The following is a 57,671-nucleotide window of genomic DNA, read 5'->3' on the forward strand; positions in this document are numbered from 1 at the left end:
GAATTTTCGAGAATCGTATGTGTTTCACTGTTTAGTTATCAAGGTTGTCTGTCTTGCGACAGCTTGTTTATTTTATCATGTTGTTTTTGATTTGTCAAGAACTTTTTAAGTTTTTTCAAATCTTTTTTTCAACCGATTTACTGTTTGTTGACAGCTTGTTTACTTTATCATAGTTTCAAGTGTTTGTCAACATCTTTTTTATTTATTTTTTGTTTTCCAAAAAATAAAAACGGAGAAGGAGGGATTTGAACCCTCGCGCCGCGTTAGCGACCTATACCCTTAGCAGGGGCACCTCTTCGGCCTCTTGAGTACTTCTCCAGGCTCCGAACTAATAGTTCAATATTAAATTCGAATGCACTTTGAAATCTCCCGAAGTGCATTTGTAATTATATGTAAAAAAACCTGTTTTGTCAACAGGTTTTTTTACTTTTTTTCATATTTTTTATTTTTACCCTAAAATCCGGTTTCAGGACTTGCAAATTTCATACTTCCATCAAGAAGTATACTGTGTTATTGTCGCTTCGATACGTTTTTTTACCTCTGCTGCAATCTCTGTTGTTTTCATATCTTTATACTCATCATAGTATATGGGTTCCAGAAAATGTACCTGCACTGTAAGTTTTTTGACAGATCCCGTATCAAACGCTTTATAAGAATCAATCAGTGCTACGGGTACGATCGGACATTTTGATTTCGTTGCAGCTTTAAAACTTCCACCTTTAAATTCCTGCGGATGATTACCGTCTTTGCTTCTGGTTCCCTCGGCAAAAATCAGATAGTTTCTTCCTGCCTTTACTTCTTTGATAACATTAATGATTACCTGCATAGATTGTTTGACATCATCACGGTCAATCATAAACGCTTTCATGCATGCAAATACCTGCTTCAGAAATGGTACGTTTGTCAGCTCTTTTTTTGCCACTACCGAGAAAGGTACCGGACACACCTGTATGATTGCAAGTACATCAAATAATCCCTGATGATTGGGAAAGAAAATAAACCCATTTTCTTTTGGAATATTTTCCATACCATGACCGTCAATTACCAGATTACCGCCTTTCACTGCTCTGTTATCTACATATTTAAGAAGCTGATATCTCTGTTCTTCACTGTAACGTTCTGCATGCGATGCATACCAGCATAACTTAAACCATCCATATGGAACAAAAAAGAGATTTCTAAATACCATCAGTAATATTCTTTTCATTTTTTTGCCCTCGATATATTACACTCCTGCTTTTTCCGAAATTTTGTCTTCATATCCCGGATTTTTCTTGATAAATGTTTCATATGCTTTGGTATACGTCTTGTAAGCATCTGTCTTCATAAATTGGACATATGCTGTAGCCGCCTGAGTTTTCATATCATCTGTGATCTGTGATGGTGCCATGATATAATAAGTTTTATCCTGTTTACCAACCATATAAGTTTCAACACATGGATATTCCTGATCATCCTCCAGGATCAGATTGTAGGTTATGTATACATAACTGTACTTGTCATTTTCAGAAAGGATCTCACAATCCTGAACAGATACTTTCTTAGGATTATGTGCCGCAAAATATTTGAGTGTTGCTGTAATCTCTGTCTGAAGATCTGCTTCTGTATTATCTGCCTGGTTATAGCACTCCTTCACTTTCTTTTCTTTCCCGTCAGTATAGGACTGAATCAATTCCTCTGTTACTTTTTCCGGTGATTTATGACTCACTCCCCCGCATCCTGCCACACAGAGTGTCAGTAATACCAACACTCCGGCAGCAAGATATCTGTACCATTTCTTCATGGTTATTCCTCTTCCCCTCTGTTCTCATCCTGTGTCTCCTGATCTGTCGGCTGATCAGATTCTTCTGTTTCTGCACTGTCCGTAATTTCCACTGCTGCCTGCTGTGCATTTGTATCTTTTTCTTCTTTATCTCTCACTTTAGCTACACTGGCTACAGTGACACCCTCTGTAAGATTGATCAGTTTTACACCCGATGTAATTCTTCCAAGAATGGAAATATCAGCGCAGGCGATTCTGATGATAATACCTTCCGTAGTGATCAGCATTACTTCATTATCTTCATTTACAGCTCTTGCTCCGATTACATCACCGGTTTTCTCGGTAATCTTATAACATTTTACACCTTTACCGCCACGATTCTGACAGGTAAATTCGCCCATAGAAGTACGTTTACCCATACCATTTGCAGAAACTATCAGCAGACAATCTCCCTGAGAATTCAGCTGCATTGCTACCACTTCGTCTCCATCATCGATATTCATACCGCGTACGCCCATAGAAGTTCTGCCTGTACTTCTTACATCTGTTTCTTTAAAACGGATACACATACCATCTTTTGTAACAAGTATTATATCCTTCTTATCATCTGTAAGCTTAACCTCGATCAGTTCATCATCATCACGCAATGTGATAGCTGCCAGTCCGTTTTTACGCACATTCGCATATTCTTTAATCGGTGTTTTCTTTACCAGGCCATTCTTCGTAGCCATCATCAGATAATGACCATCTTCAAATTTGCGGAGCGGGATTACTGCAGTGATGCATTCCCCCGGCATAAGCTGTAACAGATTAATAATCGCAGTTCCTCTTGCAGTACGTCCTGCCTCCGGAATCTCATATGCCTTCAGACGATATACCCTTCCTGTATTTGTAAAGAACATCAGATAATGATGGGTAGTTGTCATCAGAAGTTCTTCAATGTAGTCATCCTCAAGAGTCTGCATTCCCTTGATTCCTCTTCCACCTCTGTTCTGGCTTCTGAAATTATCTACTGTCATTCTCTTAATATATCCAAGTTTGGTCATTGTGATCACTGTATTCTCTCTCGGAATCAGATCCTCTGTAGAAATATCGTATACATCATATCCGATAGAAGTCTTTCTGTCGTCTCCGTATTTCTCTGCAATTGCAAGAATTTCTTCCCGAATCACGCGAAGAAGAAGACTTCTGTCCGCAAGGATAGCCTCGTATTTACGGATTTTTTCCATTAAATCGGCATACTCTGCTTCCAGCTTCTCTCTTTCCAGACCTGTCAGAGCACGCAGACGCATATCTACGATTGCCTGTGCCTGAACATCTGTCAGTCCAAAGCGATCCATTAACTCCTGTTTTGCGATCTGCACATTCTGCGAAGCTCTGATAATACGGATCACCTCATCAATATTGTCCAGTGCTTTCAGCAGACCTTCTAAAATGTGAGCTCGCTCTCTTGCTTTATTCAGGTCATATTTCGTTCTTCTGGTCACTACATCTTCCTGATGAGCCAGATAATATTCCAGCATCTGTTTCAGGTTTAATACCTTCGGTTCCAGACTTCCGTTATTCGGAATAAGTGAAAGCATATTTACGCCAAAAGTATCCTGTAACTGCGTATGCTTATACAGTAAATTCAAAACTACATTTGCATTTGCATCCTTGCGCAGATCAATACAGATTCTCATTCCCTCACGACTGGAATGGTCATTCAGGTCTGTGATTCCGTCAATCTTTTTATCTCTTACAAGTTCTGCAATCTTTGAGATCAGACGCGCTTTATTTACCAGATACGGAAGCTCTGTGACAATAATTCTGGACTTTCCGTTTGGAAGAGTCTCAATATTTGTCACTGCACGTACACGAATCTTACCACGACCTGTTCTGTATGCTTCTTCAATCCCTCTTCTTCCAAGAATCGTCGCACCTGTAGGAAAATCAGGACCTTTTACAATATCCAGAATCTCTTCCATAGTCGTTTCGCGTTGTTCTTCAATGATATTGTCTATAATCTTGACAACAGCATCCACAACCTCTCTCAGATTATGAGGAGGGATATTGGTAGCCATACCTACTGCAATACCTGAAGTTCCGTTCACCAGAAGATTCGGATAACGGGACGGCAGTACAACCGGCTCTCTCTCTGTTTCATCAAAGTTTGGCTGGAAGTCAACAGTATCTTTGTTAATATCTGCCAGCATTTCCATGGAAATCTTACTCAGACGTGCCTCAGTGTATCGCATGGCCGCTGCCCCGTCACCATCTACGGAACCAAAGTTTCCATGTCCGTCTACCAGCGGATATCTGGTAGACCATTCCTGTGCCATATTTACAAGTGCTCCATAAATAGAACTGTCACCATGTGGATGATATTTACCCATTGTATCACCGACAATACGCGCACATTTACGATGCGGTTTGTCAGGACCATTATTCAGTTCTATCATGGAATACAATACACGTCGCTGAACCGGTTTCAGACCATCTCTTACATCAGGCAGTGCTCTGGAAGCGATAACGCTCATGGCATAGTCAATATAAGAGTCCTTCATGGTCTTTTCCAGATCCACCTCGTGGACTTTGTCAAAAATATTATCTTCCATTTATCTATTCTCCCTATTATCAGATATCCAGATTCTTTACAAATCTTGCATTCTCTTCAATAAATTCACGTCTCGGCTCTACCTTGTCACCCATCAGTGTAGTAAATGTAAGGTCAATCTCAGAAGTCGCAGCCTCATCCATGGTAACCTTAAGCAGGATTCGTTTCTCAGGATCCATTGTCGTCTCCCAAAGCTGGTCTGCATCCATCTCTCCAAGACCTTTATAACGCTGGATCTTGTTATTTCCGTCACGTCCGATTTCTGTCAGAATCTGATTCAGTTCATCATCGTCGTATGCATACCATACTTTCTTGTTCTTCTCCACCTTGTATAATGGCGGCTGTGCAAGATACACATATCCCTGTTTGATAAGCTCAGGCATAAAACGATACAGGAAAGTCAGCAGAAGGGTTGCGATGTGCGCACCATCGACATCGGCATCAGTCATAATAATAATCTTATGATAACGAAGTTTACTGATATCAAAATCTTCATGAATTCCTGTTCCGAAAGCTGTGATCATAGCTTTGATCTCTGCATTTGCATAAATCTTATCCAGACGTGCTTTCTCTACATTCAGGATCTTACCTCTCAGTGGAAGGATAGCCTGTGTTACACGATTTCTGGCTGTTTTTGCAGAGCCACCGGCGGAATCTCCCTCTACAATGTAGATTTCACAGTTCTCAGGATTCTTATCTGAACAGTCTGCAAGCTTTCCAGGAAGTGACATATTATCAAGTGCTGATTTTCTTCTGGTCAGATCACGAGCCTTACGTGCAGCCTCACGTGCTCTCTGTGCAAGAACTGATTTCTCTACTGTAGTTTTCGCTACTGTTGGATTCTGCTCAAGGAAAATCTCAAGCTGCTTGCTCACCACGCTGTCAACAGCCCCTCTTGCTTCACTGTTTCCAAGCTTCTGTTTTGTCTGACCTTCAAACTGGGGATTCTCAATCTTAACACTGACGATTGCAGTCAGACCTTCGCGGATATCATCGCCACTCAAATTGGGTTCACTGTCTTTAAGCAGCTTGTTCTTTCTAGCATAATCATTGAACGTCTTTGTCAGGGCATTTCTGAAACCTACAATATGAGTACCACCCTCAGGTGTATTAATATTATTTACAAATCCATAGCAGTTCTCTGTATAAGAGTCATTGTGCTGCATGGCAACCTCTACAGACACACCGTTCTGCTGTCCTTCGCAGTAAATGATTTCCGGGTAAAGCGCTTCCTTGCTTCTGTTCAGATAGCTTACAAATTCACGGATACCACCTTCATAATGGAAAACTTTCTCTCTTTCCATTCCTTCTCTGGTATCTTTAAGAGAAATCTTCAATCCCTTTGTCAGGAATGCCATCTCTCTCAAACGCTGTTTCAGAATGTCATAATCATATACTGTTTCCTCAAATATTTCTTTATCCGGAAGGAAGACAACTGTTGTTCCGGTCTTATCCGGCTGGCAGTCTCCCACAACCTTCAGAGGATACATAGTTTTACCGCGTTCATATCTCTGCTGATAAATCTTACCTTCATGATAGATCCTTACTTCAAGCCATGTGGAAAGTGCATTTACTACAGACGCACCTACTCCGTGAAGACCACCGGATACCTTGTACCCTCCGCCTCCAAATTTACCGCCGGCATGAAGAATGGTAAATACTACTTCTACAGCAGGAATCCCTGCTTTATGATTGATTCCTACCGGAATACCACGTCCGTTATCTACAACTGTGATAGAGTTGTCCGGATTAATAACTACCTGAATCTCTGTACAAAATCCTGCCAGTGCTTCATCAACCGCGTTATCTACAATCTCATAAACCAGATGATGAAGACCTCTGCCGGATGTACTTCCGATATACATACCTGGTCTCTTTCGTACGGCTTCCAAACCTTCCAGAATCTGGATTTGATCCGCTCCGTATTCTGTATTTTCTCCGCCCATTTCTTTCCTCCTGTTATATATACTTATCACCAGAATATATCTGAAAACCCCTGCGTGAAAATTATAGACAGGTTTTCAAATATATTCTGGTATCTGGACATAATAATACAAATTTATTATAGCACAAAAGCCCGTTCCTTGCCACAGCCTGAATAAAAAAGAATCCCCGAAAACGGGAATTCTTCTGTATGTTAATCTTATTCTTCGGTTTTATTGATGAGGTACTGATAGACATCTCTCTTCGTCATTCCTCTGTCATTTGCTACCATTTTCATAGCTTCTTTTCTTGAATGTCCCTGATTTTCATAGATTTCCATGTGTTCTTCTATGGTAATTTTTTCCCAGGATGCCTTCTGTTCCTCTTCCATCTCCTGTCTGCTTCTGCCTTCAATCACCAGCACGCACTCTCCAAGCGGCTTCTCTGTCTGATAATAGAGGATCAGCTCCTCGATAGTCGTATGGAATGCAGTCTCATGTCTTTTCGTCAGTTCCCTGCAAAGAGTCATTCTGCGATTTCCGAGAGTTTCCTTCAATTCCTCCAGAGTTCTTACCAGTCTGTGAGGAGCCTCATAGAGAATGATAGTTCTCGTTTCTTTCTTCAGTTCTTCCAGAATCAGTTTTCTTTCTTTTTTATCTGCCGGAAGAAATGCTTCAAAAGCGAATCTTCTGGTTGGAAGTCCGGACAGAGTCAGGGCAGTGATACAGGCAGCAGGTCCCGGAAGAGAAGTTACTTCAATCCCCGCTTCATAACACATTGCCGCAAGCTCCTCTCCCGGATCTGAGATCCCCGGAGTTCCCGCATCTGTGATCAGTGCAATATTCTGCCCTTCCTGCATTTTACTGATCAGAACATATGCCTTATCAATTTTGTTGTACTCATGATAACTGGTCATAGGTGTTTTTATATCAAAATGGTTCAGCAGTTTAATACTGTTTCTGGTATCCTCTGCTGCAATAAGATCCACTTCTTTCAATGTTCGAAGTACCCGAAGTGTAATATCCTCCAGATTTCCTATGGGTGTTGCACATAAATACAATTTACCACTCATAATTTGTTTCCTCTCATATTACTTTGCAAATAAAATTCGGTTAAATCATATCATAAATCTTCAGTATATTTTCTGTATAGACTCCCGGCTCTTTATATACGATCAGAGGAGGTTCCACTGTAACTCTGGAATTTCCTCCCTTTAATGCCTCGATCAGAACCATGTTTGGTTCTCTGTCTATGTATGGATATACAAGCTGCATCCTTTTCGGTTCCAGACGATACTTTGTGAGAACATTCATAATCTCAGCCAGTCTGAACGGTCTGTGAACCATATAAAATCTTCCACGTTCTTTCAGAACCTTTGATGCCTGGCTCACCACATCCTCCAGATTACAGAGTACTTCATGTCTGGCAATTGCTTTTGGCATATCCGGATTGCGAAGTCCATGCTGTCCGATCATATAAGGCGGATTACTTGTCACTACATCAAAAGAAGCTGCCCCAAAAATATCAGCAGCCTCCTTAATATCACCCTGTACGATCTCAACATCGTCCTCCAGATGATTATATCTGACACTGCGTCCGGCCATATCTACACACTCTTTCTGAATCTCAAGACCTGTAAAGTGTTTCCCATTTGTTTTGGTTTTAAGCAGGATCGGGATAATTCCCGTTCCTGTTCCCAGATCCAGAGCAGTCTCACCCTTTTTTACTTTTGCAAAGCCGGAAAGAAGAACTGCATCCATCCCAAAACAGAATTTATCCGGATCCTGTATCACATAATATCCGTTCTGAAGATCATCTATACGTTCATTATCTTTTACCAGCTGATCAGTCATTTAATTTGGAATCTCCTTTTTTATCTTCCAGATTTCCAAGTTCTTTTAATTCTTTTTCAGAGACTTTGACTTTCTTCTTTCTCGGTCTGAATTTCAGGTCATCTACCGGAAATTCCTGAATTTCTTTCTCGTCATTGATCTCTACAATTACCTTTACACGTTGACGAAGCACGTTTACACTGTGTACAGTTCCGGTAAGCCCATCCGGAGTTGTAACTGTATCTCCCAGTCCCGGAAGCTTTTTATTCAGCTCTTCATATGTTTCCTGCTCGTTCTTCAGGCAGCACATCAGTCTTCCGCACACACCGGAAATCTTTGTCTGGTTAAGGGACAGATTCTGCTCTTTTGCCATCTTTATGGATACCGGTGCAAACTCAGACAGATATGTGTGGCAGCACAGACATCTTCCGCAGATACCGATTCCTCCCAGAATCTTTGTCTCATCGCGAACACCAATCTGACGAAGTTCGATACGCGTTTTAAAAATTGCTGCCAGATCTTTTACCAATTGGCGAAAATCAATTCTGCCGTCAGCAGTGAAATAAAACAGCACTTTATTATTATCAAATGTATACTCTGCATCTATCAGTTTCATTTCCAGACCATGTTCACGAATCTTCTTCTGACAGATTTTAAATGCCTCTCTCTCTCTGACTCTGTTCTGTGCCTCTCTCTCGTCGTCCTCCTTTGTTGCCACACGAAGAACTTCTTTGAGAGGGTGAACAACATCTTCCTCACCTACTTCTCTTGGTGCAAGTACGACTTTCCCGTATTCAATTCCCCGGGCTGTCTCCACGATCACGTGATCGCCTGTTTTAATTTCATAATCTTTAGGACTGAAATAATAAATCTTGCCTACATTACGAAATCTCACGCCTACTACTTTTGTCATTCTATTTCTCCCTGATCGTCAGGAACAGCAATTCAAATGCCAGATCAAAATTAACATTTGCTTTCAGACGTACCTTTGTCTTCTGAATAGAATCCAGAATGTTCTCCAGATTCTCGTAGGAACGCTGCTTTGCCTGTTCTCTGATAAAATTAATTTCCTGTTTAAATACCAGATTGTCAATCTCCTGTGTTGCCTTAAACATCAGGACATCTCTGAACCAGAACTGGAAAATATCCAGATAATCGTTGATATTCTGTTTGTCCTCAGAAAGACTCTTAATCGCATCTGACAGTTCATAAACTTCCATGGTGTTTGCATATTTAAGAATCCTCAGTGCATTCTGAGTCATCTCTGCAAACTCCTGAGAAGTAGCTGCTTCTTTTGCCCTTCCAATACTGCCCTGTGCAAAGGATGCGTCAATCTCCGCCTGGTAATCCGGAACATGAAGATGCTCCATCAGATATTTCTTTACAAGACCGTCATCCACTACCTTCAGATCAAGACGAACACATCTTGACTGAATAGTCGGCAGCAGTCCCCCGATATTATTAGTCAGCAAAAGAATCACTGCATATTCCGGCGGCTCTTCAATTGTTTTAAGAAGAGCATTCTGTGCCTGTGGTGTCATAAGATCTGCATCTGCAATAATATAAATCTTGTAAGGACTGTAATATGGTCTGATATCTATATCATTGATCACCTGATCTCTGATCTCGTCAATTGTGATCGTTCCGGGTTTCTCATGACTGACCATAATAATGTCCGGATGATTCTTACCCATCGCCTTTTTGCAGGAGTCGCATTTCTGGCAGGGTTCTGTACCTCCGGCCTCACACTGAAGTGTTGACGCAAAAGTCCCTGCAAGGAGCTTCTTACCAGAACCTGGTTCACCGGTAAAAATATAAGAATGCGATATTTTTCCTGATTCTATTGCATTTTTTAAATGTCCGATAATCTCTTCGTGTCCGATAATATTGTTAAATCCCATCATAAGAATCACCTCACCAGTCCGTTTTGTAAGATATTATACCATAAAAGAAGAACTATTGCACAGACTTTATATAATTTGCGATTTCTTTCACACAGTCATCAAGATTTATATTCTGAAAACGTTTCTCTATCCCTGCGTTCAGAATATTTTCCTCTGAAAAATCCGACTGATCTGCAATAAATCTCCTGCACATTTCCTCATATCTTGGATTTTCCTGTTCTCTCTCTCTATTAAGAGCACGACTCAGTCTTTCTCCATCTTCTACCTGGACATAAACAGGACAGACTGCATCTTCCCCATAGTATTTACGCATCTTTTTAAATGACTCCAGAGTACCGATTCCCAGATAATCGGAATCTGCAAGGTTCATCTGACCATCATCTGCAGTGAAATAAGTCCATATCCCATAAACCGTATGATATGCTCTCTCCTCGATAAGATTTCCGTTTTTTCTGAATTCTTCCAGTTTTCCGTCATCTACAAAATAATAATTTTTTCCATCCTGCTCTCCTGCCCTGATCGGGCGGGTTGTATACAGAATAAGTGTTTTCAGATTCAATTCTTTATGTGCGGCCAGAAGTGAATAGATTCTGTCTTTTCCGGATGCACTCTTTCCCATGATGTAAAAAATCTTTCCCATATCTGTTATGTTATTCCTTTGCCGGGCTGTATTCTTCCTGTCCAATTTCATTTCGGGCAGCTACGCAGATTGTTTCAGCAGATGTATCACTGAGTCCCTGTACTTCTAGCCCCTGTTCCATGTATCTTCTCACATTTCTTACAAATTGTCCAGTTATCTGCTCTCCCGGCACAATAATCGGAATTCCGGGCGGATACAGATAAGCAAACTCTGCACTGACTTTGCCAACACTTTCTTTCAGAGAATATCGCCTTTGCTGTGCATCCACTGCCTGAGAAATTGTCATAAGCTGTGTCATTCTCGCATGAGAAGTATGATACTGCGATTCCTCCGACTCATCTGTTTGCTGTATCTCTGCATCAATCTCTTCAATTGCAGTACACAGTCTCTCAAATCCCTCTTCTGTATCTCCCACTGCTGCAATTCCAAGAACATATTTCTCAGCCGCCATTTCCATTTCAATGTGATATCTGTCACGAAGTATCTGATGGAGAAGGTGTCCGTTAACAGAAGTTCCGACTGCGGAGAACAACAGCTTGGATCTGTCAAAATCATAGATTCCACTGCCTTCGATCATAGAACCTTCGATCAGTTTTATTTTTTCACACTTTGAAAGACGCTGTCTGGCTTTTTCCAGATTGAAGGTAAATTCGCGAAACATCTGCTGCCCGTCTTTTCTCAGTTTATCCATACATGCATCCATACTCGCCATCAGAATATACGACGGACTGCTGGTCTGGTAAATCCCCATAAATCTCTTTATCTTTTCCACATCTGCCATATCACTGCATATATGAAGCACCGCCGTCTGAGTCATAGATGGCAGCGTTTTATGGAAACTCTGTATTACGATGTCAGCTCCCAGATCAGCAGCAGACACCGGAAAATACTTAGAAAAATGAAAATGTGCACCATGTGCTTCATCCACAATAAGAGGAATCTTATGTCTGTGTGCAACTTCTGCAATTGTCTTTATATCAGACACAACTCCGTCATACGTAGGCGAAGTAAGCAGAAAAGCCTGCACATCCGTATTTTCTTCCAGATATCTTTCCACACGTTCAGGTGAAATCCCTCCGTTTATCCCCAGTCTCTGATCTTCATGTGGATAAATATAGACCGGCTGAAGCTCACGTAAATACAATGCATGGTAAACAGCCTTGTGACAGTTTCTTGCGACAAGTATCTTCCCGCCTTTATTTACACTTGCACTGACTGCTGCCAGAAGAGCCGCCGTACTTCCATTTACACTGAAGAAACATTTCTTTGTCCCATAAATCTGAGCTGCATATTCCTGTGCTTCTTTCAGAATCCCTTCCGCATGATGAAGATTGTCAAATCCTGAAATCTCTGTAATATCTCTCTCAAAAAGAAAGTCATCTGCTGAAGATGCCCTGTTTCTCTTATGCCCCGGCATGTGAAACGGATAATAGTCAGACTGCCCATAGCTTTCTAATTTTTTATATAATCTTTCCATTTTTTTCCTTTTTATACTATTGTGCCAACAAGTTGATTTCTCGAACAATCTTGCGTCTAAATTTCTTATTTCCGCGTTGTCGTCGGTCGCCGTAGCCACCGCTACGCCTCCTTCCTCCGCCTTGAAATAAGAAAATTTATCCTGCAAGATTGCTTCAAGAATCAACTTGTCGGCACACTATAGCAATCCTCGTAAATAATGCATATTGCTATAATTTCCAACACTCGTTCCAAATTTCCCACTGATTATTGCCTTTTCGTGCCTGAAATATGGAACTTCCCTGATTCAGTTAAACTTTAAATCTGTATCCTACGCCCCAGATTGTTTCAATATACTGAGGTTTTGCAGTATTAAATTCAATTTTCTCCCGGATCTTCTTGATATGGACAGTGACTGTTGCAATATCTCCCACAGATTCCATATCCCAGATTTCCCGGAACAACTCTTCCTTGGTAAACACTCTGTTCGGATTCTCTGCAAGGAAGGTAAGCAGATCATATTCCTTGGAAGTAAATGTTTTCTCCTCTCCGTTTACCCATACGCGGCGTGCAGTCTTATCAATCTTGATCCCGCGGATCTCCACAATATCATTTTTGCGTACATTGGAACCGATCAGACGATTATATCTGTCCATATGTGCCTTGACTCTGGCTACCAGTTCACTTGGACTGAATGGTTTTGTCATGTAATCATCTGCCCCCAGTCCCAGACCTCTGATTTTATCTATGTCATCTTTCTTTGCAGATACCATGATGATAGGAGTATTCTTCTCCTGTCTTACCTGCCTGCAGATATCAAATCCATCCACTTCCGGAAGCATCAGATCCAGAATAATCAGGTCAAATTCTTCATTCAGCGCACGTGCCAGTCCGGTGTCTCCTCTGTTGCAGATTTCAACTTCAAATCCGGAAAGCTCCAGATAATCCTTCTCCAGATCTGCAATTGCCTCTTCATCTTCTATGATTAAAATCCTGCTCATTTCATTGGTACCTCCTGATACTTTCTAAGTACAAAATACATAATTGTGCCGATTCCAAGCCTGCTTGTTGCCCAGACCTTTCCTCCATGATCCTCCAGGATCTTCTTTACAATGGAAAGCCCGATTCCGCTTCCACCCTTGGATGAATTTCTGGACACATCTGTTCTGTAAAAACGATCAAAAATAGACGGCAGATCCTTTGCTGCAATTCCTTTTCCATTATCTTCAATTTCAACCTGGATAAAATCTCCCACATCCTTTACGCGAATCTGGATGATACCTTTCGGTTTATCCATATATTTGATAGCATTGCTGATAATGTTATGAATAACACGCCGAATCTGTTCTCCATCTGCGATCACCTGCACATTATCCTCAACATAATTGGCATATACCAGTTCAATTCCTCTCGTTTCCAGTTCCAGTCCTACTTCTTCTGCGCAATCACTGAAATAATCTTCTACATTCAGTTTACTGAAAGTATATGGAATTCTGTTGGTATCAATCTTTGAATAAAAAGTCAGCTCATTGATCAGATGATCCATCTCATTCGTCTTATTATAAATAGTCTTCACATAACGGTCTATTTTCTCCGGCGTATCCGCTACGCCGTCCATAATCCCCTCTACATATCCCTTTACCGCTGTGATCGGCGTCTTAAGATCATGAGAAATATTGCTGATAAGTTCTTTATTTTCTTTATCCATAAGAACTTTCTCTTCTGCTGATTCCTTCAGCCGCTTTCTCATCTCCTCAAAATCCCGGCAAAGTTCCGAAAACTCATCATCACCATCTACTTCCAGAACAAAATCAAGATTTCCCTCTTTGATATTCTGAGTGGCTTTCTTTAATTTAACCAGCGGTGTGGCAATACTTCTGTAAATCCATAATCCAATAGATAAAGCTGTGAATACTAATATTACCGTCGCAGTAAACAGCAGATCTTTTGCAATAATCCTTACCTGTGTCTGGCTGTGGGTGGATTCCCCTACTGAAATATCATACACCACTTCCGAGGAATCCTTTGTCTGCTGTGCAAACTTTGTATGACCTAATCCGTACAAAGTTGCCGAAAATAAAAGCAGAGGAACCAGAATACTCATACCGAATCCAACTATAATCCTTGTTTTTAACTTCATCCCGATCATCCTTTATCTGTTGATTTATAAGGTTTCTATAATTTTGCCCTCTGCAAGCATTATATCATAAAGTCTGTTTTACATATCTAAATTTTCTATAAAAAGAACAGGAATCATCTGTCCTGTTCTTTCAGATAATTCCTGTTTTATCCCATTGCACTGCAATTTTTGTGATATTCTGTAATTATTCAGCATTCCACTGTCTATGCAAGTACTGAACAGTTACGATTTTCTTATTTAAGCAAGGTATTTTTTAAGGTCATCAACTTTATCCAGATGCTCCCATGGAAGGTCTACATCCGTACGTCCGAAATGTCCATAAGCAGCTGTCTGTCTGTAAATCGGTCTTCTCAGATCAAGCATCTTGATAATTCCCGCCGGGCGAAGGTCAAAGTTCTCACGAATGATCTCAACCAGCTTTGTATCAGAAAGTTTACCGGTTCCGAATGTTTCTACGTGGATAGATGTCGGATGAGCAACACCGATCGCGTAGGAAAGCTGAATCTCACATTTATCTGCAAGACCTGCTGCAACAATATTTTTTGCAACATAACGTGCAGCATACGCTGCGGAACGGTCTACCTTTGTACAGTCTTTACCGGAGAAAGCACCGCCGCCATGACGTCCGGTTCCACCGTAAGTATCAACGATGATCTTACGTCCGGTAAGTCCGCTGTCACCATGAGGTCCGCCGATCACGAAACGTCCTGTTGGGTTGATGAAATATTTTGTATTCTCATCTACCATATCTGCCGGAATGATCTCATCGAAAACATATTTCTTAATGTCCTCATGGATCTGCTCCTGAGTTACATCCGGATCATGCTGTGTAGAGCATACTACTGCATCGATACGGCTTGGTTTTCCGGCTTCATCATATTCTACAGTAACCTGTGTTTTTCCATCCGGTCTTAAATATTTTAATGTACCGTCTTTACGGATCTTCGTTAACTGACGTGCAAGTTTGTGTGCCATGTTGATGGCATATGGCATATACTCTTCTGTCTCATTGGAAGCATAACCAAACTGGATACCCTGGTCACCTGCTCCGATGGCATCAATTTCATCTTCACCCATTTTTGCTTCAAGAGCTTTATCTACGCCAAGAGCGATATCAGCAGACTGTTCATCGATTGCTGTGATAACTGCACATGTATCAGCATCAAATCCATATTTTCCACGTGTATATCCGATTTCACGGATAGTATCTCTTACGATTTTCTGGATATCAACATATGCATTTGTTGTAATCTCACCCATAACAAGTACAAGACCTGTAGTTGTAGCAGTTTCACATGCAACACGACTCATAGGATCTTTTTCCATAAGAGCGTCAAGAATAGCATCGGAAATAGCATCACACATTTTATCCGGATGGCCTTCAGTTACAGATTCAGAAGTAAATAAAATTTTCTCCATTGTGTTCTCCTTTTTTATTCATTTACAATTGTTTCCCGACCGCAGAATAACCCGCAGCCATTTATGTACTGTATCAACAGATTATTTCTCTCCGCTGATACTTTTCCGTTAACAAAAAGAAACAGCCCGAAGTAATCGGACTGTCTGATTATCTCAACAATCCTCTTATTGTTCGATCACTCGCTCAGGTTGGCACCTTCCTACACAAACAGGGGTTGCCGTGGCTTCGCAGATCCTTTGTATCTCCACCACTCTGAATAAAAGGCTATTACTAATTATTAACTTGCATTAATTAAGATTGCTGCATACCATACAATATACTTAACCTTTACAAATGTCAAGTAATTTTTTGGTATTTTTTATCATCCCACCCTGAGACGGAATTTCTGGATTTCTTTCTCATTGGATACTCTCTCAATCTCAGCACCGAGAGATCTCAGCTTATCTTCAAAATTCTCGTATCCTCTCTGGATATATACGATATCATCAACAACTGTGATTCCATCTGCTGCAAGACCTGCGATCACCAGGGCTGCACCTGCACGCAGATCCGGTGCACTTACTCTCGCACCTGTAAGCTTCTTCACACCATCAATAATTGCTGAATTTCCCTCAACTTTGATGTTTGCTCCCATACGTGAAAGTTCGTCCGCATACTTGAATCTGTTCTCAAAAATACTCTCTGTTACAATACTGGTTCCCTCTGCAAGTGCCAGAGTTACAGCAATCTGTGGCTGCATATCTGTAGGATATCCGGGATATGGAAGAGTCTTTACATGAGTACGGTGAAGTCTCTTTGGTGCACGTACACGAACTGCATCATCAAATTCCTCAACCTCACATCCAATTTCTTCAAGTTTAGCCGTAGTTGCTTCCAGATGCTTCGGAATTACATTCTTAACTGTTACATCTCCGCCTGTTGCTGCCGCAGCAAACATAAATGTACCTGCCTCGATCTGATCCGGAATAATAGAATACTCTGTACGGTGGAGCTTCTCCACACCTTTAATACGGATCACATCTGTACCTGCACCTTTAATATTTGCCCCCATACTGTTCAGGAAGTTGGCAACGTCAACTACATGCGGTTCTCTTGCGGCATTTTCCAAAATAGTACGTCCCGGAGCCAATGAGGCTGCCATCATAATATTGATCGTTGCACCTACAGAGACAACGTCAAGGAAAATATGGCTTCCATGAAGTTCATCTGCTTTCGCAACAATTGCTCCATGCATGATATCTACATCTGCACCAAGCGCTCTGAATCCCTTCAGATGCTGGTCGATCGGACGGCTTCCGATGTTGCATCCACCTGGAAGCGGTACCTCTGCATGTTTATACTTACCAAGAAGTGCTCCCAGCAGATAGTAGGAAGCTCTGATCTTCTTGATATATTCATAATCAACACTTACATCTCCAATTGTAGATCCGTTAATCTTCACAGTAGATTTATCAATACGGTCTACCTGTGCTCCAATACCAGCGATCGCTTCAAGCAATACATTGATATCCCTTACATCCGGCAAATTCTCTATCAGAATCGTCTCATCAGTCATTATGGCTGCTGCAAGAATAGCAAGTGCCGCATTCTTGGCACCGGCAATCTCAACTTCACCGACTAAAGGGTTGCCTCCTTTTATAACATACTGTTCCATATCACACCTCTTATTTATTTTCACTCCATGAGCAGAATTAATGGTCACTGTTCACTCTGTTTTTCGTTTTCTGCGAACATGTAACTTCTGTTTCAAATGCATATATGTTTATACTAAACGATCATCTTATTTTAAAGTCAGTTGTATATTATATCATATATTTATCATTTGTAAACAAAAATTATTTACCACTGTCCTTTTCCCGAGCTGTAATAATCACTTTCCCTGCTCTTTGATATGTATTATCTCCAGAATTGCCCGAAGACTTTCATCCAAATCTTTCCCCTCTTCATCAATGGTAATATCTGCATATTTCTCGTACAGAGGTACACGTTCCTCATACAGATCTTTCAGGCTCTGACCGGCCTTTAACAGAACTCCGCGGCCTTTCAGATTTCCCAGTCTTTTGGATAAAGATTCCAGTGATAATTTAAGATATATAACCTTACCTATGGACTTCAGATGTTCCATTGCCTCATCACAGTAAATAACACTTCCGCCGGGTGCAATGACCGTATCTGTCACATGAATGTCTGCATTAACCTGATTTTCAATTTCCTTAAATTTTTCCGGTCCGTCCTGCTCTATGATCTCTGAAAGCTTTCTTTTCTCCTGTTTCTGTATCAGAAGATCAGAATCCAGAAATTCATATCTCAATGCTTTTGCAAGAATAACTCCTATTGTACTTTTCCCTGAACCGGGCATTCCTATTAATGTCACATTATTCATGTTTATGTCCTTTCATTTTATCATACATTGTCTGCGTCTGCAAATTGCGGGTTACTGTTTCTTTTTTCCGGATTTTTTCTTCTTTTTTTTAACGCTGTATCCAAATGTTCCCAGTTTTTTACCAATTCCCAGATATTCACCATGAGAATACACCAGAGGTTTCGCATCATTCAGATGAAATTTCTTCTTCTCGTCCATATACTGCGGATCAGCATGAACTGCAAGCACATCCGCCAGAAACATATGGTGGGAACCCAATTCCAGAACCTGCCTTACTTTGCATTCAATACTCACCGGAGATTCTGCGATCATGGGAACTTTCACAAAATCCGCCTTCTCTTTGGTAAGCTTCATTTCTTTAAATTTATCAACATCCCTGCCGGAACGGACTCCACAGTAATCCGTTGCATATGCCAGTTTTTCTGTTGTCAGATTTATTACAAATTCTCCCGTCTTTCTGAGCATATCATAGGAAAAACGGGATGGTCGCACAGAAATAGACACCATCGGCGGATTCGTGCAGACAGTTCCTGCCCATGCAACTGTAATAATATTGTCATTCCCCTCTCCGTCAGAAACACTTACCATAACTGCCGGAAGTGGATAAAGCATATTTCCTGCTTTCCAGGTTTCTTTTTCCATTTCTTATTATCCTCAGCTATTCTGTCTGCTGCCATCAGTTGTAATCGTTCTGTCCGGCCTGTGCAGCTTCCATAAGTGCCGGAATCAGCTGTTTCTTACGTGAAACAACGCCTTTCAGATCAAATACACCATCCTTTGGCTCCATATGGAAAGCAATACGTGCCATTTCCTCACTTCCCTCACCATAATAGAGAAGCTCTGTAGATTCCTCAATAATATTGGTAAGCATAAAGAATACGCGGGTAACACCATGACGGCCACACTCGCTGACCATAAACGGAACCAGACGCTCTTTGATTTCTGCCAGCTCATCGCTGTCCATAGAACTGATCTGTCCAACACCAAAGTTGATCTCATCCTCAGCAATAAATTTCTTATAATCCTGATAGAAAATTTCTTCCGGTGATTTGTCTTTCAGGTTACTTCCTGCTTTAAACATCTCTTTTGCAAACTGCTCAATATTGATTCCTGCAATAAGTGCCAGCGCACCTGCCGCCATCTTGTCAGATAATGTGCAGGTAGGTGAACGAAACATCAGTGTATCTGAAATAATCGCAGCACAGAGAAGCCCCGCAATACTCGGTGAAATCTCAAGTTTCTGCTCCCCATACATTTCATACAGAATCGTTGCTGTACATCCGACCGGCTGATTTCTGAAAGAAATCGGTACCATAGTTTCCAGAGAACCCAGTTTATGATGGTCAATAATCTCCACGATTTCAGCTTTATCAATATTGTCAACTGCCTGATCTTTCTCATTATGGTCCACAAGTGCTACTTTTTTCCTGTGCATATCCAGGAAATTTCTTCGGGAAATTGTTCCGATACATTTTCCCTTTTTGTTAATTACAGGGAACGCACGATGACGGTGTTTGATCATCTCATTCTGAATATCATCCGTAAAATCCTCTGTATTAAAAGTAACCAGATTATCTGTTTTCATAATATACCGTACAGGAATACTCTGGTTGATCAGTCTTGCGATCGTAAATGTATCATACGGAGACATAATAATTACAATTTCTCTCTCATGAGCAAGCTTTATCACCTTTTCGCTGACTTCAATTCCCATACCAACGATAATACAGCTAACATTCTGCGCAATCGCCTGAAGATGATCCTCTTCTCTGTCTCCCATGATTATCAGGTCATCCGATTCAATATAGGCTTTGAGCATTTCCGGATTTGCAGTTCCCACCAGAACTTTTCCTTTTGTAAAATATCCATGCTCATTTCCCTCTACTACGGTACCTGCAATTGTCTCGGCAATTCTTCTGTACTGTGTCTTCGCTCTTGACAGCAGATAACTGTCCGTTGTATCCATATAAGTCTTAGCAATATCACCAATTGTGATCAGACCTTCCAGCTGTCCTTCTCTGTCTCTGATCGGAAGAGATACGATACTTTTCTCCATCATCAGATCCCATGCATTTTTCAGGGACATACTCTTATCAGCTTCCGGACTCATACGGATATCCATATCTTTTATCTGTGTTCCAATGTTAGACAGATATCCCGGCGGCTGCATGCCGAAACGATTTAACACATATTCTGTCTCTTCATTGATCTGTCCTGCACGCTTTGGAATGTATTTCACCTTCTGAGAAGTCCTGTTTTTGATGTCCGCATAGGCAATTGCTGAACAGATGGAATCCGTATCCGGATTCTTGTGACCTATTACAAATATTTTTTCCTGATTTCTCATACAGATTCTAACCTCAATTATCTAATTTAATGTTTGCAAAAAGTGCGCCAAGAGATGTGGAAGCCTCTTCCTTTGAATCCGGAAGCTCGATCACTTCCTCCTCAATTTCCTTAGCCATCATATCTGTTGCCTCTTTGATGCTCAGACTTAATTTTCCATCTTTGACAGCAGTTACTTTTACCTTTACTTTATCTCCAACTGTCAGAACTTCTGATGGTTTCTTAATTCTCTTCTCACAGATCTGTGAAATATGAACCAGACCTGACAGACCATTTCCCAGATCTACGAATGCACCATATGGCTGTAAGCTCTCAACAACACCTTCTGTTACAAGTCCGACCTGCACATTGGAGATTTTTGTTTTTCTCTCCTCTTCTGCTTTTTCTCTTAATATTTCCTTTGCAGAGAGAATTAATCTTCCTTTTTCTTTATCAATATCGAAAACCTGAACCTGGATTGGTTTGTTCAGATATTCGTTTGTATCCTCCACATAATTCAGGGCAAGCTTTGAGGCGGGAATAAATCCACGTACACCTTCTACATAGGCGATCACGCCGCCATTTACAATGCCTTTTACCACCACATCAATTACTTCTTTTGAATCCTTTAATTCTTTCAGCTTATCCCATGCAAGCACATCTGCTGCTTCTGTTCTGGACAACAGAATATTTCCATTTCCATCGTCTTTACTCACAACAGTCGCAGAAACTTCATCTCCCACATTCACCTGTTCCTTTAAAGAAAATCCCGGTTCTCTGCTGTAATCCTCTGCCGGAATAATGCCTTCCGCATAATACTTCAAATCTACCACAACTTCTTTTTCATCTACACTGATGACAGTTCCTGTAAGAATATCCCCTTCTTCAATTTTCTTAAAAGAGGCTTCCAGTTCTGTTTCGTAATCTTTCATTGATTCAGCCATTATCTGTTTTCTCCTTTACCTGGAATAAATGTAACTCTTCTCCATCTGTTACAGGATACTGAACAGTTACAAATAGAGTATATTATGTCAGCTATTTTCAAACATTATAACACAATCACTTTAATAATGGAAATCTGAATTTTCATACAGATAGTTCACACAAACAGATATTTATATGTTACAATAATATCATCAACCAACTATAGCAAATCTATAAACAAGTCCCCTGTGAGATTACAAAAATCAACGGGGAACTGCCTGTATCAGGAAAGGATATTATTATACATGAATTATGATTCTGTCCCCTTGAGGGATTTTAAAGAACTGAATGACTGGGAGACAGTTATTTTTGTCTATCAGTCTGCCCTTAAACAGGTAGAAACAAAGATTGATATTCTAAACGGTGAATTTCAGCACAGACATAAATACAATCCGATCGAACATGTAAAATCCAGAATCAAAACTCCGGAAAGCATTGTAAAAAAACTGAAACGACATGGATATGAATCCAGTATCGAGAACATGGTACGCTATGTAAATGACATCGCAGGAATCCGTATCAGCTGTTCCTTTACATCTGATATCTATCTGATCGCAGATATGATTTCCAAACAAAATGACCTGACGATCCTTGCAAGACGTGATTATATGAAAAATCCTAAAAAGAGCGGTTACCGCAGTTATCATATGCTGGTTACCACACCGGTCTTTCTCTCCGACAGTATCATTGATACCAAAGTAGAGATTCAGATCCGCACAGTTGCACAGGATTTCTGGGCGACTCTGGAGCATAAGATGCATTACAAATTTGAGGGAGACGGACCTGACTATATCACAAAAGAATTAAGAGAATGTGCGCGATATGTAGCAGAACTGGATACCCGCATGGAAGAACTCAATAATGAAATCCAGAAATATGGAAAATTATCAGATAAAAAATAAAAAATCCCCGTAAAACGAGGAGTGCCCCGGCAGTGGTTTACCGGGGCTATTATTATGAAAAAAATTTATGTGTAATGATAACACATTACAACGTCTTTCGTAGGTTCTTTCGAACTATCTATATAGTAGCAATCATTTGTGAATAAATTATGAACTTGCAGTTAACTTTTCGTTTATTTGCACAATTATTTTATATTTTTTAATATTTTTTTATAGAATTACCACATATTTATAGTTCTTGTTTTATTTTATGCTTGTCTATCTTGTATATCCCCCATAATCTTCCATAACTATTTCGTCTTTTCACAGTTACGATTTGAGAATGAGCAGATTTTACTCAAAAAGACTCTTTGCAAAATCAGCCAGTTTATGCAGGATTCCTTTTACCTCTTCTTTACCAATCCCCATTTCTTCCAGTTTATCATATGCCTTCGTCACAGCACTCCTGAGCTGTTCCTCATCAATATCAGAATCCTTGATCTGTTTAACGATCTTTATGATTCTGTTCTCTTCTTCCTCCGAAAGGCTAACTCCTGCAGTACTCTCCGCAGTCTGGATCAGCGATCTGATCTGATCATCTGAAATATCCTGTTTTGCTGCCTCATTTTTCACATACATAATGATATCAACTACTTTGTCCGGATCTGATACAAGAGAATCAATCTCATTATCAGAAATAATCTCCTGTACAGATTCCGAAGTATCTGCTGCCATCGCCGGTACTGCCGGTGTCGTACATGTAATTGCTGCCGCAATAATAAGTATTCCTGCTTTTTTTATTCTCATGATTTAATTACCTCCATACTTTTGCCAGTCAATAATAAGTCTCTGTCTTTTCACTGTCAGCAGATTACAGACAATGAACAGGCATTTTCATTTACCGGCTCATTATATCAGAAATCTTATGCCTTCTGTAAAATAAATATCCCAATTTCTCTCTTCATAATTCCTTCGACATTTGTTCAAATTTTTTTCACATCTTAAACACGATTTTCTCATAATTGCAGGATATACTAAAGCCATAAAAATAATAAAGCCAACGTTATTTTTATAAAATTTCTTTTTCATATGTTGATTGCCGGAAGAGGCAATTAACTCTCCTTCCTTTTAAAAAATAAATTTGAACGTAATATAAAAAGCATCCGCTTAGCCACCGGATGCTTTTTATATTTATCTTTTTATGAAATTTCTGTAAATGCATTTGCCAGCTGTGCAAACTGTGCCAGTGTCAGTGCTTCTCCTCTGACACTCAGTGAAAGTCCACACATCCCCAACGCCTGCTCAATCTGTTCTTTAGAAAATGGTATCTCCTGTGAATTCTTCAGACCATTCACCAGTGTCTTCCTTCTCTGGTTAAAAGATGCTCTGATAATACGAAACATCAGCTTCTCATTCTTTACCTCAACCGGCGGTTTTTCATATCGTTCCAGTCTGATCACCGCACTTCCCACTTTAGGTCTTGGCATAAAACAGTTGGGCGGTACATTTGCCACGATCTTTGGTTTCGCATAATATTGCACAGCCAGTGAAAGCGCCCCGTAATCTTTTGTTCCGGGTCCTACCTGCATTCTGTCCGCAACTTCTTTCTGTACCATAATAGTAATAGAATCAACAGGAACCTGATTCTCAAACAATCCCATGATGATTGGGGTAGTAATGTAATATGGCAGATTGGCAACAACCTTGATCGGACGCCCCTGATTTTTTTCCAGTGCAAGCTGGCGGATGTCTACTTTGAGGATGTCGTTGTTGATGACTGTCACATTATCCCAATCTTTCAGAGTGTCGTCCAGAATAGGAAGCAGTGTTTTATCAATCTCAACTGCTGCCACTTCCCTTGCTGCTTCAGCCAGATACTGTGTCATGGTTCCGATTCCCGGTCCAATCTCCAATACAAAATCATCCTTTGTGATCTGTGCAGAATCTATAATCTTATCCAGAACATGAGTATCGATCAGAAAGTTCTGACCAAACCTTTTCTGGAATGCAAAATTATACTTCTGAAGCACTTCTATGGTATACTTTGGATCTCCTAGATACGGTCTGGGCATAATCTTTACTCCTTTTTCTTTATTACTTGTAACTGTACAAATACGCATTATTTAGTAAAATCTTTCTCGTACAGAACAATATATCCATCTCTGTCTATACGTTTCTTAGATACATTTCGTTTAAATTTACGGATTCCTCCCTGTGATTTTGCAATCGCAGCATCTATCAGTTCTTTTACTGCGCCAACATTCATAGGAGAATCCTCTTTCTGGTTAATTCCAATCAGATTATACAGCGCAAGCATTCCCATCTGATCAATAGCATAACCATTCTCTTTTGTATAAACCCTTGCAAAATTGACAAGTTCATCATTGGTAAATACAGGAATATTGATCATTGAAGTAAACTTCTTTGCGAATTTCGGATATCTGGCAATCAGTTTTCGCATACCAATCTTCTCATCTTCCACGATTACTGTAAGTCCGTCTGTGTTAACTTCCATGGCTTTGTCAAGCATCTCTACTGTTTCCGGTGTCAGCTGATTTGCATTTTCGATCACAAGAAAGCCACCTGCCAGCTTTGAAAAAATCTTATAAATATTTTTTCCGTTGATCTGATCTGCAAAAACATATGCTACTTTTGACGCTTCCAGATTCAGTTCTTTACAGATTGCCGGAATCAGGCCTGAGATCAGTCTGGTCTTTCCGCATTCCTTACCGCCCATCACAATAATATTTCCAGTTTTAGAAGACTTGTCTGCTGCAGCCATCTGTACATCATATAAAGTATCCACAAGCTGCTCTTTCATACCCGGAACCTTTACAAAATATGTAAATAACTGCTTCTCATCATCTGTAAGTTCTTTTTCTCTTGGTACGATATCCCTTGGATCTGCTCCATTTTCCGGCTGGATAGATTCTATAAAACGTTCCAGCTCCTCTTCTTCTGTCAGGGGGTGGGCTTCTTCCGTTCCCTCTGTATCATCTTCCGGATTCAGATCTGTATTCCCCATCGGTCCATGGAGAAATTCCTCTTCAGCTCTTCTGAGATCTTCTTCTGTAACCTCATCTTCTTCTTCAGCTTCTTCTATTTCCGGCTGCACCGGTATTTCCTTTTTCGGTTCTTCATCCGGCTTTGGATCAGCAACCTTTATATCTTGTATATCTCCGCTGAGGAAATCCGGTTCTTCCAGTTCCTCTGAAATATCATGGGCTTTTATTTCTTTATCATCAACATCAGTTTCTGAACTTTCTTCCTGTACTTCTTCTGTTTTTGACTCTTCTTCCTTCGGAATCTCAATTCCCTGCGCACTGGCAGCAGCAAGGATCGTATCCTCCAGATTCAACTCTTTCCCTTCCAGATCAAAAGAATCCATATTCAGTTTCGTCTCAGCAACTTCCTCAACTTTCGGCGGTTTGCTCAGTTCCATATTTTTCATGGATGCCGGAATATTTAATTCAGGCATCTTAATTGCAGCCATGGGTTCTGCCCCCGGTTTTTCAGGTTCTGCCTCCAATTCCGGAACATTTTCAGGTTCTTTCTGTGACGCATCACTCTTTATGATTTCTTCCGGAATCTCATCTTCCCTGGTGATACCGGCCTCGTTAACCATATCCATGGATTCTTCCGGAAACTCTTCTTTCTCTTCCTGAGTCTTACCTCCAAAGACATCCCTGATCCCCTTTGAAATCTTTTCCTGAATGCCTTCCATGCTGACCTGAACTTCCGGCTCATTGTTTTCTGTCGTTTCTTCCACTTCTTCAGCTTCAGGCTCTTCCTGCGCTTTTACTTCTGTTTCCGTTTTTTTCTTCTCCAGTTCTTTCGCCTGCTCTGGTGTAAGAAGTTTCGGAACAAACTGTTTCTCAAATTTTGCTTTCTCAGCACCTGTCAGCTCACCCATTCTCATTTTAAGATCATAGGCTTTCATAACATATTTGCCTTCACTGAACCAGAGAATGATTTCATTGCATAAATCCAGACATTTCTGTTTTTCTCCTGCTTTGTAATACAGGGCTGCCAGTTCATATGACCATTTCTCTGTAAATTCCTGTTCTTTATACTCTTCCAGGATTCTGATCTGCTCATTTAATGAAGAATTTTTTGCCCTTGCAATCTTGTACTGCAGAATATATTGTGTACTGTCATTCGAAGCCACCTGCTTATACTCTTCAAAAAATTCTTCTGCTTCATTGATATCATCCATTCGCAGAGAGATCTCAATCAGACGGTAAAGAATATTTTTTCCAATAGATGCCTTATGATATGCAAGAAGGAAAATCTCCTTACTGTCCTCATATCTTCCGTTTGCTGCATATATTTCACCGACAACACATAAGGTGCGGACATTTTTGACGCGTCTCCAGTCTATGCTGTCTACAATGTTCATGGCACCTTTATAATCTTTGTCCTGAACCAGCTTATTAATCTCTTCAAGTTTTATCCGAAATTCTTCTTTATCCAATGCATTCACCAACTTTCCATAATTACGCTCAGTGTATCATAAGCCCATACCCTTGTCAAAAGATTGTTTCTTCTTACACAGGCTGTGATACTGTTCCCTGAACTACCTGAAATACCTTATTTATCTGAAACTGATGACTGATAAAATCATCCAGCCCTGTACATGTTATCAATGTCTGGATATCACTGATACTGTCCAGAAGATAATTCTGCCTGCTGCTGTCCAGCTCGGACAGAACATCATCCAAAAGCAGAACCGGTGTGTCTTTTATTTTTCTCTTTACTATATATATTTCTGATAATTTAAGTGAAAGTGCCGCTGTCCTCTGCTGTCCCTGAGAACCGTATTTCCTGATATCAATCCCATTTGCCATTACACACAGGTCATCTCTGTGTGGGCCTGCGGATGTCAGTCTCATCCTCATATCTCTTTCTCTGTTGGCACAAATAGTACTTTCCAGTTTCTCTGCTGTACAGTCCGGTTCATAAATAACGTTCAGTTCTTCCAATCCCCCTGTAAGATTACCATGTATTTTTTGAACCGTTTCATTTAGTTCTTTAATAAATTCACTGCGCTTGTCAATAATCTTCCGTCCATATTCAGCCATCTGTATATCCCAGATATCCAGTGTATCTTTAAGTGAAGGCTGAACACTGAGATCCTTCAGCAATTTATTTCTCTGATTTACAATATGGTTATATGAAGCCAGATCTGTAAGATATATTTTATCTAACTGGCACAGTTCCAGATCAAGAAATCTCCTTCTCTCACCCGGACCATTTTTTATAATATTCAGATCCTCAGGAGAAAAAAACACCAGATTAACTACTCCGAAAAGCTCACTGGCCTTCCGGATAGGAAGACCATTGATCGCAACGCCTTTTGCTTTATTCTTTTTAAGATGCATATCAATCCTGTAGGAAAGCTCATCTCTTTTTACCATCATCCTGATATGAGATTCATCCTTTCCAAACTGAATCATATCCTTATCTCTGCTTCCTTTATGCGATTTTGTAGTTCCGCAAAGATAAAGTGCCTCCAGGATATTGGTCTTTCCCTGAGCGTTATTGCCGTAAAATATATTCGTCCCCTGTGCCAGATCGAGTTCCAGAGAATCATAATTTCTGAAATTTTTTAACTGAACAGATTCAATATACATTTATTCACCTGATCACTTTAATTTCTTTTCCATCATAAGAAACGATGTCACCTTCATAAACCTTTCGGCCACGACGGTCATCTACCTCTCCGTTTACTTTTACCAGTCCGTCAGTGATCACATATTTCGCTTCAACCCCGTCCTGAACCATATCTGCAAGTTTCAGTAACTGCCCCAGTTTTATAAATTCATCTCTGATTTTAATTTCTTCCATTTTCATTTACTCCCTATCTTGCCTGATTCTGGTTGATATTTACAGGCAGAATCAAATATGTGTAATTTTCCTCGTCATCCCTGATAAAACATGGTGCTTTTGGATTTACGAGGTAGATACTGATTGTTTCATCATCAATTACTTTGAGTGCATCGATCAGAAATCTTGGATTAAAGCCAATAAGGATATCTTTGCCCTCTTTATCAATATCAATATTTTCATTCATGGAACCCATTGCAGAATCAATACGTAATTCCATAGAATTATCTGTAATTTCAATAATGATCGGTTTCTTTTCTCCCTCTCTTACCAACAGAGTGGCTCTGTCGATACAGTCCAGAAATTCTTTTTTATTAATTTTAATTTTGGTTTCGTAATCGCTGGAAAGCATCTGATCAATACGGAAATATTCTCCATCGATTAATCTGGAAACAACAATAGTCTGGTCAAACTCAAATAAAATATGATTTTTTGAGAAATAAATATTTACAATATCATCAATTTCACCGGATAAAATCTTACTGATCTCATTAAGTGTTTTGCCAGGTACCACCACTTTGCGGTCAGCATAATCTTTTTTCAGTTCCATACGTCTGATCGCAATACGATGTCCATCGAGAGATACTATTTTCAGGTAGTTATTTTTGATTTCAAAAAGTTCACCGGTCATCAGCTTATTGGTTTCATTGGAGGCAATTGAGAAAATAGTCTGTCTAATCATCTCTTTTAATGTGAATTGAGAGATAGTAAGACTTTCTTCTTTCTCAATCAGTGGGAGATATGCAAAATCTTCTCCGGATTTACCAGGTATCGTGAATTTTGCTTTCTCACAGGTAATGGTGGCAGTAAGTTTCTCATCTGTTTTAATAGTTACCGTATTGTCTGGCAGTCGACGAATGATTTCATAGAAAATTTTTGCATCCAGCGCAATGATTCCTTTTTCTTCAATGGTTCCATCAACAATTGTTTCTATACCGAGTTCCATATCATTAGTAGTAAATTTGATCTGGTTTGTAGTAGCATCAATCAGAATACATTCCAGAATTGGCATTGTTGTTTTAGAGGGAACTGCTTTCAGTGAGATGTTTACACTTTTGAGCAAGTTGATTTTCTGGCAAATGATTTTCATAATGTGTATAACTTCCTTTCTTGGGTGATGTGGTTTTTTATAGATAAATATATAAAAGGAATCCGTCGTCGCCGCCGTAGGGGATGTGAATATGTGAAAAACTCCATTGAAGGTTGATTTTTCAAGGAGTTCAGATATGGATAACTTCGTGTAAAGGTGTGCTTAAAGTATGTGTATAACTTGTGTATAACCGAAGCGCCCAAAAAGCGGCGAAAAGTTATACACACTTATACACATTCAATCAACATCTTATACACATGTTATACAGTCAGTTATCCTCATCCCTGTGGATTAATTTTTTTCTTTAAAGTTTCAATGGTGTTTTTAAGGTTTTCATCGTTGTTGATTTCTTTTTCAATTTTGTCGATGCCGTGCATAATGGTAGTATGATCACGATTTCCAAGACATTTTCCGATAGATTTCAGCGGAGTTGAGATGATTTCTCTGCATAAATACATGGCAATCTGGCGGGGGGTTACAATTTTGGAGTTACGCTTATTTCCACAGAGGTCATCCACTGTAACATCAAAATGTTCAGCAACCATGGAAATAATATAATCCGGCGTGATGACTTTCTTTTCATCAGGGGAAATAATATCCTTTAACGCCTGTTCGGCAAGTTCAAGTGTAACTTCCTTTTTTTCAAGTTTGGCAAAAGCCATCACCTTGTTGATTGCGCCTTCCAGTTCGCGGATATTGGATTTAATATTGTTTGCAATGTATTTGATTACTTCCTCGTTAATATCATATCCATCCATTTCTTCCTTCTTATGAAGAATTGCCATTCGGGTTTCGTAATCCGGCAGTGTGATATCTGCGATCAGGCCCCATTCAAATCGTGAACGGAAACGTTCTTCCAGGATTTCCATATCTTTTGGAGGTTTATCTGACGAAATAATAATCTGTTTTTTGGCACTGTGCAGGCTGTTAAAGGTATGGAAAAATTCTTCCTGTGTAGATTCCTTTCCTATAATAAACTGAATATCGTCGACAAGAAGAACATCAATGTTTCTGTATTTTTCACGAAACTTGGTCATTGCCGAGTTATTTCCATTACGGATTGTTTCGATCAGTTCGTTGGTAAACTCTTCACTGGTAACGTAAAGTACTTTGCTGTTTTCATCATGATCAATAATGAAATGAGCAATAGAATGCATCAGATGAGTTTTTCCCAGACCTGCACCGCCATAGATAAAGAGCGGATTGTAGGTATCACCCGGGGATTCGGCAACTGCAAGAGCTGCTGCCTGGGCAAATTTATTATTGCTTCCGACTACAAAGGTATCAAAAGTGTATTTTGGATTCAAATGAGCTTCCTCGCAGCGTGCGTCCTGAGACTGCGCTTTTGGAGAAACTTCCTCTTTTTTCGGAACATCTTCCGGCAATATGAAATTGATGTCACAGTTTTCCATTCCGGTAACTTCACTGATCGTTACCTGAAGTGGAAGTTTATATTTTTTACTTATATAATTGAGACCTACCTGCTCTGAAGGCACGATAATAGTGACGACATTGTCAACTACTTCGTAAACAGTAAGTGGTTTTAGCCAGGTATTAAAAGAAACGTCGGACAGATCATGTTCTGTCTTGACGATTTGCAGGATTTCGTCCCATTTTTCCACAACTTTGTTCATTTTCTGGTTCTCCCGGTTCGTATTACTTCTATATTAAGCGTGTATTGATAATATTGAGTTTTCCACAAACTCTGACCGTATTCTTAAAAAAGACATAAATATCCTTATATATATTATAATAAAATGCCTGTTTTCGCAATGTATATTTGAGGGAAATGTGGAAAAAAAGTTATCCCCACTTTTTATGTGGATTAGTGTGGATAACAGTGGAAAAGCCAATTCCGGTTACCATAATGTGACGTTATTCTTTTAAAAACGATAAAAAATGGGGATAATTTTATGCACAGTAAGAAAAGTAGAAATAAAAGCATTTTTTTGAAGATATGTGTAAAATAGACAGGAGAAAGTGGAAAGATATATAGGTATTCCACAAGTTATCCACAAGTTATCCACAAAATGTGGATAATATTACGTAAACCAATTATGTAATCCACAATGGCATAAAAAACCATTTAAATCTTTGTGTAAATAATACTTGACGAATCCACCCTTTATGAATATAATTGAAATGATGTTCTAATAAGTAAAGTTGGCGGGCAGGAGAGCTGTAGAATCCGGTGTCTGTCATACTTAAAAAGTTACAAAATTTAACATGGATAATAGATAAAGGAGGTGCTTTACCTATGAAAATGACATTTCAGCCAAAAAAGAGATCCAGAGCAAAAGTTCATGGTTTCAGAGCTCGTATGAGCACAAAGGGTGGTCGTAAAGTATTAGCTGCCAGAAGATTAAAAGGAAGAAAGCATTTATCAGCCTAAGAATAAGACCGCAATTATGTGGTCTTTTCTTCTCTTAAAAAAGAGATCAGGAAAGGGGATTCTATGCAAAGATCAGAGTCCTTAAAAAAAAATCAAGATTTTCAAAAAGTATACAGAAATGGAACATCAAAAGGTAATCGGTATCTGGTGATGTACGTACTGAAAAATCAGTACATGAAGAATCGTCTGGGAATATCAGTAAGTAAAAAAGTAGGGAATAGTGTGGTTCGCCACAGACTCACCAGATTGATAAGAGAGAGTTATCGGTTGAATGAAGCGGAATTTGAAAACGGTTTGGACATTGTAGTAGTTGCACGCCCACAGGCAAAGGACAGAACCTATCAAGAGATAGAGAGTGCGCTGATGCATCTGGCGGGAAAGCACTGCATAGCAGGTAAGAACAATGATAAAGAAGTTTCTGATCAGAATAATTAAACTCTATCAAAAGTATATATCACCGATGAAGAGAACAAAATGTCCTTATATTCCCACATGTTCTCAATATGGTTTAGAAGCAATCGAAAAATATGGTGCATTAAAGGGTGGTCTTCTTGCGGTATGGAGGATACTTCGCTGTAATCCTTTTTCCCACGGAGGCTATGACCCTGTACCGTAAAGACAGGAATGTACTTGAAAATTGAATATTGATCGATCGAAGGAACCTCCTGTCATTTATGGATTCTAGGAGGAAATGAACTTGGAAATGATTTTAGCGACAAAGAGCAGCACTCCTATCATTGGTCAGCTTGCGACCGTTATGGGATGGATCATGGATGGTATTTACAGATTGCTGAATATCTTTGGAATTCAGAATATCGGTCTTTGTATTATCATCTTCAGTATCCTTATTTATGCTCTTATGACCCCACTGCAGATCAAACAGCAGAAATTCTCTAAGCTGAGTGCGATCATGCAGCCGGAGCTTCAGAAGATTCAGAAGAAGTACAAGGGAAAAAACAACGATACTGCTGCAATGCAGAAAATGCAGGAGGAAACACAGGCTGTATATCAGAAATATGGTGTATCTCCTACAGGAAGCTGCGTACAGCTTGCGATCCAGTTCCCTATTTTGATGGCATTATACCAGGTAATTTATAAAATTCCGGCATATGTAGGAAGCGTAAAGGATATTCTTGCATCTGCAGTTACCAGTATTACAGGTGTAAACGGATATACAGATATCCTTCAGCAGTTTATCACAGATAATAAGATGACAAGAGTTCAGCTTATTATGGATGGAAGTAAAGCTACAAGTAATTCAGTCACAGACTTTTTGTATGCATTATCACCTTCCCAGTGGAAAACACTTGCTGAGACAAGCCAGTTTGCAGGATTTACTGATACGCTGAACAGCACTGCAAAAGAGATTTCACATGTGCAGAATTTCTTTGGTCTGAATATCGCTGATCAGCCACTGACTTATATTAAAGCAGCTTTTGTAGGTGGATCTGTTCTTCTTGCTATCGTTGCGATTCTTATCCCGATTCTTGCGTGGGCTACACAGACACTCAGCATAAAGCTGATGCCTCAGGCAGCACAGCAGGGTGGTGATTCACAGCAGGACGCAATGATGAATTCCATGAAGACAATGAATATGGTAATGCCACTGATGTCAGCAGTATTCTGTTTCACATTCCCGGTAGGTCTTGGTATTTACTGGGTAGCAAGTGCAGCAGTAAGAAGTGTGCAGCAGGTTGTTATCAATAAAAAGATGGATAAGATCCAGATTGAAGACCTGATCAGTGAGAATATGAAGAAGATGGAAAAGAAGCGTGAGAAAGCGGGACTTCCACCTCAGAAGATTACAAATCAGGCCCATCAGAGCGCCAAGAATATCAATAAGATTGAAAAAGGCAGCAGCAATACAAATGTTGAGACAAGAGCCAAGAAGGTTGAAGAAGCTTACAAAGACGCTGCGAATGCAAAACCTGGCAGCATTACTGCAAAGGCCAATCTGGTAAAAGCATTTGATGAGCGTAATAAGAAGAAGTAGTCAGGAACGGAGGGGTTGGCATGGAGGATTATATCCAGTTTTCAGCGAAAACAAAGAGTGAAGCAATTACAAAAGCATGTATCGAGCTTGGCGTATCCAGTGACCAGCTTGAGATTCAGGTAATAAGTGAAGGCAGCAACGGATTTTTCGGAATCGGAAGCAAGCCTGCAGTAATTAAGGTTCGTAAGATTGAGCCGGTTTCTGAGGAAGAAGAAATGAAGGAGATCGTAGAGACAGTGAAACTCGATTCCTTCAAAGAGGAAGCCCCGGTTCAGGAAGAAAAGAAAACGGAAGCTATAAAACCGGTAAAGAAAGAAATCAAAGAGCCGAAAGTTGTTTCTGAGAAACCAAGACAGCCAAAACCTGTAAAGGAAAGGGCTGCAAAAGAAAAACAGCCGAGAGAATTCAGAGAGCCAAAAGAGAAACAAGTCAGAGAAAAGACGGCTAAACCGGTAAAACCGGCAAAGCCTGTTGAGATTCTTACAGATCCGGAAGAGATTAAAGAAGTAGAAAACAGAGCAAAGGTATTCCTTCGTGATGTATTTGCGTCCATGAATCTTGGAGAAGTAGAGATTACATCTGAATATAACACAACGGACGGAAGTCTGGAAGTTGACTTTGAAGGCGAAGATATGGGAATCCTTATCGGCAAGAGAGGCCAGACTCTGGATTCTCTTCAGTATCTGACGAGTCTTGTGGTAAATAAAGGTAAATCAAATTACATTCGTGTAAAACTTGATACAGAAGATTACCGCAAGCGCCGTAAAGAAACTCTTGAGAACCTTGCAAGAGGTATTGCTTATAAAGTAAGAAAAACCCGCAAGCCGGTTATTCTTGAGCCAATGAATCCTTATGAGAGAAGAATTATCCATTCTGCTCTTCAGGGAAATAAATTCGTTGAGACAGTCAGTGAGGGTGAAGAGCCTTACCGTCATGTAGTGGTAAAATTAAAAAGAAATTAATATTATGACTGCTTCATTGCAGATATGAAAAAAGAATGTTATTCTAGGTGAAAGCGTGAATAACACGTAACTTTGCGTGTGTACTTTTGCCTGGAGTAACATTTTTATTTTACGGAAAGTCTTGTATATATACCAGAGAGATTACACACTTGCAGAAAAAATAACAGTAGTCAGTGTGATTTTCCTGTTATGTATATAAGATGACAGAATTATTGTAACAGTCTACTGTTCCGCAGGGACGGAACTATTATAGAACAGGCAAGTGAGGAGAAAAAAATGGAAACAACAATCGCAGCAATTTCCACAGCCATGAGTGCGTCCGGAATCGGAATCATCCGTATCAGCGGTGAGAATGCCATGGATGTGATTTCCCGTATCTACAGATCAAAAGGCGGGAAGAAAAAAATAAAAGAAGTTCCGACTCATACCATTCATTATGGATATATTTATGATGGAGAGGAACTGATTGATGAGGTTCTGGTAATGATCATGCATGCACCGAGGACTTTTACAGGAGAAGATACAGTAGAAATAGACTGTCATGGTGGTGTATATGCTATGCAGAGGGTTTTGGATACAGTGCTGAAAAATGGTGCCGAAATTGCAGAACCAGGAGAATTTACCAAACGTGCCTTCCTGAACGGACGGATGGATCTGTCCCAGGCAGAGGCTGTTATGGATGTTATACAGGCGAAAAATGAATATGCGCTTCGCAGTTCCATGGATCAGTTAAGAGGTTCTGTGCAGAAAGCAATCCGAGATATCAGAGAAAAGCTGATTTATCACATTGCATATATAGAATCGGCACTGGATGATCCGGAACATATCAGTCTGGATGGATATCCCCAGGAACTTCTGGAAGTTGTGGATAATGAACAGAAAGAAGTGAAGCGCCTGTTGAAAACTTCTTCTGACGGAAAGATGATCCAGGAGGGAATCCAGACAGTTATCCTTGGAAAACCAAATGCCGGAAAATCCTCACTGTTAAATCTTCTGATCGGAGAAAACCGGGCTATTGTGACAGATATTGCAGGGACGACCAGAGACATTCTGGAGGAATATATCACACTTCATGGAATATCTCTGAAGATTATTGATACAGCCGGAATCCGGGAAACAAAGGATATTGTGGAAAAAATAGGGGTAGACAGAGCCAGAGAAATGGCACAGAAAGCAGATCTGATTCTTTATGTAGTGGATTCTTCTGTTCCGCTTGACGAAAATGATGAAGAAATCATGGAAATGCTTACTGGAAAAAAGGCGATTATCCTGTATAATAAAACTGATCTTCAGCCGGAAATCCAGCCGGAAATCCTGAAAGAAAAAACAGGACATCCTGTAATTCCGATTTCTGCAAAAGAAGAAAAAGGCATTACAGAACTGGAAGAACAGATTAAAGATATGTTTTTTGGAGGAGAGATTTCCTTTAATGATGAGGTATATATTACAAATGCCCGTCATAAAGCAGCATTGGAAGAGGCTGACAGAAGCCTTGATCTGGTCAGAAACAGTATCGAAATGGGAATGCCGGAAGATTTCTTTTCTATAGATCTTATGAATGCATATGAAAATCTGGGTAAAATCCTCGGAGAGTCTGTTGGTGAAGATCTGGTAAATGAGATATTCAGCAAGTTTTGCATGGGTAAATAAAAATCAAAAAATCGCCTTCGGCGATTTTTGAAAGAATAGAATGAGCAGTTGTAAAATAAAAGGAGACAAAATGAGAACGTTAGTAGAAGATTATGATATTGTTGTAGTCGGTGCCGGTCATGCCGGATGTGAAGCAGCACTTGCGGGCGCGCGCCTGGGCCTGAATACAGTGATGTTTACTGTAAGTGTAGACAGTATCGCATTAATGCCATGTAACCCGAACGTAGGCGGCAGTTCCAAAGGCCATCTGGTAAGAGAGCTTGATGCCCTGGGCGGTGAAATGGGAAAAAATATTGACAAGACCTTTATCCAGTCCAAAATGCTTAACTGTTCCAAAGGACCTGCAGTGCACTCCTTACGTGCGCAGGCTGACAAACAGGCATACAGCAATGAAATGAGAAAAACGCTTGAAAATACACCTAATCTGACTATTAAACAGGGAGAAGTAACAAAACTTCTGGTCGAGGACGGAAAGATTACAGGGGTAAAAACATATTCCGGTGCAACTTATAACTGTAAAGCTGTGGTCCTCTGTACAGGAACTTATTTAAAAGCAAGATGTATTTACGGTGATGTAAGTAATTATACAGGACCAAACGGACTGCAGGCAGCCAACTATCTGACTGATTCTCTGAAAGAGCTGGGAATTGAAATGTTCCGTTTTAAAACAGGAACACCTGCCCGTATTGCCGGAAATACAATTGACTACAGTAAAATGGAGGAACAGTTTGGAGATGAGAGAGTTGTACCATTTTCATTCTCAACTAATCCGGAAGATGTTCAGATAGAGCAGAAATCCTGCTGGCTGACATATACAAATGAGAAAACTCATGAGATCATTCGTGCAAACCTTGACCGTTCTCCATTGTATTCTGGTATGATCGAAGGAACCGGTCCGCGTTATTGCCCGTCAATTGAAGATAAAGTAGTCCGTTTTGCAGATAAGAATCGTCATCAGGTATTTATTGAGCCGGAAGGTCTCTATACAAATGAGATGTATATTGGTGGAATGTCCAGCTCTCTGCCGGAAGATGTGCAGGAAGAAATGTATCATTCCGTACCGGGACTGGAACATGCAAAAATCGTAAAAAATGCATATGCCATCGAATATGACTGTATTAATCCACGTCAGTTATATCCTACACTGGAATTTAAGAAAATCAAAGGACTGTTCAGCGGCGGTCAGTTTAACGGAAGCTCAGGGTATGAAGAAGCAGCGGCGCAGGGACTGATCGCAGGAATTAATGCTGCTCTGGAAGTTAAAGGTCAGGAACAGCTGATTCTTGACCGTTCTGAGGCTTATATTGGTGTTCTTATTGATGATCTGGTAACAAAAGAAAACCATGAGCCATACAGAATGATGACCAGCAGAGCGGAGTACAGATTACTTCTCCGACAGGACAATGCGGATCTGAGACTTCGTAAAAAGGGATATCAGGCAGGGCTCATCAGTGAAGAGGATTATCAGAAAATCCTTACGAAAGAAGAACAGATAAAAACAGAGATCAGCAGAGTAGAACATACAAATATCGGAGCAAACAAAGAGGTTCAGACCCTTCTGGAAAGCTATAACAGCACACCGCTGAAATCTGGAACTACTCTGGCTGAACTGATCCGCCGTCCGGAACTTTCTTATGAAGCAATCAAACCACTTGATAAAGAACGTCCGGAACTGCCATGGGATGTACAGGAACAGGTTGACATTAACATCAAGTATGATGGATATATCCGCAGACAGTTAAAACAGGTAGAACAGTTTAAGAAACTGGAAGCAAAGAAAATCCCGACAGATCTTGATTATGAGAAAGTTGGAAGCCTGAGAATCGAAGCACGTCAGAAACTGGAAGCATACAGACCGATTTCAATCGGACAGGCTTCCCGAATTTCAGGAGTTTCTCCTGCTGATATATCAGTTTTACTGGTGTATCTTTCCAGTACGAAATAATTAATATAATACGCTTTAATGTGCTTATAAAAACAAGAAATTGGCAAAAAATATTAAAATAGTACATAAAAGAGTAAAATAACGGACTATAAATAACAGATAAAATCATAAAAGCACATAAAACAACCCTGTAAAATATACAAAAATAATAAATAAAGGTAGAAAAAGGAGAATAATACATGCCGTATAATCTGACGACATTGGAAAATGGATGCAGAGAACTGGGTATAGAGCTGAGCCAGAAGCAGAAAAATCAGTTTATCCAGTTTTATGAATTTCTGGTAGAAAAAAATAAGGTTATGAATCTGACAGGTATTACTGAGTTTGAGGAAGTACTTACAAAGCACTTTCTTGACAGTCTTGCCTGTGTAAAAGCCATTGATATGACAAAAGTAAAAACAATTATGGACATCGGTACAGGTGCCGGATTTCCAGGTGTGCCTTTGAAAATTGCTTTTCCACATCTGGAGGCATGTCTGCTGGATTCTCTGAAAAAGAGGGTAAACTTCCTTGAGGAAAGTTTTGAACTTCTTGGATTAGAAGGGATTAAGGCGATTCATGGAAGAGCAGAAGAGTATGCAAAAAATAAAGAGTATCGTGAGAAATATGATCTCTGTGTATCCAGGGCAGTATCAAACCTTGCAACTCTGTCAGAATATTGTCTTCCTTATGTAAAGACAGGAGGAACTTTCATTTCCTATAAATCAGGAACTGTACAGGAAGAGGCAGAAGAAGCAGAGAAAGCAATCAATATCCTCGGTGGTCAGGTGAAAGACATCACATACTTTAAATTGCCGGACTCCGAGATTGACCGATCCCTTGTCATTATAAATAAGAAAAAATCTACACCTGGAAAGTATCCGCGTAAAGCAGGAACACCATTAAAAGAACCATTGTCATAATAAATCTATGTATAGTTGTCTCATGAAATCTTCTGGCAAAAAATGCCGAGATTTCGGGACAGCTATTTTTTTCAAACAAACATCACAGAATAATCACACTTTTATCCTAATTTCATCACAACTTCATCATAAACTACTTTTATAGAGATGTCCTCGGGTTCCCCCATTCTCTGTTTCACCTGGGGACATTTTCTATATTTTATTTTGGCAAAAATTAAGAGGAGGAGAACACATTGATTGAAGTAAACAATCTGGTCAAACGATATGGTAACCATACGGCAGTTGACCACCTTTCCTTTAAAATAGAGAAAGGCAAAATCTATGGATTTCTGGGACCAAACGGTGCAGGAAAATCCACTACAATGAATATGATAACCGGATACATCGCATCCACCGAAGGAACCGTCAAAATTGACGGACACGATATCCTCGAAGAACCGGAAGCGGCAAAGAAATGTATCGGTTATCTGCCTGAACAGCCGCCGGTCTATTTTGATATGACTGTCCTGGAATACATGAAATTTGTGGCAGATCTCAAGAAAATCCCAAAAGATAAAAAAGCAAACATGATCGAAGAAGTCATGGATATGGTAAAGATTTCAGACATGAGAAACCGTCTGATAAAGAACCTGTCAAAAGGTTACAGACAGAGAGTTGGTCTTGCTGAGGCGATTATGGGGTATCCGGAGGTGATCATCCTGGATGAGCCGACAGTAGGTCTTGACCCTAAACAGATTATTGAAATCCGAACCTTAATTAAAGAATTAAAAAAGAAACATACCGTTATTCTCAGCTCGCATATACTTTCTGAAGTAAGCGCGGTATGCGATTACGTGCTGATCATTTCTCATGGAAAACTGGTAGCAAGCGATACTCCTGAGAATCTTGGAAAACTTGCAGAGGGATCCAATACTCTGGAGATGCTTATTAAAGGTGAAAAAACACAGATCAGGCTGGCTCTCGAGGGAATTGAGGGAGTCAACAGCGTAACAATGGAAAAAGATGAGAAACAGAATCTCTGGAGTGTGAAAGTTTCAACAGAGGAGCAGAATGACATTCGGGAAAAAGTATTCTACAAAATGTCGGAGATTAACAGCCCAATCTATGAGATGAAGTCCAGGAAAGTATCACTGGAGGAAATCTTCCTTGAACTTACTGCATCCGATAAACCAATATCTGCAGACGAAGTCCCAAATACACCTGAAGATAAAGATACTGATGCCGGTAGATCAAACGAGACAAACGTAAAACAGACATCAGCAGAAATATCGGAAGAACAGAATAATGATAAAGGGGGAGAGAAATAACCATGACAGCTATATATAAAAGAGAGCTGAAAAGTTACCTGACATCCATGGTAGGATATTTATTTATCTTTTTCATTCTTGTATTGACAGGTATTTATTTTTCAGCATATCAGCTTTCATCAGCATATCCGAAATTTGAATACACCTTAAGCGCAATTACCTTTGCATTCCTGATCGGAGTACCGATTTTGACTATGCGTGTACTTGCAGAGGAAAGAAAACAGAAAACAGATCAGTTGCTTCTGACAGCACCGGTTTCTGTGAGCGGTATTGTAATAGGTAAATATCTTGCACTGGTAACTGTATTTGCTGTTCCGATGGCAGTTATGTGTACTTATCCGCTGATTATGTCCAGGTTTGGCACAGTAGAGTTTGCATCTGCATATACAGCAGTCCTGGGATTCTTTCTCCTGGGATGTGCAAATATTGCAATCGGTGTATTTATGTCAGCATTAACTGAGAGCCAGGTAATTGCAGCGGTACTCACATTTGTTTTCTTATTTGCATTTTACATGATGAATGGTATTTCTTCATTCTTCTCTCAGACATCTATGTCGACATGCGTGACATTTGGGTTATTGATCCTGGCAGCAGCCATCATTATCTATACCATGATCAAGAATATTCTGATCTCAGCAGTGATCGGTGTGATTGGAGAAGTGGCACTGATTATTATTTATGTAGTAAAATCCAGTATTTTTGAGGGCGGTATTCAGAAAGTCCTGGATGTGTTTAATCTGAGCGGACACTTTGATAATTTTACAAGTAACATCTTTGATATAAAAGGAATTGTATATTTTCTTTCTGTGATCGCAGTATGCCTGTTCCTTACAACACAGTCTATTTTGAAGAGACGCTGGAATTAGTGGGGAGGTGAAAGAAAATGAAACTGAAAGAAAAGATGAAAAATAATAAGCATAAAAAATTTGACAAAAAGAAACTGATTGGCACCATCAGTAAGAAGCATATCAAAAACGGTTCTTACACAATGGTTATGTCAGTGATATTTATTGCAGTAGTTGTAGTGCTCAACATGATCGTAAATGCGATTCCGTCCAAATATTCAGAAATTGATATCAGCAGCCAGAAACTCTACAGTATTGGTGATGATACAAAAGCAATGCTGAAAGATCTGGACAAGGACGTAACAATTTACCAGATTGCACAGAGCGGTTCTGAAGATGAGAATATTACCAATCTGCTTAAGAAATATGAAGATGAATCCAAGCATATTAAAGTAGAGCAGAAGGATCCTGTAGTAAATCCTAAATTTGTAACGGAATATACAAGTGATGATCTTTCTGCAAACAGTCTGATCGTTGTATGCGGCGACAGAAATAAAGTCATTGATTACAACAATATCTATGAGAGCACAATTGATTATCAGACCTACAGCTCTCAGACCACCGGTTTCGACGGTGAAGGTCAGATCACAAGTGCGATTGGATATGTAACATCCGAAGATCTCCCGATCCTTTATACACTCGAGGGACATGGTGAGAAGGAGATGGATTCTACTATCAAAGAAGACATCGAGAAGGCAAACATGGATATTCAGTCTCTGAATCTTCTTACAGAGGGAAGTGTTCCGGATGATGCAGACTGCCTGTTCATTGATTCTCCGTCCACAGATATTTCAGAAGATGAAAAGACTGCTATTATCGATTATCTTGAAAATGGCGGAAAGGCGATGATTTTCTCTGATTATACAACAGAAGATCTGCCAAACTTTGATGCAGTTCTGGAAAACTATGGTGTTCAGAGAGAAGCTGGAATCGTATTTGAAGGTGATAATCAGCATTATGCAATGCAGATGCCATATTATCTGGTTCCGACTATAAACAGCACAGATGCAAGCTCTGAGACTGTTTCCGGAGGATATTATGTACTTGTACCATATGCACAGGGAATCAAAAAAATGGATGATGTAAGAGATACCGTAACGATCAACAGTATCCTCACCACATCAGACCAGGCATATTCCAAGACAGATCTGAACAGTGATACTCTGGAGAAAGAAGACGGAGACGAAGCTGGCCCATTTGATCTGGGAGTAAGCATCACAGAGACTCTGGATGATGACAAAGAAACGCAGATCGTATACTATTCAACTTCCAATCTGATGGAATCACAGGTAAATCAGATGGTATCCGGCGGAAATGAGAAGCTGATTATCGAATCCCTGAAGTGGATGACAGACACAGAAGACAGTGCAACCGTATCTATCCCATCCAAGAGCCTGTCCGTATCTTATCTGACACTTACAGACTATGATGCTGCATTCTGGAAGATCTGCACCATCGGTCTGATTCCTGGATTCTTCCTTGTTGTAGGGTTTGCAGTCTGGATGAAGAGGAGAAAAGCTTAAATGAAGAATAAAACTGTAAAAATGGTTCTTGCAGTTGTAGTTCTTGGTGTCTGCTGCGGGGCTTACGCAGGTGTAAAAACCTATGTAGCCCATCAGGAGCAGAAAGAATCCGAAGAAGATTCTGAAGAAAGCACAACTGTATTTACTGCATCAACAGATAACATTAAATCTCTGGATTTTATGGTTGATGATACAGAGACAACATTTGAAAAAGATGATGACAGCTGGGTAAAGAAAGACGAAACAGATTTTCCGGTAAATCAGACTACTCTGGACAGTGCAGAATCTGCTATTGCATCTGTCGATTCAGACAGAGTTCTGGAGGACGTAGATGATCTTTCAGAATATGGTCTGGACTCTCCGTCAAACACGATTAAGATTGTAACAAAATCTGATGAGGAAGATGGCGATGACATAACAACTACACTGTATGTGGGAGATGAAAATTCCTCCACCAGTCAGTATTATGTAAGAAAAGATGATGATGAGAAGACAGTATACCTGATAGATTCTTCCTGCGTAGAGCCGTTTACCAAATCATTGAATGATTATGCGCAGATGGAAGATTTCCCTGCAATTTCCAATACAGATACCATTACAAAAATTTCTGTAGACGGCGATAATTCCTATGAATTATCAAAAGACGAAGATACAAGTACCTGGTCAGTAAAAGGCAGCGAGGATGAAGAAAAAGCAGACTCAGCTACCGTAAGTTCTCTGGTATCCTCATTCGGAAGCATGGCATATAGTTCACTTGCAGATTATAAATGCGACGACAAGAGCAAATATGGTCTGGATAAACCATATGCAACAATCACAGTAGATTATCAGGAAGAAGTTGCTGATGATGACACACAAGATGATACGACAGCTTCCGGTGAGACGGCAGATGAAGATGCTTCATCTGTGGAAGAAAATAGTGACGATGCTGAACAGGATACAGAATCAGACGAAAGTGTAAGTGAAACTACGGATGAAACATCCGAGGCTGAAGATACTGACGGTGAAGAAACAGAAGATGAAACATCAGAAAACTCAGACAGTGCATCAGACAATGAGGATTCTTCGGAAGAAGAAACTAAGATGGCAGATAAGCAGCTTACAATTCTTGTTGGAAATGAAACAGATGACAGCAGCAGATATGTCATGGTAAATGACAGCAATGAAGTCTATACGATGTCAACGGATACTCTGTCCGCGCTCACTGATAAATCAGAAGAAGACTTCTGGGATATGACAGTAAGTTATGTATCTTTAAACAGCCTCGGAAGCCTCAAAGTAAATTATCAGGGCAGTGATTATAAAGTAAATGTTTCACGTGAAACATCCACAGATGATGATGGAAACGATACAGAAACAGTTACCTATAAACTGAATGGTTCTGATATGGATGAAACAACATTTACAACATTCTACAATAAACTGATCAACATGACGGCTCAGAAACGTCTGACAGATAAATATGAACCTGACGGTGATGCAGAACTAACAGCTACATTTACAGAAGAAGACGGTGATACACAGGAAGTTGCATACTATAGCTACGATACAAACTATTATGCAGCAGTGGTGGATAATAAAGTATATCTCGTAAATAAGATGAATGTAAAAGAACTGTTCACAGCATTTGAATCAGTTGTCGGAACAGAAGAAGACAGTTCAGATAAGACAGATTCAGACGAAGCAACAACAGATGATACTAAATCAGATTCAACAGATATGCCAGGTGAGAGCATAGAAGAGTCCGATGACAGTACATCTGAAACAGCCGGCATAACAAACGATTCTGATACATCCGAAGAGGAGAATACAGATTCTCAGGAAACGGACAGTACAGAAGAGTAAAAGAATAAACGAATCTATAAAAAAGTGAGGCAGGCATATAGAATTTCTTCCATATGCCTGCCTCACTTTTTGTTGTATTAGAGCGTGTTTGAAAAATTATTCCCACAATCTGCACGTCCCACTTTGCGGTATATTTTGTCTGAATTCGGTTGCTGTAGTCACCGCAACGTCGCCTTCTTCCGACTTGAAATAAAAAAATTTATCCTTCAAAACTGTCTCAAAATCAACTCGTCGACTCATTCTGGCTTAAATATAAGGCTTAAAAGAAGATTTTAACCTGTTCAAGAAACGCTTCAGGTGCTTCAACATGTGGAAGATGTTTTGTTTCTTTGAGAACAGAAACTTCAATAGCCGGGTTGGAGGCACAATAATCATCAGTGATAGCCTTTCCGTTTGGCTCTGTTTCACCTTCAACAATATAAATACTGTTATCCAGTGCCTTAAGTGCATGACAGATATTTATATTTATATACTTAGCTGCAAGACTGGAGTACAAAAATCTGGTATAATATCCACCTTTATGAGCTGCTTCATAATAAGCATCTGCCATTTGATTATCCACATGGAATGGATTACAATACATCTTCTCGATAAAAAGATTATTTATATTATCACGTGATACGATCATATGATAAACCAGAGTTCCGAAAATCGGAATTTCCAGAGCTGCTTTTAACAGGCGGTCCTTTCTGTTTGGCATCTGTTTTAATTGAGTCAGGCTGGGCGGATTTACCAGCATGATTTTGTTAAAAAGTTCTTTCTCATTGTGACAGGCCATAGTAACAAAAGAGCCTGAAAAACCACTTGCAATCACATCTGTTTTCTGACCAATTATTTTTTTGATAAAATCACTGATCATCTGAACATAAACAAAATTTGTATAGGTAATGCTGGATTTGTCCGAACGTCCGCATCCTAACAGATCAACAGTATATACGGTATGGTCAATTGCCAGTTCGTCTTCAATTTTGCTCCATTCATACCCGGAAGCTCCAGGTAAAGTGTCATGAATCAAAAGAATCGGTGACCCAGTTCCCTTTTTAGTATAATAAATGTTCCCAAAGCGCCATTCAAAGTAATTGTCATTAGAAATGTGGAGCATCTGTTTTAATTGTGCAGCAGTAGCAATCGTGTGGTTAATGAAATGAACAGCAACAGTTGCGCCGGTCATCAGAGCAGCAAATGTAAGAAATTTGTGCTTGTTTTTACTCATTTTCGGCCTCCTTTATCAAGCATAACAAGTGATTAGCCTGCTAAAATTATATACCCATATTATACCGCGATACTGTCTGTTTTACAAGAAAATATGATGCGAAAAAAAGAACCATATGGATTGATGATGTTACTGTTCACTCCGTTCACAGCAACACGCTTCGCGATGCACAGAATTTATGCTAATCGCATAAATTCGCGCGGTATGTCTCGGGTTTTCTGTGACCTTCACTCACAAAAAACACCTCGCGGGATATTACCAGTGAACAGTAACTTGATGATTACTGTTCACACACCACAATCCTGCGAGGTGTTTTGGCATGAATGTGCCAAAATCCCGAGACATACAAGCCAAAATTCCATTGCCGCAGGCAATCTGGAATTTTGGCTGCGTTACTGAGAACGGAGTGAACAGTAACGATTGATGGAAAAAGAAAATGTCAATCACCACAAAATATACAATATTTATGCTAAAAATAATGTGTTTTTTTATGTTTCACGTGAAACATTATGTGGCATGATTAAAATAAAAGTGTTATAATAAACCTGCGTATGCCTGTTGGCATTATAAAAAATAATGTAACAGGCAAAATAGGAATAACTACAATTAAAACCTCATAAAGGAGGAATGAAGTTGGGAAGAATTATAGCAGTTGCTAATCAGAAAGGCGGAGTTGGAAAGTCAACAACTGCAATTAATCTTTCAGCATGTCTTGCAGAAAAAGGGAAAAAGGTTCTCGCAATTGATATGGATCCACAGGGAAATACTACCAGTGGTTTCGGCGTTGATAAGAACGGCATAGAAAATACATTGTATGAACTTTTGCTTGGAGAGGCAGAAACGAAAGACACGATTGTAAAAGATGTTGTTGAGAATCTTGACCTGATTCCATCTAATATTAATCTTTCCGGTGCAGAAATCGAGCTGGTAGGAATCGATGATAAAGAATTTATCTTAAAGGGAATCACAGATAAGCTTCGACGTAAATATGATTACATAATACTGGATTGTCCGCCGTCATTAAATATGCTGACGATCAATGCATTAACCGCAGCTACATCTGTATTAGTGCCGATCCAGTGTGAATATTATGCGCTGGAGGGACTTTCACAGCTGATTCATACCATTGATCTGGTAAAAGAAAGACTGAATAAACGTCTGAAAATGGAAGGCGTAGTATTCACAATGTATGACGCAAGAACAAACCTGTCTCTGCAGGTAGTGGAAAACGTAAAAGAGAATTTAAATCAGAATATTTATAAAACAATTATTCCACGTAATGTAAGACTGGCGGAGGCTCCAAGCTATGGACAGCCGATTAATATCTATGATCCGAGATCAGCAGGAGCAGAAAGCTACAGGCTTCTGGCAGAGGAAGTGCTCAACAGGGAGGATAATTAATGGCAGGAAGAAAAAACGGTCTTGGCAGAGGCTTAGATGCATTTTTTCCAGACAGAACATCTGTTGTCAAAGAACCTGCCAGAAAGACAATAACCAAAACAGTTAAAACAGAGAAGAAATCTGACGTAGCTGAAAAACAGACAAACCCTACTGTTGCAAAGAAGCAAACAGCAGATTCGAAAACAGGGGCAATGATCGTAAAGATCTCAAGTGTAGAGCCGAATATGGATCAGCCACGTAAACAGTTCGATGAAGATGCACTCATGGAACTGTCTGAGTCTATTAAACAGTACGGCGTACTCCATCCGCTTCTCGTGTCTGATAAAAAGGACTACTATGAAATAATTGCAGGTGAAAGACGCTGGAGAGCGGCAAAGCTTGCCGGACTGACAGAGATTCCTGTAATTGTTAAAGAGTTTTCTGAGCAGGAATTAGTAGAAATTTCCCTGATTGAGAATATTCAGCGGGAAGATTTAAACCCTGTGGAAGAAGCGATGGCATATAAACGACTGATTGATGAATTTCATCTGAAACAGGATGAAATCGCAGAGCGTGTAGGGAAGAGCAGAACAGCAGTAACAAATGCAATGAGACTTCTCAAACTCAGTGAAAAAGTGCAGCAGATGCTGATTGATGAGATGATCACTGCTGGTCATGCCAGGGCAATCCTTTCGATAGCAGATAAGGAAAAGCAGGAATCAATTGCAATGAAGGTTTTTGACGAGAAATTAAGTGTTCGTGAAACAGAAGCGCTTGTAAAACGTATGCTGGAGCCGCCAAAAACAGCAAAGAAGAGCAAATTCAGTTCTGCTGAGGATGCAATATATGAGAGTCTGGAAGAAAAAATGAAAAGTATCATGGGTACCAGAGTCCAGATTCACAGAAAGAAAAATGACAAAGGTAAAATTGAAATTGAATATTATTCCAAGGATGAACTGGAAAGAATCATAGATCTTTTCGAATCCATTGGTTAGGAGTGACAGTAATATGAGTGGCATTTTTGAAAATCTTGGAATTGATTCCGGGATCATCATTATTATACTGCTGATTCTTACTATCTTCCTGCTGGTAAGGAATATCAGTATGAATATGCGCCTGAGCCGTCTGGAACGTAAATATAAGACGTTCATGAAAGGTTCAGATGCACAGTCTCTGGAAAAAGTATTCGTTAGAAAATTCGCTCAGATAGATAAGCTCTATGATGCGAAGGAAGAACATGATCATGATCTTCTTTTTATCAAAAAGAATCTTGATAAAATGTTTAATAAATATGGTGTAGAAAAGTATGACGCATTTGATGATGTAGGTGGAAAGTTAAGTTTTGCGCTGGCTTTGCTGGACAAAGAGAACACAGGCCTTATCTTAAATGCAGTACACAGCCGGGACAATTGCTTTTTGTATATGAAAGAAATTGTAAAAGGCGAATCCTACGTTATGCTCAGCCAGGAAGAAGTAGAGGCACTTCGTAAGGCAGTGAATTTTGGACTGGATAATATTGAAGAATAAAGTTTTTTAAAAGTTACTGTGAACGGAGTGAACAGTAATGTTTAAAAGTTGAAAACAAGAGCATACTAAAAGAGAATCTGTTTTGTGCAGGAATGCACATGATATGATAAATTGATATCAGGGGGAAAGTTGTTGCCAGATTTTACCCTGACATCATTACATAATGTAATAGAATATTTCAGGAGGAACAAGATGTTAGATATTAAATTTGTGAGAGAAAATCCGGAAGTTGTAAAACAGAATATCCGCAACAAATTTCAGGATAATAAACTGGAATTAGTGGATAAAGTTCTGGAACTGGACAAAGAGAATCGCGAAATCAAACAGGAAGTAGAAGCTCTTCGTGCAGAGAGAAATAAAATTTCCAAACAGATCGGTGCACTGATGGCACAGGGAAAGAAAGAAGAAGCTGAAGAAGTAAAGAAACAGGTAGCTGCTTCCGGAACCCGTATTGAAGAACTTTCCACAAGAGAGAAAGAGGTAGAGGAAGAACTTCTCAAAGATATGATGGTAATTCCGAATATCATCGATCCATCTGTACCGATCGGTAAAGATGACAGCGAGAACGTAGAAATCGAGAAGTTTGGTGAACCGGTTGTTCCGGATTTTGAAGTGCCATATCATACAGAAATTATGGAAAGTTTTGATGGAATCGATCTTGACAGTGCAAGACGTGTTGCGGGAAATGGTTTCTACTATTTAATGGGAGATATCGCAAGACTTCACTCAGCAGTAATTTCCTATGCACGTGACTTCATGATAAACAGAGGTTTTACTTACTGTGTACCTCCTTTTATGATCAGAAGCAATGTTGTAACAGGTGTAATGAGTTTTGCTGAAATGGATGCCATGATGTATAAGATTGAGGGTGAAGATTTATACCTGATCGGAACAAGTGAACATTCCATGATCGGTAAATTTATCGATCAGATCATTCCTGAGGAAGAACTTCCGAAAACTCTTACAAGCTATTCTCCATGTTTCCGTAAGGAAAAAGGTGCTCATGGACTTGAGGAGAGAGGCGTTTACCGTATTCATCAGTTTGAAAAACAGGAAATGATCGTTGTCTGCAGACCGGAAGAAAGTCCGATGTGGTTTGATAAATTATGGCAGAATACAGTAGATCTGTTCCGTTCTCTGGATATTCCGGTTCGTACACTTGAGTGCTGCTCCGGTGACCTGGCAGACCTGAAAGTAAAATCTCTTGACGTAGAAGCATGGTCTCCACGTCAGAAAAAATATTTCGAGGTAGGAAGCTGTTCAAACCTTGGTGATGCACAGGCACGTCGTCTTAAGATCCGTGTAAACGGAAAAGATGGTAAGAAATATCTTGCACATACATTAAATAATACTGTTGTAGCACCGCCTAGAATGTTGATCGCATTCCTGGAGAATAACCTGAATGAAGACGGTTCTGTAAGTATTCCTAAAGCTCTGCAGCCATACATGGGTGGTATGACAAAGATTGAGAAAAAGCACGCTTAATGGAGGGTGAGCTTTTTCAGGGAGGTGTTCTTATGCACAGTTATCTGAGGGCAGTTGGTTTTTCCAGGATCACCAAAAGAAGCAGTATCAGACAGATCATTACGGATGTGGTTGAAACTTATGATGAGAAAACGGTCATAGAGAACTACCCTGATGGTATGTTTGCAGAGTTTTCCAAGAATTATGGATGCGATTGTGGAATTACTGTCTGCGGGCAGTATGATGAAAACAACGTATTTTATCCGGATTATTATTTTCCTTTTTTTCGCGGAACAGGCATTACAACACAGGAGAGTGTTGTGATAGAAAGACATGCAGACAAAGAATCTTTTGCAGGTGCCTGTGACGATTTGAGAATTGGGGTTACTTTAATTTTCTATCTTCAGAATGCGGCTGAGTATCTGCAACAGCGTGAAAAAGGCAACATACTTCCGGGTGGCCAGCCTTTAACCCTTTCCGGGCTGGCCAGGGAAGGAAAAATCCTTTTTCCTGTAGAGAAAGATAAAGAAGCAGTAAAAGCAGAACGTGAACTGACAAAGAACAGAAATCATCTCATTGCAGCCGCCAGAAACGGTGATGAAGAGGCTATGGAGAGCCTCACGATGGAGGATATGGATACATATTCCATGATTTCTCAGCGTATAGTTACAGACGATATTTTTTCTATAGTGGATTCCTATTTCATGCCATATGGAATTGAATGTGATCAATATAGTATCATGGGTGAGATTCTGGATTTTATGACATTCAAGAACATTATAACAGGAGAAGAAATCTGCCAGCTTACATTAGACTGTAATGATATGCAGTTTGATGTTTGTATCAATAAGAATGATTTGCTGGGGGAGCCAAAGATCGGACGTAGATTCAAAGGAATCATATGGCTCCAGGGACAGTTGCACTATTAATTAAAATGATTTATGATGGCATGGACGAATATTTCGCCCATGCTATTTTGAGTTTTACAAGAATATGTTTCACGTGAAACATGCTTATAGCAATCCACTTGACGAGGAAATGCTATAGAAATATACATTTCACGCCGAATATTTGCAATTCATTCCATGGGTAAGAAAAGAATGAATTCCTATGATATACTTGGAGCAGGCAAGGTGGAAAACTGAAAAAAGGAAGGTGATATTATATGAAAAACAAATTATGGAAACAATGGATGATAAGTGGGGTTCTGGTTTCTGCAATGGTTGTATCATGCGGGGTATCTGTAAGTGTACAGGCAGAAGAAACAACAGAGACAGAAGAAGCAGCAGAAACCGATTCCTCTACTGAAAGTGAAGATGATCTGCAGATTCTTTTTGATCAGGCAGTTGAAGATGCGATGATTGCTGAGGATGGTGAGATTCTTCCGGTAGTAAGCCTGGATGAGGGAGAGCCTTATGCAGTTTATAATGAAGAGGGAAGAGTTCTTCTATATACATTCCATAAATATCCGGACAGTTATCTGGATGGCACTGATGTGAAACTGGAATGGGGAAATGTATGGACATTTACAGGTGGTGAACTGGAAGACTGGTATCAGGAAAATAAAGAGGGTGTAACAGACTGGCAGACAAGAATGAAAGAATTGCTTGGTCTGACTCCTGATAATGAATCTAACTATGTTACAGCTATGTGGGTAAAACCGGAAGATGTTTTTCGTCCGGCATATATTTCGGATATTGGAACAGTAGAAATGACAGATTCATTCTCCGAAGATGTTGATGCGGATTATAAAGCATGGTTTGATGCGAACATTATTTCCAGCTATTATGATGGCGAATATCCATGGACAAGATTGGGATATACTTATGACTGGGCGGATAATGGACAGGCTTACGGGTTGTCTGAGTTTATCGTTAAACAGGATAGTGATGTAAAAGTAGCATATACTGTTGAACTGGGTGAGATGATTCAAAAGCTGGAAGATAATACATGGAATCCGGAAGCAGAAAATTAGATAAGAAAAGCCAGATTGCACTTGTAATTTTCTTTGAAATATAGTATATTAGTTACTGTTCATACACCATTATTCCTCGAGGTATTTTTGCAAAAATATGCCAAAGTCCCGAGACATACAAGCCAAAATCCCATTGTCGCAGGTAATCTGGAATGAATTTTGGTTAAGTTACTGAGAACGGAGTGAACAGTAACTTATATTATGGGTGTTGATTAAATGTCCATATAGCTCAGCTGGATAGAGCACTCGCCTCCTAAGCGAAAGCCGAGGCATTCCCCAAAGGGAAAAAATGAAAAACAACTTTCAGTTCAAATCTATTCTGAAAAATGCCAAAGGTGACAACAAAGCATTCCCCAAATTGGGGAACGTTCTAATGTTACCAAATCAAAAAAATCTGTAGATTGACAACTCGAAATAGAGTTGATAATCTTATATATGGCCGAAGGGAAAAATCCCAGAAACCCAGTAAAATCAAGGGTTTGCGGCATGTGTCGTCATAGCTCAGCTGGATAGAGCACTCGCCTCCTAAGCGAGGGGTCGGAGGTTCAAATCCTCTTGGCGACGGGCTTCAAAGCGTTCGAAAATGTTAGCTGGATTAGCTGACAGCGAACGCTTTTGTTATTTTCTAATCACGTTCGTGACACAAAATTCCATTCAAAATGATCAATTTCCAGCTAACGAAATCCGATTTTTGTTAGCTGACAGCTAATCAAAATTACCGGTTTGCAAACATGGGTTTTAAGAAGTTCAGCTAACATTTGGGTTCTGCTCTGTTGTCACCCCTTATTTGGGAATGTAAATCAGAGAAAAGGCGAGAAAAGAAACAAACTCTCCCAAACTTGCAAACATGAATTAGCTGAAACAGTATTCAATTCTATTAGCTACAGCTAATGGTTAAACAGCAATGTCTGTTTGGAACTTTTCTAACTAAAAAAGTTCCAGGCAGGCATTTTTTAGTTCCTGAATCCTGGAGGAAAGGAGTCAAGATGACTGAACCAAACAGACAATCAGAAGAAAACGAAGAAAGAATCATAGAAATTGAGATTGAGCGTCTTCGACCGTTCAAAGAGCATCCGTTTCAGGTGAAAGATGATAAGGAAATGTTTCTTTTGCAGGAAAGCATTGAGAAGTATGGAATATTAAATCCGCTGATCGTCAGACCGGTACCGGATGGATACTATGAGATCATATCCGGCCACAGAAGAAAACATGCTGCGGAGAAACTGGGATACCGAAAAGTACCGGTGATCATCCGGGTATTAAGTGAAGATGATTCCATTTTAAGTATGGTGGATTCTAATCTTCACAGAGAACGGATCAGCTACAGCGAAAAAGCTTTTGCTTACAAACTGAAGAATGACGTACTAAAAAGAAAAAGTGGTCGAAAAAAGAGCCAAGTTGACCACAAAACACCAAGAAAACGATCGATAGATATTATCAGTGAGGATTGTGGTGATAGCCCAAAACAAGTGCAGCGTTATATATCACTGACAAAGCTTATACCGGAAATGTTGCAGAAACTGGATGATGAGATTATTTCTTTTTGTCCGGCAGTAGAGATTGCTGCATTGAAAGAAAATGAACAAAGAGAACTGCTTAAAGCAATGGATTATGCACAGGCGATTCCGTCACTCTCACAGGCTCAGCGGATAAAGCAGCTGAGTAAAGAAAAACAGTTATCGTTAGAAAAGATGGAAGAAATCATGAGTGAAGTTAAAAAAGGTGAGATCACCAGAGTAGCATTTACCAATGAGCAACTACACAAGTATTTTCCAAATTCTTATACACCGGCAATGATGAAACGGGAAATACTGGCACTGCTAAAATTATGGAAAAAAGAATCATGGGAAAGTTAAAGGAGGAAGAAATCATGTGTAAAGTTATATCCGTAGTAAACCAGAAAGGTGGAGTCGGCAAGACCACCACAACCGTAAATGTAGGTATTGGACTGGCAAGAGAAGGAAAGAAAGTGTTGCTGATCGACGCGGATCCACAGGGAAGTTTAACAGCAAGTCTTGGATATGAAGAACCGGATGATCTTCGAATTACACTGGCAACGATCATGATGGATGTTATCAATGAAGAAGAAATTAATCTAGAAGATGGTATCTTACATCATCAGGAAAATGTAGATCTGCTTCCAGCAAACATTGAACTTTCCGCACTGGAAGTAACGATGGGAAATGTTATGAGCAGAGAAATGATCATGAAAGAATATATCGATGCGATAAGATCCCGATACGATTATATCCTGATCGACTGTATGCCAAGCCTTGGTATGATGACGATCAATGCACTGGTTTCTTCCGATTCCGTGCTGATACCTGTACAGGCCGCATATCTGCCTGTTAAAGGACTTCAACAGCTGATCAAGACCATTCTTACAGTAAAGAAAAGATTGAACCGGAAACTGGCGATCGAGGGCATTCTCCTGACTATGGTAGATTTCAGAACCAATTACGCAAGGGACATTGCATCAAGAGTACATACAACCTATGGAAGCCAGATCGAGGTATTTGAAAATGTAATTCCGATGTCTGTAAAAGCTGCTGAGACCAGTGCAGAGGGAAAAAGCATCTATATGCACTGTCCAAAAGGAAAGGTTGCAGAGGCATATAAGAACTTAACACAGGAGGTTTTGAAGAATGAAAAATAGAAGTGGCGAAAAGATTAAGCTGGCAAGTATTGATGAACTGCTCGGTGTGGTAAATGAAGAATCTGCAATGGAGATAGAAATCAGTAAGATCCATCCATTTAAGAATCATCCGTTCAAGGTGCTGGATGATGAAAAGATGCAGGATCTGGTAGAGAGTGTAAAAATCAATGGAGTGCTGACACCGGTACTTCTCCGTATGGATGAAAACGAAGAATACGAAATGGTATCCGGACACAGAAGAATGCATGCAGCGCAGCTGGCGGGACTTACAACAATTCCGGCAATTGTAAGGGAATTATCAGATGATGATGCCATTGTGGCCATGGTGGACGCTAATATTCAGCGAGAGGAACTGTTACCAAGTGAGAAAGCTTTTGCTTACAAGATGAAACTTGATGCAATGGTAAGATAGGAGGTGTACATGTTTATTTTAAAACTTGCTGGGAAGATATTATTACTGCCGGTATGGCTGATTCTTTTTGTGATCGGCCTGGCAGTGAAGATGACAGTACAGACTTATGCGGTTGTCAGAGGGATCCTTGGGTTTATATTCACTTTGTTGATTATAGCGACTGCATACTGTTATCATGACTGGGTACAGGTTGCATTTCTATTTTCGCTGAGTGTAATTCTGTATCTGATCCTGTTTGCAGGAGTATTCGTGGACACTGTACTGGACATGACAAGAGAACGTCTTATTGATTTTATTATATCGTGAGGAGGATATGAAAATGAGCGAAAACAATGATTATATTCAGTTACCACCACTAAAAAAAGACACACCAGCCGATGTGGTAGCATTTATGTGGGAGTACATGAAAGTACCGGAGGATTCAAGAGAAAAAGTTAAGAATCTGCTTAAAGATGCAAATGAAAATGGAGTAAAAATAAGTCATCAGGCACCAACACTGTATGATGTTGTTCCGAAAGAAGAAATTGCTGAATTTGAAGAGCTTATGCGCAAAACCATAGCTGACATTGTATCAGAAGCCAGTAGCGTTGCCTGTTGGGTGTATGTGCAGAAATATGTGAAGCACAAAACCCTAAACGAAATGCTGCAAGAATTGCCAGACGTAGGTCAATTCATCCTAGCTATGAATACCTGGTTTGAAAAACTGATGGAGAAATAATCTAGGAAAATAGTTTAAAGTTTACATGTTATGATCATGTATGAAGTTGGAACAAAATAAAAGATTGTGCTATATTATTGTTCAAGAAAAAAACTCATTGACATATTTTAATCTATTTAGGAGGATAAACGATCATGTGTACAGCAGCAACTTATAAAACAAAAGATTTTTACTTTGGACGAACCCTCGATTATGAATTCTCTTATGGTGATCAGATAGTAATTACACCACGTAATTATGCGTTTAATTTTCGCCATGTTGGCGATATGAAAAATCATTATGCAATTATTGGAATGGCTCATGTTGCAGAGGATTATCCTTTGTATTATGATGCTATGAATGAAAAAGGAGTGGCAATGGCAGGACTGAATTTTGTCGGAAATGCTGTTTATGCCGCGATTAAGCCAGATGTGGAAAATATTGCACAGTTTGAATTTATTCCGTGGATTTTAAGCCAGTGTTCTTCTTTAGTTGAAGTTCGCGAGCTTCTTGAACGAATTAATATTGTTAATACTCCTTTCAGCGAGCAATTGCCATTAGCACAATTACACTGGATCATTTCTGATGAGAATGAGTCAATTACGGTAGAATCTATGTCAGATGGTTTGCATATTTATGATAATCCAGTAGGAGTGCTTACGAATAATCCGCCATTTCCACAGCAGATGTTTCAACTAAATAATTATATGCATTTATCTCCTAAACAGCCCAGAAATACTTTCTGCGAAAATTTGGCTCTTGATGCATATAGTAGAGGTATGGGAGGATTAGGTCTTCCGGGAGATCTCTCATCTTCCTCACGCTTTGTACGTGTAGCTTTTACAAAGGTAAATGCAATTTCAGGTGAATCAGAGGAAGAAAGCGTTAGCCAATTCTTCCACATTCTCGGATCTGTGGATCAGCAACGAGGATGTTGCGAAGTAGCGGATGGAAAATATGAAATCACATTGTATACGTCGTGTTGTAATGTTACAAAAGGTATTTATTATTACAATACTTATGAAAACCATCAGATCAGTGCAGTAGATATGCATGTAGAAAATCTGGATAGTGATAAAATGATTTGTTATCCAGTAATTCAAGGAGAACGAATCAACTATCAAAATAAATAATGTTTTGAAATCAGGGATGAGGTAGAAAGGAAAGTTCCATGACAAAAGATGAAGTAAAAAAACTCAGGATGAACAGTCCGGAATCACTACAGTTTTTAAATAATGCTACAAAATTTTATAATTTAATGATGATGTATCGTTGTGCTATTCGGGAGATACAAACTAAACTTGAGGTTTTGGATGATGAATTTTCAGTTGAGAACAATCGAAATCCTATTTCTTTTATAAAAACAAGAATTAAGAAGCCCAATAGTATTTACGATAAACTGCAGAAGATGGGATATGAATTTACAACAGAAAATATACAGACATATCTCAATGATGTAGCAGGCGTTCGAATAGTTTGTGCGTTTATTGACGATATTTATATGATATCAGATTTGATTACCCAACAGGATGATATTAAAGTTATTGAAATAAAAGATTATATAAAAAATCCAAAATCGAATGGTTATCGAAGCTATCATATGATTGTTGAAATACCAGTATTTTTTGCTAAGGGTAAAACACCTATGCGTGTAGAATTACAGATTCGAACCAATGGTATGGATTTCTGGGCAACATTGGAACATCAACTTCGCTATAAAAAAGGAATTGAAGAAATGCCTGGCTATGATGAGATAAGTGAA

At 39.7% G+C, this 57,671-nt stretch carries 52 protein-coding genes, 2 tRNA genes, 1 pseudogene and 1 riboswitch (1 of these 56 running past the window's edge); of the genes and pseudogenes, 28 read left to right on the forward strand and 27 right to left on the reverse strand.

Going from position 1 to position 57,671, the window contains the following annotated elements; genetic code table 11:
• Window positions 1-230: 230 nt before the first annotated feature.
• The 19 genes from LJE12_RS09005 to LJE12_RS09095 all read right to left on the reverse strand — a co-directional run bounded on the left by LJE12_RS09005 (window position 231) and on the right by LJE12_RS09095 (window position 21,324).
• Window positions 231-318 (reverse strand) — tRNA-Ser (locus LJE12_RS09005).
• Window positions 319-493: 175 nt separating this feature from the next.
• Complete coding sequence (locus LJE12_RS09010; RefSeq protein WP_008707970.1) at window positions 494-1,207, reverse strand: lysophospholipid acyltransferase family protein; 714 nt, start codon at window positions 1,205-1,207, stop codon at window positions 494-496.
• A gap of 18 nt (window positions 1,208-1,225) precedes the next feature.
• The gene (locus LJE12_RS09015; RefSeq protein WP_025578488.1) at window positions 1,226-1,783 is read right to left on the reverse strand and encodes a hypothetical protein; all 558 of its coding nucleotides are present in this window, start codon (window positions 1,781-1,783) and stop codon (window positions 1,226-1,228) included.
• 2 nt (window positions 1,784-1,785) lie between these two features.
• Complete coding sequence (gyrA, locus tag LJE12_RS09020; protein ID WP_227226883.1) at window positions 1,786-4,359, reverse strand: DNA gyrase subunit A; 2,574 nt, start codon at window positions 4,357-4,359, stop codon at window positions 1,786-1,788.
• A gap of 19 nt (window positions 4,360-4,378) precedes the next feature.
• Window positions 4,379-6,304, reverse strand: coding sequence for a DNA topoisomerase (ATP-hydrolyzing) subunit B (gene gyrB, locus LJE12_RS09025; protein ID WP_008707973.1), 1,926 nt, complete (start codon window positions 6,302-6,304; stop codon window positions 4,379-4,381).
• A gap of 197 nt (window positions 6,305-6,501) precedes the next feature.
• Window positions 6,502-7,353: a 16S rRNA (cytidine(1402)-2'-O)-methyltransferase gene (gene rsmI, locus LJE12_RS09030; RefSeq protein ID WP_118614464.1), complete on the reverse strand. Its 852-nt coding sequence runs from the start codon at window positions 7,351-7,353 to the stop codon at window positions 6,502-6,504.
• 40 nt (window positions 7,354-7,393) lie between these two features.
• Window positions 7,394-8,134 (reverse strand): tRNA1(Val) (adenine(37)-N6)-methyltransferase, encoded by a 741-nt coding sequence (locus LJE12_RS09035; protein WP_118614462.1) that lies wholly within the window; start codon window positions 8,132-8,134, stop codon window positions 7,394-7,396.
• Window positions 8,127-9,026 carry a PSP1 domain-containing protein gene (locus tag LJE12_RS09040; protein ID WP_025578483.1) on the reverse strand — a complete coding sequence of 300 codons (900 nt, stop codon included), beginning with the start codon at window positions 9,024-9,026 and terminating at the stop codon, window positions 8,127-8,129. The genes LJE12_RS09035 and LJE12_RS09040 overlap by 8 nt, the downstream gene beginning before the upstream one ends.
• A gap of 1 nt (window position 9,027) precedes the next feature.
• A complete protein-coding gene (holB, locus tag LJE12_RS09045; RefSeq protein ID WP_008707979.1) occupies window positions 9,028-10,017 on the reverse strand; it encodes a DNA polymerase III subunit delta' in 990 nt (329 codons plus the stop codon).
• Window positions 10,018-10,069: 52 nt separating this feature from the next.
• Entirely contained in the window at window positions 10,070-10,657 is a 588-nt protein-coding gene (locus LJE12_RS09050; RefSeq protein ID WP_118614460.1) for a guanylate kinase, read from the reverse strand.
• 10 nt (window positions 10,658-10,667) lie between these two features.
• Window positions 10,668-12,134, reverse strand: coding sequence for an aminotransferase class I/II-fold pyridoxal phosphate-dependent enzyme (locus LJE12_RS09055; RefSeq protein ID WP_118614458.1), 1,467 nt, complete (start codon window positions 12,132-12,134; stop codon window positions 10,668-10,670).
• A 289-nt stretch (window positions 12,135-12,423) separates the two neighbouring features.
• Window positions 12,424-13,113, reverse strand: coding sequence for a response regulator transcription factor (locus LJE12_RS09060; protein ID WP_118614456.1), 690 nt, complete (start codon window positions 13,111-13,113; stop codon window positions 12,424-12,426).
• On the reverse strand, window positions 13,110-14,252 hold the full coding sequence (locus tag LJE12_RS09065; protein ID WP_118614454.1) for a sensor histidine kinase: 1,143 nt from the start codon (window positions 14,250-14,252) through the stop codon (window positions 13,110-13,112). Before LJE12_RS09065 ends, LJE12_RS09060 begins: the two co-directional genes overlap by 4 nt.
• Before the next feature lie 237 nt (window positions 14,253-14,489).
• The gene (gene metK, locus LJE12_RS09070) at window positions 14,490-15,671 is read right to left on the reverse strand and encodes a methionine adenosyltransferase (RefSeq protein WP_008707987.1); all 1,182 of its coding nucleotides are present in this window, start codon (window positions 15,669-15,671) and stop codon (window positions 14,490-14,492) included.
• A gap of 162 nt (window positions 15,672-15,833) precedes the next feature.
• Window positions 15,834-15,935, reverse strand: a riboswitch (SAM riboswitch).
• A 98-nt stretch (window positions 15,936-16,033) separates the two neighbouring features.
• Window positions 16,034-17,326, reverse strand: coding sequence for a UDP-N-acetylglucosamine 1-carboxyvinyltransferase (locus LJE12_RS09075; protein ID WP_008707990.1), 1,293 nt, complete (start codon window positions 17,324-17,326; stop codon window positions 16,034-16,036).
• A gap of 216 nt (window positions 17,327-17,542) precedes the next feature.
• Window positions 17,543-18,055 (reverse strand): shikimate kinase, encoded by a 513-nt coding sequence (locus tag LJE12_RS09080; RefSeq protein ID WP_008707991.1) that lies wholly within the window; start codon window positions 18,053-18,055, stop codon window positions 17,543-17,545.
• Window positions 18,056-18,106: 51 nt separating this feature from the next.
• Window positions 18,107-18,697 carry a flavin reductase family protein gene (locus tag LJE12_RS09085; protein ID WP_008707992.1) on the reverse strand — a complete coding sequence of 197 codons (591 nt, stop codon included), beginning with the start codon at window positions 18,695-18,697 and terminating at the stop codon, window positions 18,107-18,109.
• 34 nt (window positions 18,698-18,731) lie between these two features.
• Window positions 18,732-20,402, reverse strand: coding sequence for a putative manganese-dependent inorganic diphosphatase (locus tag LJE12_RS09090; RefSeq protein ID WP_025578477.1), 1,671 nt, complete (start codon window positions 20,400-20,402; stop codon window positions 18,732-18,734).
• A 13-nt stretch (window positions 20,403-20,415) separates the two neighbouring features.
• Entirely contained in the window at window positions 20,416-21,324 is a 909-nt protein-coding gene (locus tag LJE12_RS09095) for a S1 RNA-binding domain-containing protein (protein WP_022380403.1), read from the reverse strand.
• A gap of 285 nt (window positions 21,325-21,609) precedes the next feature.
• Here LJE12_RS09095 and LJE12_RS09100 point away from each other — a divergent pair, with 285 nt between their 5' ends.
• Window positions 21,610-22,266: a GTP pyrophosphokinase gene (locus LJE12_RS09100; RefSeq protein WP_020993340.1), complete on the forward strand. Its 657-nt coding sequence runs from the start codon at window positions 21,610-21,612 to the stop codon at window positions 22,264-22,266.
• Between the two features lie 333 nt (window positions 22,267-22,599).
• Here the strand turns inward: LJE12_RS09100 and LJE12_RS09105 are convergent, their stop codons facing one another.
• From LJE12_RS09105 to dnaA, 7 genes are all read right to left on the reverse strand, one after another.
• Window positions 22,600-23,052 (reverse strand): DUF1002 domain-containing protein, encoded by a 453-nt coding sequence (locus tag LJE12_RS09105; protein WP_008707996.1) that lies wholly within the window; start codon window positions 23,050-23,052, stop codon window positions 22,600-22,602.
• A 392-nt stretch (window positions 23,053-23,444) separates the two neighbouring features.
• Window positions 23,445-24,317, reverse strand: coding sequence for a 16S rRNA (adenine(1518)-N(6)/adenine(1519)-N(6))-dimethyltransferase RsmA (gene rsmA / locus LJE12_RS09110; RefSeq protein WP_008707998.1), 873 nt, complete (start codon window positions 24,315-24,317; stop codon window positions 23,445-23,447).
• A gap of 47 nt (window positions 24,318-24,364) precedes the next feature.
• Entirely contained in the window at window positions 24,365-26,719 is a 2,355-nt protein-coding gene (locus LJE12_RS09115; protein ID WP_243871163.1) for a hypothetical protein, read from the reverse strand.
• A gap of 73 nt (window positions 26,720-26,792) precedes the next feature.
• A complete protein-coding gene (gene recF / locus LJE12_RS09120; RefSeq protein WP_227226884.1) occupies window positions 26,793-27,878 on the reverse strand; it encodes a DNA replication/repair protein RecF in 1,086 nt (361 codons plus the stop codon).
• A 4-nt stretch (window positions 27,879-27,882) separates the two neighbouring features.
• Window positions 27,883-28,092, reverse strand: a complete 210-nt coding sequence (locus tag LJE12_RS09125) for an RNA-binding S4 domain-containing protein (protein WP_008708001.1) — start codon at window positions 28,090-28,092, stop codon at window positions 27,883-27,885.
• 13 nt (window positions 28,093-28,105) lie between these two features.
• A complete protein-coding gene (gene dnaN, locus LJE12_RS09130; RefSeq protein ID WP_055053962.1) occupies window positions 28,106-29,221 on the reverse strand; it encodes a DNA polymerase III subunit beta in 1,116 nt (371 codons plus the stop codon).
• A 278-nt stretch (window positions 29,222-29,499) separates the two neighbouring features.
• Window positions 29,500-30,855, reverse strand: coding sequence for a chromosomal replication initiator protein DnaA (gene dnaA, locus LJE12_RS09135; protein ID WP_008708003.1), 1,356 nt, complete (start codon window positions 30,853-30,855; stop codon window positions 29,500-29,502).
• 623 nt (window positions 30,856-31,478) lie between these two features.
• Between dnaA and rpmH the strand changes: the two genes are divergently transcribed.
• From rpmH to LJE12_RS20615, 13 genes are all read left to right on the forward strand, one after another.
• On the forward strand, window positions 31,479-31,613 hold the full coding sequence (gene rpmH / locus LJE12_RS09140; protein ID WP_008708004.1) for a 50S ribosomal protein L34: 135 nt from the start codon (window positions 31,479-31,481) through the stop codon (window positions 31,611-31,613).
• Window positions 31,614-31,676: 63 nt separating this feature from the next.
• Window positions 31,677-32,048, forward strand: a complete 372-nt coding sequence (gene rnpA, locus LJE12_RS09145; protein WP_227226885.1) for a ribonuclease P protein component — start codon at window positions 31,677-31,679, stop codon at window positions 32,046-32,048.
• Window positions 32,017-32,229, forward strand: coding sequence for a membrane protein insertion efficiency factor YidD (gene yidD / locus LJE12_RS09150; protein ID WP_008708006.1), 213 nt, complete (start codon window positions 32,017-32,019; stop codon window positions 32,227-32,229). Before rnpA ends, yidD begins: the two co-directional genes overlap by 32 nt.
• An 87-nt stretch (window positions 32,230-32,316) precedes the next feature.
• Window positions 32,317-33,606, forward strand: a complete 1,290-nt coding sequence (locus LJE12_RS09155) for a YidC/Oxa1 family membrane protein insertase (protein ID WP_118574753.1) — start codon at window positions 32,317-32,319, stop codon at window positions 33,604-33,606.
• Window positions 33,607-33,626: 20 nt separating this feature from the next.
• Entirely contained in the window at window positions 33,627-34,568 is a 942-nt protein-coding gene (jag, locus tag LJE12_RS09160) for an RNA-binding cell elongation regulator Jag/EloR (RefSeq protein ID WP_118614448.1), read from the forward strand.
• A 276-nt stretch (window positions 34,569-34,844) separates the two neighbouring features.
• Window positions 34,845-36,218 (forward strand): tRNA uridine-5-carboxymethylaminomethyl(34) synthesis GTPase MnmE, encoded by a 1,374-nt coding sequence (mnmE, locus tag LJE12_RS09165; RefSeq protein ID WP_020993344.1) that lies wholly within the window; start codon window positions 34,845-34,847, stop codon window positions 36,216-36,218.
• 70 nt (window positions 36,219-36,288) lie between these two features.
• Window positions 36,289-38,163: a tRNA uridine-5-carboxymethylaminomethyl(34) synthesis enzyme MnmG gene (gene mnmG / locus LJE12_RS09170; protein ID WP_020993345.1), complete on the forward strand. Its 1,875-nt coding sequence runs from the start codon at window positions 36,289-36,291 to the stop codon at window positions 38,161-38,163.
• Window positions 38,164-38,342: 179 nt separating this feature from the next.
• Window positions 38,343-39,065 (forward strand): 16S rRNA (guanine(527)-N(7))-methyltransferase RsmG, encoded by a 723-nt coding sequence (gene rsmG, locus LJE12_RS09175; protein ID WP_020993346.1) that lies wholly within the window; start codon window positions 38,343-38,345, stop codon window positions 39,063-39,065.
• Window positions 39,066-39,298: 233 nt separating this feature from the next.
• Window positions 39,299-40,372, forward strand: a complete 1,074-nt coding sequence (locus LJE12_RS09180) for an ABC transporter ATP-binding protein (RefSeq protein ID WP_118614446.1) — start codon at window positions 39,299-39,301, stop codon at window positions 40,370-40,372.
• Window positions 40,373-40,374: 2 nt separating this feature from the next.
• Window positions 40,375-41,238 carry an ABC transporter permease subunit gene (locus tag LJE12_RS09185; protein ID WP_055053957.1) on the forward strand — a complete coding sequence of 288 codons (864 nt, stop codon included), beginning with the start codon at window positions 40,375-40,377 and terminating at the stop codon, window positions 41,236-41,238.
• A gap of 17 nt (window positions 41,239-41,255) precedes the next feature.
• Window positions 41,256-42,740: a GldG family protein gene (locus LJE12_RS09190; RefSeq protein ID WP_055053956.1), complete on the forward strand. Its 1,485-nt coding sequence runs from the start codon at window positions 41,256-41,258 to the stop codon at window positions 42,738-42,740.
• The gene (locus LJE12_RS09195) at window positions 42,741-44,585 is read left to right on the forward strand and encodes a DUF4340 domain-containing protein (RefSeq protein WP_227226886.1); all 1,845 of its coding nucleotides are present in this window, start codon (window positions 42,741-42,743) and stop codon (window positions 44,583-44,585) included.
• An 88-nt stretch (window positions 44,586-44,673) separates the two neighbouring features.
• Window positions 44,674-44,778 carry a DUF6783 domain-containing protein gene (locus LJE12_RS20615; protein ID WP_320055410.1) on the forward strand — a complete coding sequence of 35 codons (105 nt, stop codon included), beginning with the start codon at window positions 44,674-44,676 and terminating at the stop codon, window positions 44,776-44,778.
• A gap of 66 nt (window positions 44,779-44,844) precedes the next feature.
• Here LJE12_RS20615 and LJE12_RS09200 read toward each other — a convergent pair whose 3' ends face one another.
• Entirely contained in the window at window positions 44,845-45,798 is a 954-nt protein-coding gene (locus LJE12_RS09200; RefSeq protein WP_227226887.1) for an alpha/beta fold hydrolase, read from the reverse strand.
• 633 nt (window positions 45,799-46,431) lie between these two features.
• Between LJE12_RS09200 and LJE12_RS09205 the strand changes: the two genes are divergently transcribed.
• The 14 genes and pseudogenes from LJE12_RS09205 to LJE12_RS09270 all read left to right on the forward strand — a co-directional run.
• Window positions 46,432-47,199, forward strand: coding sequence for a ParA family protein (locus LJE12_RS09205; RefSeq protein ID WP_025578451.1), 768 nt, complete (start codon window positions 46,432-46,434; stop codon window positions 47,197-47,199).
• Window positions 47,199-48,173, forward strand: coding sequence for a ParB/RepB/Spo0J family partition protein (locus LJE12_RS09210; RefSeq protein WP_025578450.1), 975 nt, complete (start codon window positions 47,199-47,201; stop codon window positions 48,171-48,173). Before LJE12_RS09205 ends, LJE12_RS09210 begins: the two co-directional genes overlap by 1 nt.
• A gap of 13 nt (window positions 48,174-48,186) precedes the next feature.
• Window positions 48,187-48,705 (forward strand): DUF4446 family protein, encoded by a 519-nt coding sequence (locus tag LJE12_RS09215; RefSeq protein ID WP_020993348.1) that lies wholly within the window; start codon window positions 48,187-48,189, stop codon window positions 48,703-48,705.
• A gap of 192 nt (window positions 48,706-48,897) precedes the next feature.
• Window positions 48,898-50,190: a serine--tRNA ligase gene (serS, locus tag LJE12_RS09220; RefSeq protein WP_227226888.1), complete on the forward strand. Its 1,293-nt coding sequence runs from the start codon at window positions 48,898-48,900 to the stop codon at window positions 50,188-50,190.
• Window positions 50,191-50,222: 32 nt separating this feature from the next.
• Window positions 50,223-51,098, forward strand: coding sequence for a DUF3881 family protein (locus LJE12_RS09225; protein ID WP_008708032.1), 876 nt, complete (start codon window positions 50,223-50,225; stop codon window positions 51,096-51,098).
• A gap of 236 nt (window positions 51,099-51,334) precedes the next feature.
• Window positions 51,335-52,144 (forward strand): hypothetical protein, encoded by an 810-nt coding sequence (locus tag LJE12_RS09230; protein ID WP_227226889.1) that lies wholly within the window; start codon window positions 51,335-51,337, stop codon window positions 52,142-52,144.
• A 490-nt stretch (window positions 52,145-52,634) separates the two neighbouring features.
• Window positions 52,635-52,708: transfer RNA gene (locus LJE12_RS09235), tRNA-Arg, on the forward strand.
• 326 nt (window positions 52,709-53,034) lie between these two features.
• Window positions 53,035-54,000 carry a ParB/RepB/Spo0J family partition protein gene (locus tag LJE12_RS09240; RefSeq protein WP_173681795.1) on the forward strand — a complete coding sequence of 322 codons (966 nt, stop codon included), beginning with the start codon at window positions 53,035-53,037 and terminating at the stop codon, window positions 53,998-54,000.
• Window positions 54,001-54,014: 14 nt separating this feature from the next.
• The gene (locus LJE12_RS09245; RefSeq protein WP_055171506.1) at window positions 54,015-54,800 is read left to right on the forward strand and encodes a ParA family protein; all 786 of its coding nucleotides are present in this window, start codon (window positions 54,015-54,017) and stop codon (window positions 54,798-54,800) included.
• Window positions 54,790-55,209: pseudogene (locus LJE12_RS09250) on the forward strand (ParB/RepB/Spo0J family partition protein); the annotation flags it as partial. The gene LJE12_RS09245 and the pseudogene LJE12_RS09250, both read left to right, overlap by 11 nt.
• Before the next feature lie 12 nt (window positions 55,210-55,221).
• The gene (locus LJE12_RS09255) at window positions 55,222-55,518 is read left to right on the forward strand and encodes a hypothetical protein (RefSeq protein ID WP_118339751.1); all 297 of its coding nucleotides are present in this window, start codon (window positions 55,222-55,224) and stop codon (window positions 55,516-55,518) included.
• A gap of 7 nt (window positions 55,519-55,525) precedes the next feature.
• Window positions 55,526-55,930, forward strand: a complete 405-nt coding sequence (locus LJE12_RS09260) for a hypothetical protein (protein WP_118339754.1) — start codon at window positions 55,526-55,528, stop codon at window positions 55,928-55,930.
• Between the two features lie 134 nt (window positions 55,931-56,064).
• On the forward strand, window positions 56,065-57,042 hold the full coding sequence (gene bsh, locus LJE12_RS09265; protein WP_118339757.1) for a choloylglycine hydrolase: 978 nt from the start codon (window positions 56,065-56,067) through the stop codon (window positions 57,040-57,042).
• A 38-nt stretch (window positions 57,043-57,080) separates the two neighbouring features.
• Window positions 57,081-57,671 carry the 5' portion of a GTP pyrophosphokinase gene (locus LJE12_RS09270; RefSeq protein ID WP_005347231.1) on the forward strand. 90 nt of this gene lie beyond the right edge of the window, so the window shows 591 of its 681 coding nt (coding positions 1-591); it begins with the start codon at window positions 57,081-57,083; the stop codon falls past the right edge of the window.

This window comes from Blautia sp. DFI.6.71 (assembly GCF_020593585.1).
In the GTDB taxonomy this organism is placed as follows: Bacteria; Bacillota; Clostridia; order Lachnospirales; family Lachnospiraceae; genus Blautia_A; species Blautia_A wexlerae.

Excerpts from the sequence above, each read along its gene's own strand:
- LJE12_RS09210 (WP_025578450.1), top strand. The coding sequence starts at position 47,199 with ATGGCAGGAAGAAAAAACGGTCTTGGCAGAGGCTTAGATGCATTTTTT.
- LJE12_RS09035 (WP_118614462.1), bottom strand. The coding sequence starts at position 8,134 with ATGACTGATCAGCTGGTAAAAGATAATGAACGTATAGATGATCTTCAG.
- LJE12_RS09260 (WP_118339754.1), top strand. The coding sequence starts at position 55,526 with ATGAAAATGAGCGAAAACAATGATTATATTCAGTTACCACCACTAAAA.
- LJE12_RS09155 (WP_118574753.1), top strand. The coding sequence starts at position 32,317 with ATGATTTTAGCGACAAAGAGCAGCACTCCTATCATTGGTCAGCTTGCG.
- recF (WP_227226884.1), bottom strand. The coding sequence starts at position 27,878 with ATGTATATTGAATCTGTTCAGTTAAAAAATTTCAGAAATTATGATTCT.
- serS (WP_227226888.1), top strand. The coding sequence starts at position 48,898 with ATGTTAGATATTAAATTTGTGAGAGAAAATCCGGAAGTTGTAAAACAG.
- jag (WP_118614448.1), top strand. The coding sequence starts at position 33,627 with ATGGAGGATTATATCCAGTTTTCAGCGAAAACAAAGAGTGAAGCAATT.
- LJE12_RS09125 (WP_008708001.1), bottom strand. The coding sequence starts at position 28,092 with ATGGAAGAAATTAAAATCAGAGATGAATTTATAAAACTGGGGCAGTTA.
- mnmE (WP_020993344.1), top strand. The coding sequence starts at position 34,845 with ATGGAAACAACAATCGCAGCAATTTCCACAGCCATGAGTGCGTCCGGA.
- LJE12_RS09215 (WP_020993348.1), top strand. The coding sequence starts at position 48,187 with ATGAGTGGCATTTTTGAAAATCTTGGAATTGATTCCGGGATCATCATT.
- metK (WP_008707987.1), bottom strand. The coding sequence starts at position 15,671 with ATGGAGAAAATTTTATTTACTTCTGAATCTGTAACTGAAGGCCATCCG.
- gyrB (WP_008707973.1), bottom strand. The coding sequence starts at position 6,304 with ATGGGCGGAGAAAATACAGAATACGGAGCGGATCAAATCCAGATTCTG.
- LJE12_RS09195 (WP_227226886.1), top strand. The coding sequence starts at position 42,741 with ATGAAGAATAAAACTGTAAAAATGGTTCTTGCAGTTGTAGTTCTTGGT.
- LJE12_RS09105 (WP_008707996.1), bottom strand. The coding sequence starts at position 23,052 with ATGAGAATAAAAAAAGCAGGAATACTTATTATTGCGGCAGCAATTACA.
- LJE12_RS09100 (WP_020993340.1), top strand. The coding sequence starts at position 21,610 with ATGAATTATGATTCTGTCCCCTTGAGGGATTTTAAAGAACTGAATGAC.
- gyrA (WP_227226883.1), bottom strand. The coding sequence starts at position 4,359 with ATGGAAGATAATATTTTTGACAAAGTCCACGAGGTGGATCTGGAAAAG.
- LJE12_RS09015 (WP_025578488.1), bottom strand. The coding sequence starts at position 1,783 with ATGAAGAAATGGTACAGATATCTTGCTGCCGGAGTGTTGGTATTACTG.
- LJE12_RS09190 (WP_055053956.1), top strand. The coding sequence starts at position 41,256 with ATGAAACTGAAAGAAAAGATGAAAAATAATAAGCATAAAAAATTTGAC.
- LJE12_RS09200 (WP_227226887.1), bottom strand. The coding sequence starts at position 45,798 with ATGAGTAAAAACAAGCACAAATTTCTTACATTTGCTGCTCTGATGACC.
- rsmA (WP_008707998.1), bottom strand. The coding sequence starts at position 24,317 with ATGCCCAGACCGTATCTAGGAGATCCAAAGTATACCATAGAAGTGCTT.
- LJE12_RS09095 (WP_022380403.1), bottom strand. The coding sequence starts at position 21,324 with ATGGCTGAATCAATGAAAGATTACGAAACAGAACTGGAAGCCTCTTTT.
- rpmH (WP_008708004.1), top strand. The coding sequence starts at position 31,479 with ATGAAAATGACATTTCAGCCAAAAAAGAGATCCAGAGCAAAAGTTCAT.
- LJE12_RS09050 (WP_118614460.1), bottom strand. The coding sequence starts at position 10,657 with ATGGGAAAGATTTTTTACATCATGGGAAAGAGTGCATCCGGAAAAGAC.
- dnaN (WP_055053962.1), bottom strand. The coding sequence starts at position 29,221 with ATGAAAATCATTTGCCAGAAAATCAACTTGCTCAAAAGTGTAAACATC.
- LJE12_RS09040 (WP_025578483.1), bottom strand. The coding sequence starts at position 9,026 with ATGACAAAAGTAGTAGGCGTGAGATTTCGTAATGTAGGCAAGATTTAT.
- holB (WP_008707979.1), bottom strand. The coding sequence starts at position 10,017 with ATGATGGGATTTAACAATATTATCGGACACGAAGAGATTATCGGACAT.
- LJE12_RS09185 (WP_055053957.1), top strand. The coding sequence starts at position 40,375 with ATGACAGCTATATATAAAAGAGAGCTGAAAAGTTACCTGACATCCATG.
- LJE12_RS09230 (WP_227226889.1), top strand. The coding sequence starts at position 51,335 with ATGAAAAACAAATTATGGAAACAATGGATGATAAGTGGGGTTCTGGTT.
- LJE12_RS09225 (WP_008708032.1), top strand. The coding sequence starts at position 50,223 with ATGCACAGTTATCTGAGGGCAGTTGGTTTTTCCAGGATCACCAAAAGA.
- LJE12_RS09085 (WP_008707992.1), bottom strand. The coding sequence starts at position 18,697 with ATGGAAAAAGAAACCTGGAAAGCAGGAAATATGCTTTATCCACTTCCG.
- LJE12_RS09090 (WP_025578477.1), bottom strand. The coding sequence starts at position 20,402 with ATGAGAAATCAGGAAAAAATATTTGTAATAGGTCACAAGAATCCGGAT.
- LJE12_RS09060 (WP_118614456.1), bottom strand. The coding sequence starts at position 13,113 with ATGAGCAGGATTTTAATCATAGAAGATGAAGAGGCAATTGCAGATCTG.
- rsmI (WP_118614464.1), bottom strand. The coding sequence starts at position 7,353 with ATGAGTGGTAAATTGTATTTATGTGCAACACCCATAGGAAATCTGGAG.
- bsh (WP_118339757.1), top strand. The coding sequence starts at position 56,065 with ATGTGTACAGCAGCAACTTATAAAACAAAAGATTTTTACTTTGGACGA.
- yidD (WP_008708006.1), top strand. The coding sequence starts at position 32,017 with ATGATAAAGAAGTTTCTGATCAGAATAATTAAACTCTATCAAAAGTAT.
- dnaA (WP_008708003.1), bottom strand. The coding sequence starts at position 30,855 with ATGAACAAAGTTGTGGAAAAATGGGACGAAATCCTGCAAATCGTCAAG.
- mnmG (WP_020993345.1), top strand. The coding sequence starts at position 36,289 with ATGAGAACGTTAGTAGAAGATTATGATATTGTTGTAGTCGGTGCCGGT.
- LJE12_RS09255 (WP_118339751.1), top strand. The coding sequence starts at position 55,222 with ATGTTTATTTTAAAACTTGCTGGGAAGATATTATTACTGCCGGTATGG.
- LJE12_RS09240 (WP_173681795.1), top strand. The coding sequence starts at position 53,035 with ATGGTTAAACAGCAATGTCTGTTTGGAACTTTTCTAACTAAAAAAGTT.
- rsmG (WP_020993346.1), top strand. The coding sequence starts at position 38,343 with ATGCCGTATAATCTGACGACATTGGAAAATGGATGCAGAGAACTGGGT.
- LJE12_RS09055 (WP_118614458.1), bottom strand. The coding sequence starts at position 12,134 with ATGGAAAGATTATATAAAAAATTAGAAAGCTATGGGCAGTCTGACTAT.
- LJE12_RS09080 (WP_008707991.1), bottom strand. The coding sequence starts at position 18,055 with ATGAATAATGTGACATTAATAGGAATGCCCGGTTCAGGGAAAAGTACA.
- rnpA (WP_227226885.1), top strand. The coding sequence starts at position 31,677 with ATGCAAAGATCAGAGTCCTTAAAAAAAAATCAAGATTTTCAAAAAGTA.
- LJE12_RS09245 (WP_055171506.1), top strand. The coding sequence starts at position 54,015 with ATGTGTAAAGTTATATCCGTAGTAAACCAGAAAGGTGGAGTCGGCAAG.
- LJE12_RS09065 (WP_118614454.1), bottom strand. The coding sequence starts at position 14,252 with ATGAAGTTAAAAACAAGGATTATAGTTGGATTCGGTATGAGTATTCTG.
- LJE12_RS09075 (WP_008707990.1), bottom strand. The coding sequence starts at position 17,326 with ATGGAACAGTATGTTATAAAAGGAGGCAACCCTTTAGTCGGTGAAGTT.
- LJE12_RS09010 (WP_008707970.1), bottom strand. The coding sequence starts at position 1,207 with ATGAAAAGAATATTACTGATGGTATTTAGAAATCTCTTTTTTGTTCCA.